Here is a 45951-nt window from a genome sequence, read left to right as displayed (position 1 = left end):
GAGAAGCGCGAGGGCTTACCGGTCGTTCTGGCCGTTCTGGCCGTTCCGGTCGCCCGGGTCGCCCGGGTCGCCCGGGTCGCCCAGGCCGTGCAGCGCGGTCACGGCCCGTTCGGTGATCTCGTACGGCGTGCCGCCGACGTCCACGGCGACCCCCGTCTCGTCCTCCTGGAGCGGCTGGAGGGTCGCGAACTGGGAGTCCAGCAGCGCCGTGGGCATGAAGTGGCCCTTGCGCTGCGCCATCCGCTCCCCGATGAGCGCGCGGTCACCGGTGAGGTGGACGAAGACGACGTCGGGGGCGGCTGACCTGATCCGGTCCCGGTAGGCGCGCTTCAGCGCGGAGCAGCTGACCACGCCGCCGAGGCCGGCCCGCCCCTGGGCCCAGTCGCCGATGGCGTCCAGCCAGGGCCGGCGGTCCTCGTCGGTGAGCGGGGTCCCGGCCGTCATCTTGGCGATGTTGGCCGGCGGGTGGAAGTCGTCGGCCTCGGCGTAGGGGACGCCGAGCCGGCCGGCGAGCAGGGGCCCGATGGTGGTCTTGCCCGTGCCTGCCACGCCCATCACCACGACGACATGGGGGGTGGTCATTGCTGCCTCGCTGTCTTCTTCGACATCGGATGGTCGGCGCCGAGTGCCGGCGCCGAAGGGACGTCGGGCGCAGCATCCGTCACGACACTGAAACCCATAGGTCAGACGAATTCAAGACTCTGTGACATATAAGTCTGACTTTTTGATGGCCCTCTTCTCCTCGTACCCTGAACGCATGAGCACACCGGGCCGGGGGCTGCACGGCCACGTACTGGAGAGCCTCGGCCCCTCGATCACGGCGGGCGAGTACCCTCCGGGCAGCGTCCTGCGCACTGACGAACTGGCGCAGCGTTTCGAGGTGTCACGGTCCGTGATGCGCGAGGCGGTACGGGTCCTGGAGTCGATGCACCTCGTGGAGTCCCGGCGGCGGGTCGGGGTGACCGTCCTGCCCACCGACCGGTGGAACGTCTACGACCCGCAGGTCATCCGGTGGCGGCTGGCCGGCGCCGACCGGCCCCGGCAGCTGCGCTCGCTGACCGTGCTCCGGTGCGCGGTGGAGCCCGTCGCGGCGGGCCTTGCCGCGAAGTACGCCACCGCCGAGCAGTGCGCCGAGCTCACCGAGTGCGCGCTCGGCATGGTGGCCAACTCGCGCGGGCACCGCCTTGAGGGGTACCTCTTCCACGACGTGGCCTTCCACCGGATCATCCTGAACGCGTCCGGCAACGAGATGTTCGCGCGCCTCGGGGACGTCGTGGCGGAGGTCCTGACGGGCCGCACGCACCACCAGGTCATGTTCGAGGACCCCGCCCCGGAGGCGGTCACCCTGCACGTGCAGGTCGCCGAGGCGGTCCGGGCGGGGGACACGGTGCGCGCGGAGTCGCTGACGCGGGAGATCGTGCTGGGCGCGCTGGAGGAACTGGACGTCCTCAGCCCGGAGCCCTAGCCCCGGCCCTGGCTCGGCCCGGTCCTAGGAGACGTCACCGTCCACGTAGACCCAGGCACCGTCCAGCCGCTCGAAACGGCTGCACTCGTGCAGGGAGCCTCCGGGGTAGGACGCCCGGAAGGTCACGGTGCCGGTGGTGTGGAAGGCCGTGCCCTGCGTCGTGTCCAGGATCTCCAGCCCGGTCCAGCGGGTCGTGGGGTCCAGGTCCAGCCGGGCCGGACGGGTGCGCGGATGCCAGGTGCGCAGCAGGTACGCCCCGTCCTGCCGCACGAACGCGCAGTACCGCGACCGCATCAACGCCTCGGCAGTGGGCGCCCCGCCCTCCCCCCGATGAAACCGCCCACAACACTCCGCGTACACCACGGCCAGCCCACACCCACAAAAAGACGACCCACGTCGAACCATGCCCCCCATTCTGCCGTTTGGCGGCGCGAGGCTGTCGCTCTCAAGGGGCGCGGGGAACGGCGCAATCTTTTGTCTTTGGGGTCGCGGGGAACGGCGCGAGCTTGCCGCTTTCAAGGGGCGCGGGGAACGGCGCAATCTTTTAGGGGCGCGGGGAACTGCGCGACCAGCCCCCACCCCCCAGCGCACACCGCACGGCGTGCAGCACCAGCCCGCCCCGCTCGTACAGCCGGTCGTCGAACATCAGCTTGCGCCCGGGGTCCGCCAGCCGCAGGTCCTGCGGCTGCCCGGCCAGCCCCCGGTGCGCGGCGGCCGCGAGCGTCTGCGCCGAGGGCCCGCCCGACCGCTCGGACCACAGCCACTCCGCGTACTTCGCGAACCCCTCGTTCAGCCAGATGTGCCGCCAGTCGGCGATGCTGACGCTGTTGCCGAACCACTGGTGCGCCAGCTCGTGCGCCACCAGCCGCTCCGACCCCCGCGCCCCGTCCACGTGGTTGGCGCCGAACAGCGAGAGCCCCTGCGCCTCCACGGGGACGTCGAGCTCCTCCTCGGTGACGACCACCGCGTACTCACCGAACGGATACGGCCCGAACAGCTCCTCGAACAGCGTCATCATCGCCGGCTGGCGCGCGAAGTCCCGCGAGAACTCGGTCAGCAGCCGCGCCGGGATGTGCCCGGTCTGCGGCACCCCGCCGGGCCCCGGGTCGCCGAGCAGCACGGTCTGGTACTTGCCGATCGACAGCCCGACCAGATAACTCGGCGTGGGCGCCGGCTGCTCGTACACCCAGGTCGTCGTGGACGCCTTCGGCGTGCGCGTCAGCAGCCGCCCGCCCGCCACCACCGCGTACGCCGACGGCGTGGTGACCGCGATCTGGTACGAGGCCTTGTCGGCGGGCCGGTCGTTGCACGGGTACCAGGACGGCGCGCCCACCGGCTGGCTCGCCACCAGCGCCCCGTCCTCCAGCTCCTCCCAGCCGATCCCGCCCCACGGGCTGCGCACCGGCCGGGGATTGCCCGACCAGTGGACCTCCACGGTGAACGCGGCCCCGGCCCGCAGCGGCTTCGCCGGGCGGATCCGCAGCCGGCCGCCGCGGTGCGTGTAGTGCGGGGCCCGCCCGTCGACCCGGACCCGGCCGATCCGGAAGTCGGCGAGGTTCAGCTGGAACTCGGCGAGCGGCGCACGGCCCGCTATGGCGTTGAGGCGTGCGGTGCCGGACAGCCGGTTGGGTCCCGGACGGTAGTCCAGGGCGAGTTCGTACCGGTGCACCCGGTAGCGGGCGTCGCCGTTCCCCGGGAAGTACGGATCCGCTCCCACTGTCTGCTGAACCACTGAAATGTCCGCTCCCTGCGCTGTGCCCGTACCGCGTACCGACCGTGTTCCTCCCCGGACGCCGTACGGGGCCGCGGCTAGGGACGCCACGCCTCGATCGGGTTGCCGAGCCAGCGGGTGTCGTCGGGGACGGACTCCGCCGCCATGACGAGGGACGCGGGTCCCAGTGTGCTGCGCGCCCCGACGGTGCTGCCGGGCAGGACGATCCCGCCCGGGCCCAGGGTGGCGCCCTCACGGAGGACAACAGTATCCGTCCGCAAGATCCGGTCGTGGAAGAGGTGGGTCTGCAGCACGCAGCCGCGGTTGACCGTCGCCGCGTCCTCCAGCGTCACCAGGTCCGCCTCCGGCAGCCAGTAGCTCTCCACCCACGTCCCCCGGCCGATCCGCGCGCCGAGCCCGCGCAGCCACAGGTTCATCAGCGGCGTGCCCGGCACGTTCCCGGCCAGCCACGGCACGGCGACCACCTCGACGAAGGTGTCGGCCAGCTCGTTGCGCCACACGAAACCGCTCCACAGCGGGTGCTCACCGGTCCGGTGCCGTCCCACCAGCAGCCACTTCGCGGCCACGGACAGCAGCCCCGCCGCCGCCCCCGCGCCCAGCAGCACGACCCCGGCGAGCGCCCAGGCCCACGCCCCGAGCGCGCTCAGCGCCGCGACCGTCAGCACGGCGAGCGCCGCCGAGCACAGGACGGGCACGATCCGGCACAGCTCGACCAGCCCGCGCGCCCACAGCAGCCGCACCGGCGGGTCGTACGTCAGGCTCTGGTCGCCGCCCTGCGCCGAGCGCGGCAGTTTCACCGGCGGCAGCCCCAGGTACGAGCTGCCCTTCTTGGCCTTCTTCGGCGTCGCGGACAGCACCCCGACCAGGCCGCCGTCCGGCACCGAGCGGCCCGGCGCGGTCATCCCGGAGTTCCCGAGGAAGGCCCGGCGCCCGATCTGCGCCCGCCCGATCCGCATCCAGCCGCCGCCGAGCTCGTACGGCGCGGTCAGCGTGTCGTCGGCCAGGAACGCGCCCTCGCCGACCGTCGTCAGGCTCGGCAGCGCCAGCACCGTGGACACCTCGGCGCCCCGCCCGATCCGCATCCCGAGCAGCCGCAGCCACACCGGCGTGACCAGCCCCGCGTACAGCGGGAACAGCGTCTCGCGGGAGCGGTCCATCAGCTGGGTGACCGTCCAGGCCTGCCAGCCGGTCCTGCTGTGCGTCGGATGGGTGCCCGGCCGCAGCCCGAGGGAGAGCAGCCGCACGGCGGCCAGCAGGAGCAGCGCGTACGCCAGACCGAAGGCGAGGGTCGCCGGCACCAGCGCCACCGCGGCGCCGCGCAGTGCGTCCGCGAGTCCGGCGTCCGGCGCCACGAAGACGCCCGCCACCAACAACGCGGCCAGCCCCGCGACCAGCGGCAGCACCGACAGCGCGAACCCGGTCGCCCCGTACATGGCACGCCAGTACGTGCCCTTCCGCGGGCGCTCCTTGGGCCAGTCCCGCTTCGCCTTTCCCAATTTGACCGCGGGCGCGCCGGCCCACCGCTGACCGGTCGGGACCTGCCCGGAGACGGCCGAACCGGGGGCCACCTCGGCCCGCTTGCCCACGCGGGCGCCGGGGAAGAGCATGCTCCGGGTGCCGACGACGGCGTGCGCGCCGACCTTGACCGGGCCGATCTCCAGGCGGTCGCCGTCCAGCCAGTACCCCGACAGGTCCACCTCGGACTCCACGGCGGCGCCGCGGCCCAGCTTGAGCATGCCGGTCACGGGCGGCAGCGAGTGCAGGTCGACGTCGGGCCCGACCTTGGCGCCCAGCGCCCGCGCGTACCGCTCCAGCCAGGACCCGGTCAGCGAGGTCGCCCCGCTGAACTCGGCGAGCCGCTCCGCCGTCCACAGCCGCAGGTGCACGCTCCCGCCGCGCGGATGACGCCCGGGCGTCACCTTCCTCAGCAACAGCCGCGCCCCACCGGCCCCGATCGCGAGCCGCCCGGGCGGACTGAACAGCAGCACGGCCAGCGGGCCGACCAGCCACCAGGAGGCGGTCGGCGCCCACGGGTACGCCCCGAACCGGTGCAGCACGTTGCCGAGCGCGGCCAGCGCCACCGTCCAGCGCAGCCCGAGCAGCGCGAACAGGGGGACGAGCACCAGCAGTTGCACGACCTTGGCCCGCAGCGGCACCGGCGCGACCGGCCGTCCGGCGCCGTCGCCCTGCGCGGACCGCTCCAGGTGCCGGGCGAGCTTGCGCAGCACCGGCTGCTGGTAGACGTCCAGCACGGCGGCGCTCGGGTAGCGGGCGCGCAGCCTGGTGGTGAGCTGGGCGGCGGCGAGGCTGCCGCCGCCGATCGCGAAGAAGTCGTCCCGGGCGGAGCCCACCGGGATGCCGAGCACCTCGCTCCACTGCTCGGCGAGCCACGCCTCGGTCCCGTAGAGCTGCTCGGCCGGGCCGCCCGTGTCCAGGTTCTCCAGCGGCCAGGGCAGCGCGTCGCGGTCGACCTTGCCGGAGGTGCGGGTCGGCAGCTCGGGCACGGGCGCGAGCAGTGGCACGAGGGCCGCGGGCAGCGCGGCCCGCAGCCTCTCGACGGCGGCGGCGTGATCCCAGCGGCCTGGGACCCCGTCCGTGCCGGTGGTGTCGTCGCCGTCCTGGGTGCCCTCGTCCTGGGAACCGTCCTGAGGATCGTCCTGGAGCACGACATAGCCGACGAGCAGCTGGTTGCCGCCGCGCGCGGTCCGCACGGCGGCCGCGGCGCCCGCGACGCCGGGCAGCCCCTGGAGAGCGGTGTCCACCTCCCCCAGCTCGATCCGGCGCCCGCCGAGCTTGATCTGCTCGTCGGCCCGCCCGAGGAAGACCAGCCCTTCCGGTTCGGCCCGGACCAGGTCGCCGCTGCGGTACGCGCGCTCCCAGCCCAGCGACTCCAGCGGGGCGTACTTCTCGGCGTCCTTCTCCGGGTCGAGGTAGCGGGCGAGCCCGACCCCGCCGATCACGAGCTGGCCGCTGCCGCCCATCGCGACGGGCTCGCCCGCCTCGTCGACGACGGCCAGCTCCCAGCCGTCCAGCGGCAGCCCGATCCGGACCGGCTCCTCGCCGGTCATCAGCGAGGCGCAGGCCACGACGGTGGCCTCGGTGGGCCCGTAGGTGTTCCACACCTCACGTCCCTCGGTGACCAGACGCTGCACCAGCTCGGGCGGGCAGGCCTCACCACCGAAGATCAGCAGCCGCACCTCGTCGAGCGCCTCCGGCTCCCACAGGGCGGCCAGCGTCGGCACGGTGGAGACGACGCTGATCTCCTGCTCGACCAGCCAGGGCCCCAGGTCGGCGCCGCTGCGCACCTGGGAGCGCGGCACGGGCACCAGGCAGGCCCCGTACCGCCAGGCCAGCCACATCTCCTCGCAGGACGCGTCGAAGGCCACGGACAGCCCGGCCATGACGCGGTCGCCGGGCCCGATCGGGTCCTCGGTGAGGAAGAGGTTCGCCTCGGCGTCCACGAAGGCGGCGGCGCTGCGGTGGCTGACGGCCACGCCCTTGGGCCGGCCGGTCGACCCGGAGGTGAAGATGATCCACGCGTCGTGCCCGACCCCGGGCCGCGCGGCGGGCACCTCGCTGCGCCCCTCGACGGTCAGCGCGTGCCCGGCCCCGACGACGGCGCGGACGCCCGCCTCGCCGAAGACCAGCTCGGCCCGCTCGTCCGGGTCCTCGGCGTCCACCGGCACGTAGGCGGCGCCGGCGGCCAGCACGGCGAGGACGGCGACGTACAGCTCGTTGGTCCCCGAGGGCACGCGTACGCCGACCCGGTCCCCGAGCCCGACCCCGGCGTCACCGAGCCGCCGCCGCAACGCCTCCACCTCCACGGCCAGTTCGCGGTACGTGAGACTGCGACGGCCGTCGTCGAGGGCGGGCTCGTCGGGATACGCCCGCACGGAGGCGTCGAGGATGTCGACGAGCGTGCGCGGGGAGGGCGCGCAGGAGGCGGAGAAACGTGCCCGGTCGCCGAACTCGGCCCGTACCTCGTCGTCGGACAACTCGAACGCGGGGCCTTGCTGGAGGGCTGCCATCGGGTCCTCACATGTCGTTCCCGGCCGGGCCGGGGGAGCGTGCGGACCCACAGGTATGCCCGGGGATATTCCGGTCGGCTCCGAACAAGCGTGGAATTTTAGTACGACGCTAGCCCCGGCCCCGCACCTCGGCGACGCGGACGACCCCGTACGGGGCCCTCAAGCCGACCCCCGCACCTCCCTGACATGGAGGTACACCACCACGACGAGACATGCCCCACACGAGCCGGAAACACGGAGCCGAAGGCCGGCCGGGCACCTGGGCGCCCGCGACCGAGCCGTCGTGGGCGGGAAACGCAAAAGACCCCACGTGAAGTGGGGTCTCAGCCGGTGTCCGAGGGGGGACTTGAACCCCCACGCCCGATAAAGGGCACTAGCACCTCAAGCTAGCGCGTCTGCCATTCCGCCACCCGGACAAGGTGTCTGTCGCGCGGGGTTCCCCTCGCGGCGACGAAGGAAACATTACCAGGCTTTCCAGATCCTCCGATCACCGGGCGTCGCCCCGGCGCCCGGGCGTGAACGGCGTGTGACGGGCGTGGTCCGCCCTTGGGCGGGGATGACCGGGGAGAGAGGATGAAGGGGACCACCAGCAGTGACCGTGGGAGGAAGCAGCGTGAGCGAGCAGGACACGACCAGGAGCATCAAGGGTGAGGACGAGGTCGTCGACCTCTGCCGCGAGCTGATCCGGATCGACACGAGCAACTACGGCGACCACTCGGGACCGGGTGAGCGCAAGGCCGCCGAGTACGTCGCCGAGAAGCTCGCCGAGGTGGGTCTGGAACCGCAGATCTTCGAGTCGCACCGGGGCCGCGCCTCCACGGTGGTCCGGATCGAGGGGGAGGACCGCTCGCGGCCCGGCCTGCTCATCCACGGCCACACGGACGTCGTACCGGCCAACGCCCAGGACTGGACGCACCACCCGTTCTCCGGCGAGATCGCCGACGGCTGCGTGTGGGGCCGCGGCGCGGTCGACATGAAGGACATGGACGCGATGACCCTCGCGGTCGTACGCGACCGGGTGCGCAGCGGCCGCAAGCCCCCGCGGGACCTCGTGCTGGCCTTCCTGGCGGACGAGGAGGCGGGCGGCACGTTCGGCGCCAAGCACCTCGTCACGAAGCACCCCGACCTCTTCGAAGGGGTCACGGAGGCGATCGGCGAGGTCGGCGGGTTCTCCTTCACGGTCAACGAGGACCTGCGGCTGTACCTCGTGGAGACCGCCCAGAAGGGCATGCACTGGATGAAGCTGACCGTGGACGGCACCGCCGGGCACGGCTCGATGATCCACAAGGACAACGCGATCACCGAGCTGTCCGAGGCGGTCGGCCGGCTCGGCCGGCACAAGTTCCCGGTGCGCGTGACGAAGACCCTGCGGCACTTCCTGGACGAGCTGGGCGACGCCCTCGGCACCGAGTTGGACCCGGAGGACATGGACGCGACGCTCGCCAAGCTCGGCGGCATCGCCAAGCTCATCGGCGCCTCGCTCCAGAACACCGCCAACCCGACCCAGCTGGGCGCGGGCTACAAGGTGAACGTGATCCCGGGCCAGGCCACCGCGCACGTCGACGCCCGCTACCTGCCGGGGTACGAGGAGGAGTTCCTCGCCGACCTGGACCGCATCCTCGGCCCGCATGTGAAGCGCGAGGACGTGCACGCGGACAAGGCGCTGGAGACCACCTTCGACGGGGCCCTGGTGGACGCCATGCAGACCGCGCTGGTCGCCGAGGACCCGATCGCCCGCGCCGTCCCGTACATGCTCTCCGCCGGCACCGACGCCAAGTCCTTCGACGACCTCGGCATCCGCTGCTTCGGCTTCGCCCCGCTGAAGCTGCCGCCGGAGCTGGACTTCGCCGGGATGTTCCACGGCGTCGACGAGCGGGTGCCGGTCGACGCCCTCAAGTTCGGCGTGCGCGTCCTGGACCGCTTCATCGAGGCGTCCTGAATCTGAACCGTCCTGAATCTGAACCGTCCTGAACCGTCCGTCCTGGACCGGACCGCTGAAATGACACTCCAATAATCGGCAGCGCGTACGGAGTCTCCTGAGAAGAGTGAATGCGCTCATAAGCTCGTAGCCCTATTACTCCCTCCTCGTTACTGCTGATGTGATCCGCGGCTGGGATCACATTTGCCAACAAGGAGGAACAATGATCAAGAAGATCGTCGCCGCTGTCGCTGCCACGGGTGGCCTCGTTCTCGTCGGCGCGGGCGTCGCTACGGCCGATGCCGGTGCGCAGGGTGCTGCGGCGGGCTCCCCCGGCGTGCTCTCGGGCAACGTCGTCCAGGTGCCCGTCCACGTGCCGGTGAACGTCTGCGGCAACACGGTCTCCGTGATCGGGCTGCTGAACCCCGCCTTCGGCAACACCTGCGTCAACCACTGACGTCGTGCTCACCTCATGAGGGCCTGTCCCAGTGAGGCCCGAGGATATGAGGTCCTGAGTCCGCGGCCCCGGAGCGCACGCCATGCGCTCCGGGGCCGCGGACCTTTCGAATTCGGCGCACGCGCGTACGGCGTGTGCGTATTTCTGAAGCGACATGGTTCACGAGGCAGGGAACAGCTATGCGACAGGTCACCCGCAAAGGCCTGATGACGGTGGCGGCGGCCACCGGTGTCCTGGCGGCCACCGGTGGTTACGCGCACGCCGACTCGGGGGCGCACGGCACCGCTTCGGGCTCCCCGGGCGTACTCTCCGGCAACTCGGTACAGGCGCCGGTGCACGCGCCGGTCAACGTCTGCGGCAACACCGTGAACGTGGTCGGGGTGCTCAACCCGTCGGTCGGCAACAAGTGCGGCGACCGGGGGAACGGGTCCGGCCACCACGGCAACGGCGGCTCGCACCACGGACCGGGCGGCGGCTCGCAAGCCGGTGGCCACGCGGCGCAGTCGTCCGGCGTGGGCTCCGGCAACCACGTGGAGATCCCGGTGGACGTGCCGGTCAACGTCTGCGGCAACAGCATCGACGTCGGCGGCGCCGGCAACACGGCCACCGGCAACTCCTGCGGGAACACCGGCGGCGGCCACGGGACGACGCGGCCCGGCCACGGCGGACCGCATGAGCCCGGGAAGCCGGGACGGCCGGGCGACTCCGGCCCCTCGGGCGAACCGGGCGAACCCGGCACACCCGGTGACCAGGGGCGGACGGACGGACCGGACGGGGCCGGCGGATCCGCCGGGTCCGCGGGGTCCCACGGAGGGCGCGCGTCCGGCTCGCACGCGGACGTGGCCGGTGCCCACACCGCGGGCCGGACCGACGTCACGGGACACCTCGCGCAGACCGGCAGCGAGCTGCCGCTCGGCCTCGCCCTGCCGGTCGGCGCGGGCGCGCTGCTGGCGGGCGCCGTGCTCTACCGCAAGGCACGCGCGTCGGTCTGATCCGGCACGGCGACCGGCATGACGAAGGGGCCCGGGGGCGGGGAACCGACCCCCCGGCCGGTCGAGGACGGTGGGGTCCCGCGGGCGCGGGGCCCCACCGGCTCAGTCGTCCGGTGTCACCAGGTGGCCCGCACCTGACGGATGATCCGTCGCCGCAACCGCACCCTGCGGCTGCCGTCCCGGTGCAGGCTGAGGCGGTCCAGCTCCCAGTGTCCGTACTCGGCGTGGTCGGTCAGCAGGCGTGCCGCTTCCTTGCGGGAGACCCCGCGCGGCACATACACGTTCACAAATTCGTATTCCGGCATCGCATCTATTGTGCGTGCGAAGGCCCGGTACGGATAGCGTCTGCACTATGTCTGATGCTGCGCAGCCCACCGCTGCCGAGGTACGCGCCGCCGCCGAGGCGGTCAAGACCGCGCTCGACCGCCACCTGGCGGCCGTGGAGCGCAGGTCGGGTGAGGACGACCCGGCCGTCTACGAGGCGTTCAACGAGCTGGCGGCGGCCGCCGAGGAGTACGACGAACTCCTCTACGACCGCTACGACGAGGTCACCCCCTTCGAGATCCCCGGTTCCGAGGACGCCCTGCCCCCGTACACCGGTCCCGACGAGCCCAACGCGCTGAGCGTGCTCATCCGCCGGGACTACGCGGTGGTGGAGCCTCAGCGGCTGCTCGCGCAGGCCCAGCGGGTCGAGGCGGTGGAGGAGGCCGGCGCCGTCACGGAGGGCTTCGACGCCGCCTCCGGGACCGTGCACGGCGCGCTCGGCGTCCTCTTCGGGGAGTTCGAGCCCGACGAGATCGCCTCCCGGCACAAGGAGTTCGGCCTCGAAGAGGGCGACTCGACGCTGTGGGTGACCGCCTCCGACGAACCGGCCGAGCCGGGGGAGTGGCTGGAGGCCCCGTTCGACCAGGCCGACAGCCACCAGGTGGTGTGCCGCTTCGACGTCAGCGCGGTCTTCGACGACGAAGCGGAGGACGACATCGAGGACGACGTACGGGACGCCGTCCTGCCGGAGATCGCGCTCGCCCTCGACGAGGACGAGGACCTGGACCTGGACCTGGAACCGAAGGAGCAGGACGCGGACCGCTGACGGACCCCGCGCCCCTTCGGGGGCGCGGGGAACTGCGCGCTCAGCCCTGCACGAGCCACACGGGCCGGCTCAGGCCGGTGCCGGCGCCGGGACCTGGGCCCTGAGCAGGGCGGGCAGCCGCGTCGTACGGGGCTTGGCGGCCACCTCCGCCACCGCGCGCGGCAGGGCCTGGTCCACGCCGTGGACCACCGACAGGTGCTGGGCGGCGCGGCCGAAGGCCGTGTACACCCACGGGCGGGACAGCGCCTGCGCGGCGTCTCCCGGCAGCACCACCACCGCGGCGGGCCAGCGGATGCCGACGCACTGGTGGGCGGTGAGCGCCCAGCCGTGCCGCACGGTCTGCTCCACCCGCTCCTTCGGTACGACGACGGGCGCGCCCGCGCACTCCAGGTGCAGCCCGGCGGCGTCGGCCCCCACCACCCGGCCGGGGACGGAACGGCCCGGCGCGGCGGTGTACACGATCCGGTCGTCCGGGTCGAAGCCGCCGAAACGGCCGGGCCCCGGGTTGAGCCGCTCCTTCAGTGCCGCGTTGAGCACGCGGGTGCCCGCCGCCCCGCCGTGGCCCGGGGTGATCACCTGGGTCTGCTCGGCCGGGACGCCGATCGCGCGCGGCACCGAGTCGGCGACCAGCTGCACGGTGCGGTGGACCGCCTCCCCGGCGTCGCGCACCGGAATGATCACCACCTCCTTGCCCGGCGCCTCGACCTGGTTCAGCTCGCCGATGCCGATGCCCGAGACCAGCTCGCCGACGGGACCCGGGTCCGGGGTCCGTGAGGCGATCTGCGGGCACACCCGCGCGGCCAGCAGGTCCGCGAAGACCCGCCCCGGCCCCGCCGACCACAGCACACCGGGGTCCCCGCTCAGCACGAGACGGGCCCCGTCGGGCAGCGACTCGGCCAGCATCGCCGCGCTCTCGACGTCCAGCTGCGGTGCGTCGAGCACGACCAGCAGGTCGGTCAGGAGCAGGCCGTCCCGGTCCCGGCCGGGGCCCTCCTCGCCGGAGAGCAGACCGGCGACGGTGACCACGGAGGCGTCGTTCCGCTCCCCGGAGCCCGGCGGATCCGTGGCGGCCGCGGCCTCCCGCGCACCGGCGAGCGCGCCGGTGAGGGCACCGGCGAACCGGCGGCGGCCGTCCGGATGGTGGGCGGCGACGCACACCCGCAGCCCGAGGGTCGCGGCGGCCGTGACCAGCGCCACGCMCTCGGCGCGGGACGCCTCCCCGCCGGTGTGCAGGACGAGGCCGTGACCGGCGACCGCCCGGACCAGCTCGGCSGCCGAGCTCGTCGCGGCCGGTTCCCAGGCGGCTGCCGCGCCGTCCTCCTTGGGCAGGGAGTTCATCAGCCGGGCCAGCCCGTCGGCGAGGCTCTCCTCGGCGAGCGCGTACCGCTCCAGGCCGATGAGGACGCGCACCGGACGCGCATCTTCCGCCCCGTCCTCGGTGTCCCCCTCCCCGCCGGCCGTGTCCTCGGGGCGCCGGGGAGCCGGCGGCGTGCCGGGCTCGTCCAGCGCGTCCTGGAAGACCAGGGCGTCGCCCTCGGCCAGGGCGCTCTGCACGGCGGCGTCGGGGTCGGGCACCGACCGCTGCGCGAGCGCCGCCTGCAGCGCCGCGGCCTCCAGGGCGGTGTGCCCCGCGAGCGCGGCCTGTTCGAGGAGCCACACCGTGACGGCGCGGCCCCGCCGCTCGTCGTCCGGGGCCGCCTCCTGGCCCAGCAGGGCCCGGGCGAACCCGTCGGCCTGCTCGGGCCGCACCCCGGCCACGCGGAGCAGCAGCCAGGGGTCCTCCCGCAGCTGCCCGTCGGCGCCCTCCCCGAGGGTGGCGGCGGCCTGCGGTGCCAGCGCCTCCGGGGCGCCGCCCCGGACGAGCACGGCGCGCACGGCCTCGACGGACTCGGAGGTCATCGACGCCGGGGCCCCGGACGGCACGGGCCGCGGCTGGCGCACCGGCTCGGGCGCGACCCTGCGCGGCGCCGGCTCCGGATCGCTGAAGACACCCTTCGCGGGCTTCTCCCCGCTCTCCACCGCCCGCACGGCCGCGAGCAGGTCGGCGGCCTTCCCGCTCAGCGCCGTCCCGGCCAGGACCGGCCCGTCCTTCTCCGCCTTGCGCCGCTCGATGCGCTCGCGCAGCTCCCGCTGCGCGGCCAGCTCGGCCTCGGCCTCCGACAACTGGGCCGCCCCGTCACCGCCGCCCGCCGCACCGGCCTTATCCGCATCAGCGTCGGCCCCCTCCGAACCGGTCGCATCCGCGTCGGCCCCGGCCGGACTGGCCTCGTCCGAACCGGTCCCGTCCACATCCGCGTCGGCCCCGTCGGTGCCGTCGGCACCGGCACCGTCCGCCCCCGTGTCCCCCTCGTCCGGCGGGGTGCCCGCGTCGGTGCCGGGCCCCCCGGACCCGGGCTCGGCGCCCGGCGCCTCGGGCTCGGCTTCCTCCGCGGCGGACGGCTCCGTGCTCACAGCGTGCTCCAGTCGTGATCGGGATAGTGGTGCACGGGCGCCGACACGTCGTCGAGCGCCCGGCAGATCTCGTCAGGAAGACTAAGGGTCTCCACTGACAGAGCGGCCGTGAGCTGCAGCGCGTTGCGCGCGCCGATGATCGGGGCGGCCACCCCGGGCCGGTCGCGGACCCAGGCCAGGGCCACCTGCAGCGGGGTCACCGCGAGGCCGTCCGCCGCCGTCGCCACCGCCTCCACGATGCGGCCGGCCGCGTCGTCCAGGTAGGGCGCGACGAACGGCGCCAACTGCTCCGAGGCGCCCCGCGAGTCGGCGGGCGTCCCGTGCCGGTACTTGCCGGTGAGCACGCCCCGGCCCAGCGGCGAGGAGGGCAGGAGCCCGATGCCCAGGTCCAGGGCGGCGGGCAGCACCTCGCGCTCGACGCCGCGCTGCAGCAGGGAGTACTCCATCTGCGTACCGGCCAGGCGCGTGCGTATACCGGGGGACGCGAGCTGCCAGGTCGCGGCCTTCGCCAGCTGCCAGCCGCAGAAGTTCGACACCCCGGCGTACCGCGCCCGGCCGCTGCTGACAGCGATGTCGAGGGCCTGCAGGGTCTCCTCCAGCGGCACCTCGGGGTCGAAGGCGTGGATCTGCCACAGGTCCACGTGGTCGGTGCCCAGGCGGGCCAGCGAGGCGTCGAGCGCGGACAGCAGGTGGCCCCGGGAGCCGTCGAACCGCCGGTCCGGGTCGGGCACGCTGCCCGCCTTGGTGGAGAGCACGAGGTCCCGGCGCGGCACCAGTCCCGCGATGAGCTGTCCGAGCATGTACTCGGCCTCCCCGTCGCCGTACACGTCGGCCGTGTCGACCAGCGTGCCGCCCGCCTCCCAGAAGGACTTCAACAGGTCCGCGGCGTCGTGCTCGTCGGTGTCCCTGCCCCAGGTGAGGGTGCCGAGCCCGATGCGGGACACGCGCAGGCCGGTGCGGCCGAGATGCCTCTGCTCCATGGGGGCTGAGATTACTGGCCGGAAGTCGCCACGTGGGGCCCTGTGGACAACCCGTGCCACATGATCGCCGAGGCTGTCCCTGCCGCTCGGCCCGGCGGCGCGCTAGGGTGCCCGGCAAGGGACGTTACTGATCAGTAAGGGGAATCGGCCATGCAGCTCGGGATCAACCTCGGCTACTGGGGTGCCGGAATGGACGCGGACAACCTCGCCGTGGCCAAGGAGGCCGACCGCCTCGGGTACGCGGTCTGCTGGGCCGCCGAGGCCTACGGCTCGGACGCGGCCACCGTGCTGAGCTGGGTCGCCGCCCAGACCGAGCGCATCGACGTCGGATCGGCCATCTTCCAGATCCCGGCCCGCCAGCCCGCGATGACGGCGATGACCGCCGCCACCCTGGACTCGCTCTCCGGCGGCCGCTTCCGCCTCGGCCTCGGCGTCTCCGGACCCCAGGTCTCCGAGGGCTGGTACGGCGTCAGGTTCGACAAGCCGCTGGCCCGCACCCGCGAGTACGTCGAGATCGTGCGCAAGGCCATGACCCGCGAGCGCCTGTCGTACGAGGGCACCCACTGGACCCTGCCGCTGCCGGACGGCCCGGGCAAGCCGCTCAAGCTGACCGTGCACCCGGAGCGCGAGCACATCCCGCTCTACATCGCGGCGATCGGCCCGAAGAACCTGGAGCAGACCGGCGAGATCGCCGACGGCGCCCTGCTGATCTTCCCGTCCGCGGACCACCTGGAGGACACCGCGGTCAAGCACCTGCGCGCGGGCCGCGAGAAGGCCGGCCTGACCATGGACGGCTTCGACGTCTGCCCGACCGTGCCGCTCGCCCTCGGCGAGGACAAGGACGTCCCGGCGCTCGCCGACATGTTCCGCCCCTACACCGCCCTCTACGTGGGCGGCATGGGCAGCCGCAAGCAGAACTTCTACAACCAGCTCGCCCGGCGCATGGGCTACGAGAAGGAGGCCGCCGAGATCCAGGACAAGTACCTGGCCGGCGACAAGGAGGGCGCGGGGGCGGCCGTCCCGCACCAGCTCATCGACCAGACCACGCTGCTCGGCTCCGTCGACCGCATCGCCGACCGGATGAGCGCCTACGCGGCCGCCGGCGTCACCACGCTCACCCTCGCCCCGGCGGGCTTCACCCTGGACGACCGCCTCGCCTCGCTGCGGGCCGGCTCCGAGGCCCTGGAGCGGGCCGGACTGGCGTAAGGCGGCACAGGAGGAGTTCTGCGGCCGTGGTGGGGGCTCGGGGGTCTCCCCGCCACGGCCGTCACCCAGCACAACGCGCCACGGCCCGCTCGGTTACGCGCCTGTCATGCCCCGGGCGTCCACCGTTCGGCGGATTTGTCCGACACAGCTGTTGCCGCACCCCTGGCTGCCCACTTGACTCGTTCTTTGCGGAGCCCCGCACAGAGGCGGGAGTCCCGCATGGAGGTGGCAGACATGCTTTCGGCCAGGAGTCTCTTCCAGGAGATCATCGACAACGACGAGTCCTTCCGGCTCTTCTGTTCCATCGCCGCCAGCGGGGAGACCCAGGGCGGCTGGGAGAACGCGCGGATCGCGGCGCTCGTCCCGGAGAGCGAGCGCGCCCTCGCGCCCAGGATCACCCGCCACGGCGCGGACGAGGACAAGCACGGGCGGATCTTCAACGCCCTCATGAAGAAGCGGGGCGTCACCCCCGTCGAGATCCCGCCCGCGACCGACTACACGATGCTCCTGGAGCGGCACGGGATCGGCCTCGCGCACGCCAGGCTGCGGCGCGACGAGCCGCTCACCGTCGAGGACATCGTCACCTACCTGTCCCACAGCAGGGTCACCGAGCAGCGCGCCGCGGACCAGATGGTCATGCTCCGCAAGGACTTCGGCGACCACCCCGAGATCGGCAAGGCCGTGCGGATGATCTCCGACGACGAGGACAACCACCTCGCGTACTGCCACGAGGAGCTGCTGCGCTTCGCCCGCCAGGGCCACGGCCGGACCATCCAGCGCACCCTGCGCGCGTGCGCGCTCGCCGAGATCGGCATCTACCGGGACGTCAGCCTCGCGGTGATGGGTCACATGGGACGCATCCTCGGCTGGTCCCGGCCCAAGGCGCTGCTGCTCGCCACCGGCGTCCGCGCCATGTACGCGTACGAGCGGGTGCTCGGCTGGCGGCGGATGGTCTCGCTGTCGATGCCGGAGCGGCGCGACGCGCTGGGCGGCCCCGCGACCGCGGCGCCCGGGTTCGCCTGACCGCCTCCACGCGCGCGTACCGCCCCGTACCCGGTACGTACGGCACGCGCGCGTGGAGCCGGTCCGCGGACAGAGGCCGGCTACAGCCAGCCGCGCTGCTTGAAGAGCCGGAACAGCAGCACCTCGAAGGCCACCATGACCAGCAGGACCACCGGGTAGGACCACTCCCAGTGCAGCTCCGGCATGTGCTCGAAGTTCATGCCGTAGATGCCCGCGATCATCGTCGGGACCGCGGCCATGGCCGCCCACGAGGAGATCTTGCGCATGTCGTCGTTCTGCCGGACGCTCATCTGCGCCAGGTGCGCCGACAGGACGTCCGAGACCAGCCGGTCCAGGGCCTCCACCGACTCGTTGACGCGGGTCAGGTGGTCGTTGACGTCCCGGAAGAACGGATGGGCCTTGTCGTCGACGAAGGGCACGGTGGGACCGAGGACGCCCGAGCCCGCGAGGCGGCTCAGCGGCACGGAAAGCGGCCCGGTGGCCCGGCGGAACTCCTGGATCTGCCGCTTGAAGGTGTAGATCCGGGACGCGATGTTCCGCGACCCGCCGTCGTCCGGGGAGAACACCTCCGCCTCCAGCTCCTCCAGGTCGGTCTGCAGCTCGGTCGCCACTTCCAGGTAGTGGTCGACGGTGGCGTCGGCGATCGCGTAGAGCACCGCCGTCGGGCCCAGCCGGAGCATGTCCGGATCCTTCTCCAGGCGGCTGCGCACGGACTTCAGCGGCGAGCCCTCACCGTGACGCACGGTCACCACGAAGGAGTCCCCGAGGAAGATCATCAGCTCGCCCGACGACACCGTGTCGCTGTCCGGCTCGTACGTCACCGGCTTCAGGACCGCGAACAGCGAGTCGTCGTACACCTCCAGCTTCGGGCGCTGGTGCGCGTTGAGGGCGTCCTCGACGGCCAGCTCGTGCAGCCCGAACTCCTCGCTGACGCGGTCGAACTCCCGCTCCGTCGGTTCGTGCAGCCCGATCCACACGAACGCGTCCCCGGAGGCACGTGCGGCCTCCAGCGCGTCCGAGAGGTCTTCCAGCCCCTCCGTCCGGTGCCCGTCCCGGTAGATGGCACAGTCCACGATCACAGAGCGTATTCTCCTGTCACTGATTCTCCGGCGCACCCGGTACGGCGCCTACGCTGGGCGGCATGCCCACCTTGATCCTCGTCCGGCACGGACGCTCCACCGCCAACACCGCGGGGCTGCTCGCCGGGTGGACCCCCGGCGTCGCCCTCGACGAGCGCGGCGCCGCGCAGGCCGCGGCCCTGCCCGGACGCCTCGCGGAACTGCCGCTCGCCGAGGTGGTGAGCAGCCCCCTGCAGCGCTGCCAGGAAACGGTCCGGCCGCTCCTGGACGCCCGTCCCGGCCTGCGCGTCCACTCCGACGACCGCATCGGGGAGTGCCACTACGGGGACTGGTCCGGGCGCAAGCTGGCCGAGCTGGCGGGCGAACCGCTGATGGAGGTCGTGCAGGCGCACCCCTCCGCCGCCGCGTTCCCGGGCGGCGAGTCCATGCGCGCCATGCAGACCCGCGCCGCCGAAGCGGTACGCGAGTGGAACGCGCGCGTGGAGCGCGACCACGGCGGTGACGCCGTATACCTCATGTGCTCGCACGGCGACGTCATCAAGTCCCTCGTCGCGGACGCGCTCGGTCTTCATCTGGACCTCTTCCAGCGGATCTCCGTAGAACCGTGTTCCATCACCGCGATCCGTTACACCCGGCTGAGGCCATTTCTCGTGCGGCTCGGGGACACCGGCGACTTCTCCTCCCTGGCCCCGCGCGAGGAACCGCCCGGCAGCGACGCGGCGGTCGGGGGCGGTGCGGGCGCACCGTGATCGTCGACCGCAGTAGGGTGAAGCGGTCGAAGAAGCGCAGCAGTTGTCAGCAGCAGCCGCAGTCGACGGCAGAACCAGTCGATCGATCCAGGAGATCAGGACGTGTCCCGTCAGGTGTTCCTCTACGACCCGCCGGACCGTTTCGTAGCCGGCACGGTCGGGCTGCCAGGGCGCCGTACCTTCTTCCTGCAGGCCAGCTCCGGCCCGCGGGTGACGAGCGTGGCCCTGGAGAAGACGCAGGTGGCGGCGCTCGCCGAACGGATGGACGAGCTGCTCGACGAGGTCGTACGGCGGACCGGGGGCAGCGCCCCCGTGCCCGCGGTGGTCCCGGCCGAGGTCTCCGACTCGGCCCCGCTGGAGACGCCGGTGGAGGAGGAGTTCCGCGTCGGCACCATGGCCCTCGCCTGGGACGGTGACGAGCAGCGCATGATCGTCGAGGCGCAGGCGCTCGTCGAACTGGACGCCRACTCCGAGGAGGACCTGGCCGCCGCCGAGGAGGAGCTCCTCCAGGACGAGGAGAACGGCCCGCCGATGCTGCGGGTGCGCCTCACCGGCGCCCAGGCCCGTGCCTTCGCCAAGCGCGCCCTCGACGTCGTCAACGCCGGCCGGCCGCCCTGTCCGCTGTGCAGTCTCCCGCTCGACCCGGAAGGACACGTATGTCCGCGCCAGAACGGATACCGCCGCGAGGCGTGACCACGGCCGAGCTGCTCACCCAGGGCGAGCTGACGGTCCGCGGCCGCATCCGTGAGGCCTCGAACGCGGTGCTGCTCTGCGACGTCTCGTACGCGGGACGCGAGGCGGCCTGCGTCTACAAGCCCGTCGCGGGCGAGCAGCCGCTGTGGGACTTCCCCGACGGGACCCTCGCCCAGCGCGAGGTCGCCGCGTACGAGGTGTCCGAGGCCACCGGCTGGGGGCTCGTCCCGCCCACGGTGCTGCGCGACGGACCCTACGGCGAGGGCATGTGCCAGCTGTGGATCGAGTCGCCGGACGGCGACGGGAGCGGCGAGGGCGACACCGGCGACGGAGACGGAACCGGAGACGACGGCGGGGGCGGTGCGCTGCTCGCGCTCGTCGACGCCGAGGAACCGGGCGACGGCTGGAAGGCCGTCGGCCTCGCCGAGGTCGGCGAGGGGCGCACCGCCCTGCTCGTGCACGCCGACGACGAGCGGCTGCGCAGGCTCGCCGTCCTCGACGCCGTGATCAACAACGCCGACCGCAAGGGCGGGCACCTGCTGCCCGCCGCCGGGGGACGGCTCTACGGCATCGACCACGGCGTCACCTTCAACACCGAGAACAAGCTGCGCACGCTGCTGTGGGGCTGGGCGGGGAAGAAGCTCACCCCCGAGGCGGTCGAGACCCTGGAACGGCTCAGGGAGGGCCTGGAAGGGACGCTGGGCGCACGCCTGGCGGAACTGATCACCGAGGCCGAGCTGGACGCCACGCGCGCCCGTGTGGCCGCCCTGCTGGCCTCCGGACGGCACCCCGAGCCCTCGGGGGAGTGGCCCGCCATCCCGTGGCCGCCCGTGTGAGCGGGCCGCTGCCATCCGTACGGGCGCACCGCACACTTCGGGGCTCGGCGCAAGAGTGCCTCTCAGGCCATCTGCCCTGGTCCGGTTCGTATACGGAACATCCGTCCGGTTAGTCTCAAGGTATGCATGCCTGGCCCGCTTCCGAGGTCCCCGCCCTGCCCGGCAAGGGCCGCGACCTCAGGATCCACGACACCGCGACCGGTGGTCCCGTGACCCTCGACCCCGGTCCCGTCGCCCGTATCTACGTCTGCGGCATCACCCCGTACGACGCGACCCACATCGGTCACGCGGCGACCTACAACGCGTTCGACCTCGTTCAGCGCGTGTGGCTCGACACCAAGCGGCAGGTTCACTACGTCCAGAACGTGACGGACGTCGACGATCCGCTGCTGGAGCGCGCCGCACGGGACGACGTCGACTGGGTCGCCCTCGCCGAGCAGGAGACCGCCCTCTTCCGCGAGGACATGACCGCCCTGCGGATGCTGCCCCCGCGCCACTACGTCGGCGCCGTCGAGGCCATACCGGGGATCGTCCCGCTGGTCGAGCGGCTCCGGGACTCGGGGGCCGCGTACGAGCTGGAGGGCGACGTCTACTTCTCCGTGGAGGCCGACCCGCACTTCGGCGGCGTCTCCCACCTCGACGCGGCGGCCATGCGGCTGCTGTCGGCCGAGCGCGGCGGCGACCCGGACCGCGCGGGCAAGAAGAACCCGCTCGACCCCATGCTGTGGATGGCCGCCCGCGAGGGCGAGCCGAGCTGGGACGGCGGCTCGCTCGGCCGCGGCCGGCCCGGCTGGCACATCGAGTGCGTGGCGATCGCCCTGGAGCACCTCGGCATGGGCTTCGACGTGCAGGGCGGCGGCTCCGACCTGGTCTTCCCGCACCACGAGATGGGCGCCTCCCACGCCCAGGCGCTGACCGGCGAGTTCCCCATGGCCAAGGCGTACGTACACGCGGGCATGGTCGCGCTCGACGGCGAGAAGATGTCCAAGTCCCGGGGCAACCTGGTCTTCGTGTCGGCGCTGCGCCGCGACGGCGTCGACCCGGCGGCCATCCGGCTCGCCCTGCTCGCGCACCACTACCGGGCCGACTGGGAGTGGACCGACCAGGTGCTGCGGGACGCCGTCGCGCGCCTGGAGCGCTGGCGGGCGGCCGTGTCCCGGCCCGACGGCCCGCCGGCCGAGGCGCTCGTCGACGAGATCCGCGCGGCCCTCGCGAACGACCTGGACGCGCCGGCGGCCCTCGCGGCCGTCGACCGCTGGGCCGCGCTCCAGGCGGAGCGCGGCGGCACGGACGAGGGCGCCCCCGGCGTCGTCTCCCGCGCCGTGGACGCCCTGATGGGCGTGGCCCTCTAGACGGAGCACGCCGGGCGCCGGACGGGTCGTACCCGTCCGGCGCCCTGTGCGTGGTGGGCCTCTGTCACGCCCCTACTTGTTGACGATCACGGCCTGGACCGAGTTGGTCGAGGAGTCGTAGATCCCGATGACCTGCTGCCCGAAGGCGAAGGCCTCCTGGACCTCGTCGTGCGTCACCTGGTTCGGGTTCACCAGCGGACGCCAGGCCTGGTTGATGTACAGGTAGAGGATCGACGGCTGGCCCGGCAGCGGGGTGACGACGTCCCAGAAGTGCTCGGCGACCCCGCTCGTCAGCGCCGCGGCCTCGACCGCGCTGCGCACGACGAGCGGCTGCCCCTGCTGCTGCCCGATCCCTTGCTGCCCGATCCCCTGCTGGCCCTGCTGCTGGCCGCCGAGCTGCTGGAGCAGCTGCTGGAACGGCTGCTGCTGGCCCATCTGCTGGAGCTGGTGCTGCAGGTGCTGGGGCATCTGCTGCTGGCCGAAGCCCTGCTGCCCGTATCCCTGCTGGCCGAAGCCCTGCTGTCCGAACGGCTGCTGCGGCCCGAAGCCCTGCTGCTGGCCGAACGCCTGCTGCTGGCCCTGCTGCGGGGGCGCCGTGCTCGGCCCCTGCTGCTGGCCGAAGCCCTGCTGGCCGTACCCCTGCTGGCCCTGCTGACCCTGCTGGCTCATCTGCGGGGTGGTGCTCATGCGGGTGCCACCTTCCCTGGGTGATTGCTTGGGCGAGAGTTGCTCGTTCAGTGACGGTCGGTCTTTCGGTGACGGTCGGCCGTCCATCGGCGGTCGGTCGTCGGGTGACGGCCGGTCGTGTCAGCCCGTGACGACCAGGCCGACGATCTCGTCGTCCGAGAACCAGACCCGTACGTCGGGCCGGCCGCTCGCGAAGGCGGCCTGCACCGACTGGCGGATCTCGGGCGACGGGTTGTTGAGGCTCCGCCAGGCACCGGCCACGTACAGCCGGATCCTGGGCGGGAGCTCACGCGGATAGGGCACCAGTTCGTCCCAGTACCGTTCCGCCCGGCCGGAGCCGACGGCGCCCGGCAGCAGGTGGGCCACCGCCGCCTTGATGTCCGGCCGGCTGCCGATCCGCTGCGACGCGGGCCGGCCCGGCGCGTCCTGCTGCGGGGAACCGGTGGCCCGCAGCACGCTCCGTGCCTTCTCCGGGGTCATCGCCCCCTGGCCGGCCGCCTTGAGCATGCCCTGCAGCGCGGCCAGGGCGCCGACCACCACCGGGGAGGCGGAGGAGGTCCCGGAGAAGGTGTCCGTGAACCAGGCGATCTCCTCGGCGCCGCCCTGCAGGTCGCCGGGCCCGTCCCAGAAGCCGCCGGTCGTGGTGACCTCGCGGCCCCAGCCCTGCGCGTCCACCCGGGCCCCGTAGTTGGAGAAGGCCAGCCGGGAGCGGTCCGGGCCGTGGTCGCGGCCGTGGGTGCCGGGCGGCGGTGCGCCCGCGCCGACCAGGACCGCGCCGGAGGACTGGTGCGAGGGGTTGAAGGGGTTGCGCCACCAGTCGGGGAACTCGCCGGGGCGGCGCTCGTACACGGCGTCGTCCAGCGACTCGCCGCCGTTGCCCGCCGCCTCGACCACGATGATGCCGCGGGCGGTCGTGTACCGGATGGCCGCGAAGTCGTCGGGCCACCATTCGAGGGGCACGTAACCGCGCTGGTCGTCCCGCTCCTGGTAGTCGAACCGCGGCCCCGGACGGTGCAGTTCGACCAGGATGATGTCACCGGGGGCGAGCCGGTCGGCCGCCGCGTGGATCGCGGCCGCCGTGCCGACGCCGTGGAAGGACGCGGCCGCCGTCACACTGTCCGGCGCGATGCCGGTGATCCCGTACTCGTTGCGGTCGCCGCCGATCACACCGATCACGGCGGTGCCGTGGTTGCGCCACGCCAGGTCCTGGATCGGGGTGCCCACCACGACGCCGGCCAGCTTCGCCGCCAGGTCCTCGTGGCCCAGCTGCCAGGCCCCCTCCACGTCGATCACGGTCACGCCCTGACCGGACCCGCCGGGCCGCTGCCAGGCCCAGTACGCGTCCACACCCTCGGGCGCGGGGCGCAGATAGCCCTGCCTGCTGGTGAAGTCGGGGGTGACGGGCGCGCCCTCCTTCTGCCGCCGGCCCTCGTCGGCGCTCTGCCCGACGGACCCCACCGACGCCGGCACGGCGGCCGGCTTCACGTACGCCGTGGCGATCTCCGGCAGCGCGGCGATCCGCGAACGCAGCTCCTGGGCCCGCTCCTCGCCGCCGCGCACCCGGTAGAACAGCCCCAGGTCGGGCAGCGCCTCGGCGCCCGCCTCCGGCGTCTGCGCCGCCGCCCGCAGCCGCTCCTCGCTGCCGAACAGCGGTTCCAGCGCGAGCTGTTCGTCGCTGAGGAACATCGTGAGCGCCGACACGTCGGCGCCGGCCGCCGAACGGACCCCGGCGGCTCCGGCGCGCAGCTGGGCCTCGGGCCGGGCGACGGCGATCAGTTCCTGTTCGGCCCCCCGGTAGTTGAATCCCGCTCCGTCGGGCCCCGGCCCGGACGCTCCCGGGCCCTGCTCCGGCTGTACCTGATCGGTCATCGCGTGCCGCTCCCTTCGGTCCGTACAGGTGCGAACTGTTTCCGTTCGGTTTCGTCCGGTGGCGTCTCCGGAGCACACCCTGCTCCTCCGGAGCGGCTCCGTCCACCCCCGAGTTCGCCAACTGCGTTTGGCCACAAGTTGAATTGGGTACAGTGGCGATTTCGTCCTGAAACCGATGTCACGCGCCAATCCGGCCAAAGGCTGCCGAGGCGGGTGTCGTGCGGTGGGGTGACAGCGACGCCCGGCAACGCGAAAGGGGCGGTGCGCCGAAGCGCACCGCCCCTTTCCATGACCCGTCCTCAGTCGTCCGGCGCATCCTCACCCGGACCGGGACCCGATCCCGAGCCGGGACCGGAATCCGAACCGGGACCGGAATCCGGGCCGGGACCGGAACCCGAACCGGAACCGGAACCCGGGCCGGAGTCGTCCCCGGCGTCCGCGGACCCCTGTCCTTGGCCCTGGCCCTGGCCCTGGCCCTGGCCAGGGCCAGACCGCGGCGGTCGCGGCGGCCTGGTGCGGCCGCCGGGCGTGTCCCGGAGGTACGTACCGGGATCGCCGCTCTCCGTGGCGTGCCCGCCGGGCGGCGCCGCCGGACCGCCCCCGTCCCGCCGGCGCAGATAGCGCTCGAACTCCCGGGCGATCGCCTCGCCCGACGCCTCCGGCAGCTCGGCGGTGTCCCGGGCCTCCTCCAGCGTCTGCACGTACTCGGCCACCTCGCTGTCCTCGGCGGCCAGCTGGTCCACGCCCACCTGCCAGGCGCGGGCGTCCTCCGGCAGCTCGCCCAGCGGGATCCGCAGGTCGATCAGGTCCTCCAGGCGGTTCAGGAGGGCCAGCGTCGCCTTCGGGTTCGGGGGCTGCGAGACGTAGTGCGGGACGGCCGCCCACAGCGACACCGCCGGCACGCCCGCGTGCGTGCACGCCTCCTGGAGGATGCCGACGATGCCCGTGGGTCCCTCGTACTTGGTCTCCTCCAGGTCCATCCTGCGCGCCAGGTCGGGGTCGGACGTGACCCCGCTGACCGGCACCGGACGTGTGTGCGGGGTGTCGCCCAGCAGGGCGCCCAGGATCACCACCAGCTCCACGCCCAGCTCATGGGCGAAGCCGAGCAGCTCGTTGCAGAAGGACCGCCAGCGCATCGACGGTTCGATGCCCCGCACCAGTACCAGGTCCCGCGGCTTCTCCCCGCCGACGCGGACCACCGACAACCTTGTCGTCGGCCACGTGATCTTGCGTACACCGCCGTCCAGCCACACGGTGGGGCGGTTGACCTGGAAGTCGTAGTAGTCCTCGGCGTCCAGCGCCGCGAACACCTCGCCCTTCCATTCGCTGTCGAGATGCGCGACCGCGGTGGAGGCAGCGTCGCCGGCGTCGTTCCAGCCCTCGAACGCGGCCACCATGACCGGGTCGACCAGCTCGGGAACCCCGTCGAGCTCGATCACCCAGCGCCTCCTTCACTCTCCGACGTGCCCTCACGTACGCCCCAACCTTACGGCGTGTGCGCTGGGCGTCCGCAGCCCCCGCGAGTGCGGGAGTGACCGGATCACTGCCCCGTTCACCGCCTCCGGACACCCGCGGGGAACCGGACGCCCGGCGGTCACACGAGGTCGGACCGCGCCACGAGCGCGGCCAGTTCCGCGATCGCCGCGTCCTCGTCGAGCGTGGTCAGGACGCGGTCGCGCATCAGGACCCGGCCGTCGACCAGTGTGTCCCGCACGTCCTCGGCCCGGGCCGCGTACGCGAGCGCCGACCAGGGGTCGTGGCGGGGAGCCAGATGCGCACCGCCCAGGTCCAGGACGACCAGGTCGGCCCGCTTGCCCGCCTCCAGCGAACCCAGCGAGCCGGCGAGGCCCAGGGCCCGGGCGCCCTCGATCGTGGCCATGCGCACGGCCTGCTCGGCGCCGACGGCGGTGGGGTCCCCGTCGGCCTTGTGGACCAGGGCGGCCAGGCCCAGCGAGCGCAGCACGTCCAGGGTGTTGGAGCTGACCGCCCCGTCCGTGCCGAGGCCGACCGTCACGCCCGCGCTCAGCAGCCGCGGCACGGGGGCGATGCCGCAGCCCAGCTTGAGGTTGGACACCGGGCAGTGCGCGACCGAGGTGCCGGTACGGGCCAGCGCCGCGATCTCGGCGCCGGTCAGGTCCACGGCGTGGGCCAGCAGCAGATCGGGGCCGAGCAGCCCGAGCGAGTCGAGCAGCTCCACCGGCCGCTTGCCGTACCGCACCTCGACGGTGGCGACCTCGGCGGCGTTCTCCGCCGCGTGGATGTGCAGCAGCGCCCCGAATTCCCGGGCCAGCGCCGCGATCTCGGTCAGCTGTTCGGGGGAGAGGGTGTAGGCGGAGTGCGCGAAGAGCACGGGGCGCGTGCCGGGCCGGCGCGCACGCCCGGCCAGATCGCGCCGGGCCCACTCCAGCCGGTCCCCGTACGCCGTCGCGTCGGGCGGATCCGGTACGTCCATGAAGGTCGGCCCCGTGTGCAGCCGCCAGCCCGCCTGCGCGGCGACCCGCTCGGCTGCCTCGTGGAACCAGTACATGTCGAGCGCCGAGGTCACCCCGGCCCGTACGCTCTCCGCGATCGCGACCCGGACCGCCGTGGCGACGTTGTCCGGGGACAGCAGCGCGCTCTCCCAGCGCAGCACGCGCTCCAGGAAGCCCTGCAGCGTCACGTCGTCGGCGCGGCCGCGCAGCAGCGTCATCGCCAGGTGGGTGTGCGCGTTGACCAGGCCGGGCAGGACCAGGCAGCCGGTCGCGTCGAGGGTGTCGGCGGCCGCGTACCGCGCCCGCAGCTCCCCGGCCGGGCCGACCCCGACGATCTCGCCGTCGCGGACGGCCACGGCCCCATCGGGCACGACCGTGCCCGCCTCGTCGACGGTGAGCACGTCGCCGCCGTGCACCAGCAGGTCGACGGGCGCCCCGCCCGCGGGGGAGGCGGCGCTCACAGCGCGCGCTCCCCGGCCTCGGCCAGCAGGCGCAGCGCCTCCAGCGCGACCACGCCGCCGCGCTCCACACCCGCCGCGACGACCTCGCGGTGCGGGTTGTAGCTGCCGGTGGCGGACTCGTCCACCAGCTCGTCCGCGTTCGCGCCGTCGACCACCAGGACACCGCCCGCGGTCAGCCCGCGCAGCGAGGCCGTCACGTACAGCGCGGACAGCTCCATCTCGATGGCCGCGAGCCCCGCCCCCTCGTAGGAGAACAGGGGGATCAGACCCGGCTGGAACGCGGCCCGCGTCCACACCAGGCCCCGGTGGTGCGGGGCGCCCTGCTCGCGCGCCGCCAGCTGCAGCGCGAGCACCGCCTCCGGCGTGGCCACCGCCGGGTACTCGGGCGGCAGCAGCTGCTGGGTCACCCCGTCGTCGCGCACGGCGGCCTCCGCGATGACGAGGTCGCCGTCCTGGATGCCGGGCCGCATCGCACCCGCCGTGCCGAACCGCAGGAAGGTGCCCACGCCCGCGTCCGCCAGCTCCTGGAAGAGCAGGATCGCCCCCGGGGCGCCGACCCCGTGCGAGGCCACGACCACCGGCACGCCCTTCCAGCTGCCGGTGAAGGCGCGGTACTCGCGGTGGTAGGACACCTCCTGCGCGCCGTCGAGCAGCGCGGCGACCGTCGCGGCGCGCGCGGGATCCCCGACGACGACGGCACGCGGCGGCAGCCCCGTTCGGGGGACGCGCGTGATGGGGGCCAGGTCCTGCGTCATGAAGTGACTCCAGTCGTACTCGGACGCGTACGGGCGGCGCGGCGCCGCCGTTGCGCCGTGCTGAGGAAGAGGGCGACGAGCGTGACGACGTACGGCGCGGCGTCGGTCGCCTGCTGCGGCATGCCCAGGCCCTGCAGCCGGAAACCCGCGGCCTCGGCGAGACCGAAGAGCAGCGCGGCCAGCAGCACACCGAGCGGCAGCGCGCGCCCGAGCATGACCGCGACCACCGCGATCCAGCCCCGGCCTGCCGTCATGTTCTCGGAGAACAGGGTGACGTTGCCCAGCGCGAGCTGCGCCCCGGCCAGCCCGCACAGCACACCGGAGAGCAGCACGGCCGCGTACTTGTAGCGGGCCGGGCTCACCCCCAGCGTGGCGGCGGCCTCCGGGGCCTCGCCGACCCCGCGCAGCCGCAGCCCCCACACATGGCGCGACAGCAGCAGCGCGGACACCCCGACCGCCGCCCACGCCAGGTAGGCGAGCGGCGAGAAACCGCCGACGAGCGGCAGTCCGGCCAGCGACGGGTCGTCGAACGTGCCCTGCACACCGAAGACCGTACGCAGCAGGAAGCTGGTCAGCCCCACCGCCAGCAGGTTCATCGCGATGCCCAGCACGACCGCGTCGCCGCGCAGGGTGACCGAACCCACGGCGAGGATCAGCGAGTACGCGGCGGCGGCCAGGGCCGCGGCCAGCACGCCCAGCCACGGGCTGCCGGTGAACCAGCTGGTGGCCACGGCGGTGAAGCAGCCCATCAGCATCATGCCTTCGAGGCCGATGTTGAAGACGCCCGCCCGTTCGCACAGCGCGCCGCCGAGCGCGGCCAGCAGGATCGGGGTCAGCGCGCGCAGCGCCGACATCAGGAGGTCGGAGTCGAAGAACATCAGACGGGCTCCCCTTGTGCGGCGGGTTCCCGTGCGGCCGGCTCCTGCGGCTTCCCCCGGCTGCGCCGCAGGCGCGGGAAGCGCAGGCGCGCCGCGAGGAACACGATGACGATGGCCTGCAGCACCTGCGTCAGCTCGCGCGGCACCTCGGTCGTGCGCTCCATGGACAGCCCGCCGACCTGGAGGACGGCGAAGAAGAACGACGCCACCACCGTGCCCAGCGGGGCCGCCGCGGCGAGCAGCGCCGCCGTCAGGCCGGTCCAGGTGTAGCCGGGAGCGGTCAGCGAACCGTCGAGGAAGCGGTAGGGGAAGCTCAGCACGCCGATCGCGCCGACCAGCCCGGCGAGCGCGCCGGAGGTCGCCATCAGCCGCAGCGTCAGCCGCCTGCGCTCCACCCCGGCGTACGCGGCGAAGCGCGCGTTGAGGCCGGTCATCCGGATCTCGTACCCGACGGCCGTGCGCCGGTCCGCGAACCAGTAGGCGGCCGCCGCCAGGACGATCAGCACCAGCCCGGCCGTCACGGTCGACGTGCCGAACACGGGCAGCGCCACGCCCTCCGGCAGCCGCCGGGTCTGGGGCAGGCTGGAACCGGGCTCCTTGAGCGGGTACCGCACCAGGTACGAGGCGAGCGAGGTCGCCGGATAGCTGAGCAGCAGACTGCTCACCAGCAGCGGTACCCCGAACCGGTTCTCGCACAGCGCGGCCAGCGCGGCGTACGCGGCGCCCGCCACGACCCCGGCGAGCAGCGCCAGCACGACGGTGAGCGGCGCGGGCAGCGGCGAGTACAGGCCGGTGACGGCGGCCGCGATGCCGCCGAGCACCAGCTGGCCGTCCCCGCCGAGGTTGATGAGCCCGGCGCGCAGCGGGATGGCCAGGGCCAGCGCCATGCCCAGCACGCTCGTGCCGGTGGTGAGCGTCGACCCGATCCCGTCCGCCCCGAGCGAGCCGGTGACGACGGCCCCGTACGCGGCGAACGGATCGGCGCCGGTGCCGACCAGGAACAGTGCGCCGATGACGAGCCCGGCGACGACCGAGAAGGTGACGGGGGAGCGCAGCGCCCCCTTCACGCGGTCCAGGGTGAGGTCCATGTCAGTCTCCGTCCGGGGCCGCGCCCGCGGGAGCGCCCGTCGTGGTCCCCGCGCCGCCCGCCATGGCCAGGCCCAGCGTCGCCTCGTCCGCCTCCGCCCTGTCGTACGCGGCCGTCACCCGGCCCTCGTACATGACCAGGATCCGGTCCGCGAGGCCGCGGATCTCGCTCAGTTCGGCCGAGACGAGCAGGACCGCGTGCCCGGCGTCGCGGTAGGCGACCAGCTCGTCGTGGATGGCCTGGATCGCGCCGATGTCGACCCCGCGCGTGGGCTGCTCGACCAGCAGCAGCGGCGCGCCGTGCGCCAGTTCGCGGCCGATCAGCAGCTTCTGCAGGTTGCCGCCCGACAGCGCGGACGCGGGCACCTCGGGCGTGGCCGCCTTGACGCCGAAGCGGCCGACGAGGTCGCGCGCGTGGGCGCGCACCGCCGACGGCGGCAGCAGGCCGCGCCGTGAGGACAGCGAGGTGCGGTGGTGCCCCATCGCGAGGTTGTCCGCGACGGACGCCGCGGGCGCGGTGCCGACCGCGTGCCGGTCCTCGGGAACGTACGCGAGGCCCTTGGCGCGCCGCTCGGCGGCCGAGGCGTGCGTGACGTCCTCGCCCCGCAGGGCGACCCGCCCGGCGGTGACCGTCCGCAGCCCGGCGAGCGCCTCGACGAGCTCGCTCTGGCCGTTGCCCGCGACGCCCGCGATCCCGACGATCTCCCCGGCGCGCACGGACAGCCGCACGTCGTGCACGCCCGCCGTGCCCAGCCCCTCGACGTCCAGCACGACGTCGCCGGGCGTGCCCGCCGGGTGGACGCGGTCCAGCTCGACGGCCCGGCCGGTCATCGCGGCCGCGATCCCCGCGCCGCTCGTCCGCGCCGTACGCAGCCGGGCCACCACCCGCCCGTCCCGCAGCACCGTCACGTTGTCGCTGCCTTCCAGCACCTCACGCAGCTTGTGGGTGACGAGGATCACCGTGCGGCCCCGTGCCGTCAGCGACCTGAGCACCGCGAACAGGGCGTCGGCCTCGGCGGGGGTGAGCACCGCCGTCGGCTCGTCGAGGATGAGCGTGCGCGCGCCGCGGTGCAGCAGCTTCAGGATCTCCACGCGCTGGCGCAGGCCGACCGGCAGGTCGCCGACCCGGGCGTCCGGATCGACGACGAGACCGTGCTCCGCGCCGAGTTCGCGCACCCGGCGCCGCGCCGCCGCCCGGTCCACCAGACCGAAGCGGCGCGGCTCGGCCCGGTAGACGACGTTCTCGGCGACCGTCAGCGAGTCGAACAGCTTGAAGCTCTGGTGGACCATGCCGAGCCCGGCGGCCATCGCGGCCCCCGGGCTCCCGAAGGACACCTCGGCCCCGTCGATGCGGATCGAACCGGCGTCCGGCCGCTCCATGCCGTACAGGACGGACATCAGCGTCGACTTGCCCGCGCCGTTCTCGCCCATCAGCGCGTGGATCTCACCGCGCCGCACGGTCAGGTCGACCGCGTCGTTGGCGAGGGTGCCGGGGAACCGCTTGGTGATGCCGCGCAGTTCGACGGCCGGCGGCAGCCCGCCGACGGCCCCGTCCGGCCCGCTCACCGCTCCGCCCGGTCCGCTCACCGCCGCGGCCGAGGGGTCACTTGGCGGCCGGGTCATCGACCGTCAGCTCTCCGGACACGATCCGGTCGCGCAGCGCCTCGACCTTCTTCAGGACGTCCTCGTGCTCCGCGATCACGCACTTCGAGGACTCCACCCCGTCCTCCAGGCCGGTCAGGCTGATGCCGCCCTCCTTGAGGCCGTACGAGACGGTCTTCCCGCCCTTGCCGTCGAGGACCTGCCCGATGCCCTCCTGCACGGCGACGTCGGTCTTCTTGATGACGTTGTCGACGACGGTGCCCGGTGCGGAGGTGCACTGGTTGACGTCCACGCCGTACGCGTACGCCCCCTTCGCCTCGGCCGCCTCGAAGACGCCGTAGTTGCCGGCCGCGGCCGCCGCCATGACCTGGTCGGTGCCCTTGGCGAGCAGCGAGTTCGCCTGCTCCTTGGCGCGCGCCGAGTCGTCGAACGGCGACTGCCCGCCGACGAAGCGGGTGCTCGCGGACGTCTTGGGCGCGGCCTCCTTCGCACCGGCCGCGAACGGGTCGCTGTAGCGGCGGAACTGCCCCGTGTCGAGGACGACGACCGCGCCGACCTTGCCGCTCCCGCTCAGCAGCCCGGCCTCGGCGCCCGCCAGGTAGACGCCCTCGTGCTCGCGGAAGACGGCGCAGCTCACGTTCGCGTACGTCTTCGTCGTGCACGCGTCGACCATCAGGAACTGCTGCTTGGGGTGCGCCTCGGCCTGCTGGGCGACCAGGTCCGCGAACTCGAAGCCGACCAGGACGACGACGTCCGGCGCGGCGTCCACGGCGGCCTGCACGTTCTGCTGCTGCGAGGCGCTGTCGGAGGACTGGTAGACCTTCTGCGTCCCGTCGTGCGTCTTCGCCGCGGCCTTCACCCCGTCGACCGCCAGCTTCAGGAACTCGTTCTGCCCGACCGGGTCCGGCGTCACCAGCGTGAAGGACGCGCCGCCGCCCTTCGAGCCTCCGTCGGCGGCGTCGTCCTTCGCGGCGGCGTTGCAGCCGGTCGCGGCGGCGGCCAGCAGCACGCTGCCGGTCGCCACGGCGGCGAGGCGGAGCGAACGGGATCTACGGGTACGGGTACGCGGCATGGGGCGGCCCTTTCGGGGAGGGTGCGTGCGGCGGTGCGCGCTCGAGCGGAAACGCTGGAGGGTGGGGTGGAGCGGGGCAGCACGGGGGACACCGGTACGGGCCGGTGCCTCGGCGGTCAGCGTCGACAGCCGTCGCTTGCACAGCGGCCGTGGTCCAGGAAGCGACGCGTCGTCAGCGGCACACGTCCTCCCACGGGTCGGCCTCCAGGGCTGCGGCTGCTGGACTGTAACACCGGTTTCCGGACATCCGCGCCCCCGTCTCGAACTGTGGTTCCCCTGCCGTCGTTCGGGATTCTGCCAGCTCATGTACGGTGTCGCGCATCCCCGGAACGTCAGGAGTGCCCCGCCATGCCCCGAGAACTGCGCGCCGTCGACTGGACCGGAAACAGCCTCGCGCTCATCGACCAGACCGTGCTGCCGCAGCGCACCGAGACGCGTGACGTCCGGGACGTGGACGACCTGGTGGACGCGATCCGGCGGCTCGTCGTGCGCGGCGCGCCCGCCATCGGGGCGGCCGGGGCGTACGGGGTGGCGCTCGCGATGCTCCAGGGCAAGCGCGAGGGCTGGTCGCGCGAGGAGGTCCTGGCCGCCGTCGCGCGCGTGCGGGCGGCGCGGCCCACCGCGGTGAACCTCATGGTGTGCGTCGACCGCGTGCTGGCCCGCTTCGACGAGGGCCTCGACGCGGTGCTCGCCGAGGCCGTGCAGGTGCAGCGCGAGGACGTGGCGGCGAACCGGGCGATGGGGGAGGCCGGCGCGGACTGGCTCCTGAAGCGGGTGGGGGAGGACCGGCCGCTGCGGATCCTGACCCACTGCAACACCGGCGCCCTCGCCACCGCCGGCTGGGGCACCGCGCTCGGCGTCGTCCGTGAACTCCACGCCAGGGGGCGTCTTGAGGTCGTGTACGCCGACGAGACGCGGCCGCTGCTGCAGGGCTCGCGGCTGACCGCGTGGGAGCTGGCCCAGGAGGGCATACCGCACTACGTCCAGGCGGACGGGGCGGCTGCGGGAACGATTCTGCGGGGGGCGGTGGACGCGGCGGTCGTCGGCGCCGACCGGATCGCCGCCAACGGGGACACGGCGAACAAGGTCGGCACGGTGGGGGTCGCCCTGGCGTGCGCCGACGCGGGCGTGCCGTTCCTGGTGGCGGCGCCCACGACGACGGTCGACCTCTCCACGGCCACGGGCGCCGGCATCCACATCGAACTGCGGGACGGGGCGGAGGTGCTGGAGTGGGGCGGGGTCCGGACCGCGCCGGCCGCCTCCCGCGGCCACAACCCGGCGTTCGACGTCACACCGGCCCGCCTGGTGACGGGGCTGGCGACGGAACGGGGCGTACTGGAGGTCTCCGCGGGCGAATTGCCCGGGGACCACCTGAAGTAGGCGGCGCCCCCGGGGTCGTCCGCCACCTGCGGGCCGGTGGGGGCCGATCGCGCAGTTCCCCGCGCCCCTTACGGGACGCGGGCCGCTCGCGAGGTTCCTTGCCGCTGCGGCAGAGGAAAGACCGGGGCGCAGCCCCGTCTTTCAGGGGCGCGGGGAACTGCGCGAGCGACCGAATCGTGCCCGCACCCGGCACACCACGCCGGACACCCCCTCACCCAGGGGCGCGGGGAACTGCGCGACCAGCCACCACGGACCCGCAGCCGCACCCGCCCCGCACCCGCAGCCACGCCCGGTGGGTGACCCCTCAGTGGCCCGTCAGTTCCAGTTCCAGGAGCCACTCCACGATCTCCGTGTGGTGGCGCGCCTGCCGGGCCGTGTCGCCCCACACGTACAGCCCGTGCCCCGCCACGACCACCGCCGGCATCCGCGGATCCCGCGCCGCCTCCAGCCGGTCTCCGAGGACCCCCATGTCCTGACTGTTGGCGATGACCGGCAGGGTGACCTCCACGTCGTGCGCGGGCMCCCCCACCCCCTTCAGCATCTCCAGGTCCTTGAGGACGATCCCGCCCGGCGACCGCCGCCCCAGCGCGACCGACGCCACCGTGTGGACGTGCACCACGGCCCCGGCCCCCGTCAGCGCGGCCACGCGCGCGTGCAGCTCGGCCTCGGCGGACGGCCGGCCGCCGTTCACCGCCGCGCCCCGCCCGTCCACCAGCACCACGTCGGCCGGCGTCAGTTCGCCCTTGTCGTGCCCGCTGGCGGTCACCGCGAGCCGCAGCGGATCGCGCGAGAGCACCACGGACAGGTTCCCGGAGGTGCCCCGCATCCAGCCGAACCCGGCGAAGCGGGCCGACTCAGCGGCCAGGACGGCCCCGGCCTCCTCCAGTGCGGACGTGCCGATGTCGGCGCTCACGTGCTGCTCCCTGCCGTTCCGGTCCTGATGCCGATCCCGTCGAAGGTCCCCGCCTGCGCGTGGTCACCGACGCCCTGCTCGTAGTACGGCTCCCCGGGCCGCCTGATCCCGGCGGTCCGCCAGCCCGCGGCGCGCGCCGCGTCCAGCTCGCCCGGCCGGTCGGAGAGGAAGAGGAGGCGCCCGGCCCGCGTACCGGCCGTCGCCGCGATCCGGTGGTACGACCCGGGCTCCTGCTTGGGCCCCGCGTTCTCGGTGTCGTACCACCCGTCGACCAGCGGCCGCAGGTCACCGGCCGGGCTGCTCGCGAACCACGCGCGCTGCGCGGCCACCGACCCGGACGAGTACACGTGCAACCGCACCCCGTCCGCGTGCCACCGCCGCAGCACCGGCACCACGTCGTCGTAGAAGTGGGACACCAGGTCGCCCCGGGCGAACCCCTCGGCCCAGACGATGCCCTGAAGGGTCTTCAGGGGCGTCGCCTTCACGTCGTCGTCCAGCCACGCGTGCAGGGCCTCCTCGACGCGCCCGGCGCCGGCGTCCGGCTCGCCGAGCAGGTCGCGCACCTGGGCGACGGCCCGCCGTACGTCCGGGTCGTCGCCGCGCTCGTCCAGCAGCGCGGCGAACCGGGAGCGCGAGTACGGGTAGAGCACGTCGACGACGAAGCCCGTGGCGCTCGTGGTGCCCTCGATGTCGAGCACCACGGCGTCCACGTCGAACACGCCGGCCGTACCGGCCGCGGGGGCCGCGCCGGGCACCGGCCGCAGGCTCACGCCGCGGCCCGGTCCCGCTCGTACCCCGCCGCGATCGTGTCGTAGTCGGGGAAGCGGCCGGCGATGGTCGAGCCGGTGAAGCTGCCGATCCAGCCGTCCTCCTCGTGGAAGAAGCGGATCGCGGTGAACGCCGGCGAGGTCCCCATGTCGAACCAGTGCGTCGTCCCGCGCGGCACGCCCAGCAGGTCGCCCTTCTCGCAGAACACGGCGTGCACCTCGCCGCCCACGTGCAGGTAGAAGATCCCGGAGCCCGCGACGAAGAACCGGACCTCGTCATCGTCGTCGTGGGTGTGCTCCTGGAGGAACTTCTCCCGCGCCGCCTTCGCCTTCGCCGGGTACTCCGGGTCGTCGCCCGGGTGCAGCCCGAGGACGTCGACCGTGGTGAAGCCCTCCTCGGCGTTCAGCCTGTCGATCTCCCGGGCGTACGCGGCGAAGACGGTCTCGCTGTCGGCGTCCGGGGCGACGTCCTCGCGGACGGGCCACTGCTCGTAGCGCACGCCGAGGGGTGCGAGCGCGGCGGCGATCTCGGCGGGGTCGGAGGTGCGGCGCACCGTGGACTCGGGCCCGGACTCGGGCCACGTGGTCAGCAGGGTCATGGGAGCGACTCCAGGGGTGTGCGGGGTGTGCGGACCCGTGATCCCGGCGGGGACCTCACTGTCCCGGGGCGGGTATCCGGTCCCGGCATCGTAACTCCGGCCCACGGCCCACCAGGGAAAATGTAGTTGCCGTCTCAATCACTGAGAAGCCGTACCGGACGCCGGACGCCGGACCGGCCGCGGACCGCACGCCGGAGGGCGGCCGCCCCGTGGCAGCCGCCCTCCGTCCCGTCACCGTGCCGTACGGCTACTTCCCGTCCAGCAGGTCCTGCACCCCGGCCCGCACCTCGTCGGTCGCGAGGCCGCGGATCGTCAGCGTCGTACGGCGGCGCAGCACGTCGTCCACCGTCTCGGCCCACTCGTTGTCCCGCGCGTACACGACCTGCGCCCAGATCTCGGGGGCGTCCTCGTGCACCCGCTCGGCCAGCTCCGGGTTCTCGCCCGCGAGCCGCGCGATGTCGAAGGCCAGTGAACCGTAGTGGGTCGCCAGGTGCCGGGCGGTGTCGGGGGCCATCACCGGACCGGCCGAGGTGCCATCCACCAGGAGCCGGTGCGCCACCGCGCGCGGGTTGGCGACACCCGGCAGCGGCAGCTTCTTCGGCAGCGCGGAGACCGGCTCGTAGTCCTGGCCGAGCGGCCGGCCCGGCAGCGACTCCAGCTGCTTCATGACGGTCCGGCCGATGTGCCGGAACGTCGTCCACTTGCCGCCCGCGACGGACAGCATGCCGCCCCTGCCCTCGGTCACGACCGTCTCGCGCTTGGCCTTCGAGGTGTCGCCGGGACCGCCCGGCAGCACCCGCAGCCCGGCGAAGGAGTACGTGATCAGATCGCGGGTGAGCTGCTTGTCGCGGATGGAGAAGGAGGCCTCGTCCAGGATCTGGGCGATGTCCTTCTCGTTGACCGCGACGTCCGCCGGGTCGCCCTCGTACTCCTCGTCGGTCGTGCCCAGCAGCAGCATGTCCTCCCAGGGGAGGGCGAAGGTGATGCGGTACTTGTCGATCGGCGTGGCCAGCGCGGCCTTCCACGGGGAGGTGCGCTTGAGCACCAGGTGCGCGCCCTTGGACAGGCGGATGGACGGCGCCGCGTGCTCGTCCTCCATCCTGCGCAGGTGGTCCACCCACGGCCCGGTCGCGTTCAGCACCAGGCGGGCCGAGACGCCGAACTCCTCGCCGGAGAGGGTGTCCTTCAGCTCGGCGCCGGTCACCCGGCCCCGGGTGAAGCGCAGCCCGGTCACCGCGGCGTGGTTGAGCACGGTGGCGCCCGAGTCGACGGCCGCGCGGACCGTCATCAGCGCCATCCGGGAGTCGTTCATCTGGTCGTCGCCGTACACGGCCACGGCCTTGAGGTTGTCCGTACGCAGCTCGGGGACGTCCTGCGCGGCCTTCGACGGCGAGAGCAGGTGCCCCACGCCGTCACCGAAGGCCGACAGCGCCGAGTACGCGAAGACACCCGCGCCCAGCTTCGCCGCGCCGTGCGGCCCGCCCTTGTACACGGGGAGGTAGAACGTGAGCGGGTTCGCCAGGTGGGGGGCCACCTGGCGGGAGACCGCACGGCGCTCGAAGTGGTTCTCCGCCACCAGCTTCACCGCGCCGGTCTGCAGGTAGCGCAGACCGCCGTGGAGCAGCTTGGAGGAGGCGGAGGAGGTCGCGCCGGCGAAGTCGCCGGCGTCGACCAGGGCCACCCGCAGGCCCGACTGCGCGGCATGCCAGGCGGTGGAGATGCCCAGGATTCCGCCACCGATCACCAGGAGGTCGTATGTCGTCTTGGACAGCTGCTCCCGGGTCTCGGCGCGGCTCGCCGCCTTCAGCGCGAACGCGGCGGAGCCGTTGGCCGGGTGCGTCCCAAGAGCCGGGACACTCTGCAGGGGGGTCATTGCGAATTACTCCTCGTCCTCGATCCAGCCCATGGTCCGCTCGACGGCCTTGAGCCAGCTCTTGTACTCACGGTCACGGGTCTCCGCGGCCATGTTCGGGGTCCATTCCGCGGCCCGGCGCCAGTTGGCGCGCAGGTCTTCGGTGTTGGTCCAGAAGCCGACGGCCAGACCGGCGGCGTAGGCGGCGCCGAGGCAGGTGGTCTCGGCGACCATCGGGCGCACCACGGGGGCGTCCAGGACGTCGGCCAGGGTCTGCATCAGCAGGTTGTTGGAGGTCATGCCGCCGTCGACCTTGAGGGCCGTGAGCTCGACGCCGGAGTCCTTCGTCATGGCGTCGCTGATCTCACGGGTCTGCCAGGCCGTGGCCTCCAGGACGGCGCGCGCGATGTGCGCCTTGGTGACGTACCGGGTCAGGCCGGCGATCACACCGCGGGCGTCCGGGCGCCAGTACGGGGCGAACAGACCGGAGAAGGCCGGTACGAAGTACGCGCCGCCGTTGTCCTCGACCGACATCGCGAGCGTCTCGATCTCGGCGGCGGACTTGATGAGGCCCATCTGGTCGCGCATCCACTGGACGAGCGAGCCGGTGACGGCGATGGAGCCTTCGAGTGCGTAGACCGGCTTCTGGTCGCCGATCTGGTAGCCGACGGTGGTCAGGAGACCGCTGTAGGAGTTGATGAGCTTGTCGCCGGTGTTCATCAGCATGAACGTGCCGGTGCCGTACGTGGACTTGGCCTCGCCCTCGGAGAAACAGGTCTGGCCGAAGAGGGCCGCCTGCTGGTCGCCGAGCGCGGAGGCGACCGGAATGCCTCCGAGCAGGTCACCCAGCTTACCGCCGCTGATCTCGCCGTACACCTCGGCGGAGGAGCGGATCTCGGGGAGCATCGCCAGCGGTACGCCGATGGACTCGGCGATCCGCGGGTCCCACTGCATGGTGTGCAGGTTCATCAGCATCGTGCGGGAGGCGTTGGTGACGTCGGTGACGTGCCGGCCGCCGTTCACCCCGCCCGTCAGGTTCCAGATGACCCAGCTGTCCATGGTGCCGAAGAGGATGTCGCCGGCCTCGGCGCGCTCGCGCAGGCCCTCGACGTTGTCGAGCAGCCAGCGGGCCTTGGGGCCGGCGAAGTACGAGGCCAGCGGGAGGCCGGTCTCGCGGCGGAAGCGGTCCTGGCCGACGTTGCGGCCCAGCTCCCGGCAGAGCGCGTCGGTGCGGGTGTCCTGCCAGACGAGGGCGTTGTGGACGGGCTCACCGGTGTTCTTGTCCCACAGCAGCGTGGTCTCGCGCTGGTTGGTGATGCCGATGGCCTTGATGTCGTCGCGGGTGATGCCGGCCTTCTCGACGGCTCCGGCGACGACCTCCTGGACGTTGGTCCAGATCTCGGCGGCGTCGTGCTCGACCCAGCCCGGCTTCGGGAAGATCTGCTCGTGCTCCTTCTGGTCGACGGAGACGATCCGGCCGTCCCGGTCGAAGACGATGCAGCGGCTGGACGTGGTGCCCTGGTCGATCGCGGCGATGAAGGGGCCGGCGGTGTGCGCGTCGGTCACGGTGTGCTCCTGGTGTCCGTGGTCCTGGAAGTCTGTGGAGGAAGGGTCCGCCTGCAACGTGCTGCCTGCGGCCCGGGCGGGCGTCCGTCCCGTACCGGAGGGACGCCCGCGCCGTGGGTCGTGCGGCTCTAGGCGAAAGCGACGTTGTAGAGGCCCGCGGCTATCGCGCCGCCGATCAGCGGTCCGACGACCGGGACCCAGGCGTAGCTCCAGTCCGACCCGCCCTTGTTCGGCAGCGGCAGCAGGGCGTGCACGATGCGCGGGCCGAGGTCGCGGACCGGGTTGATCGCGTACCCCGTCGGACCGCCGAGCGAGAGACCGATGCCGACGACCACGAAGGCGGTGATCAGCGCGCCCAGGGTGCCGAGACCCTTGCCGCTGTCGTTGAGCCCCTGGGTGAGGACGGCGAGCACCAGCACGACCGTGCCGATGACCTCGGTGGCGACGTTCTGCCAGGCGACCCGGACCTCGGGGCCGGTGGAGAAGACGCCGAGCACCGGGCCCGCCTTGGCCTCCCGGGCCTCCACGGACTTGACGTCCTGCGCGCCGGGGCCGCCCACGATCTCGCGGTCGGTGAGGTGGGCGAGGAACTGCCCGTAGTACGCGACCCACACGAGCAGCGCGCCGATCATGGCGCCGAGGAGCTGGCCCGACCAATAGGTCAGGAGGTTGCTCCAGTCGTCGTCCTTGATCGCGATGCCGAGGGTGACGGCCGGGTTCAGGTGGGCACCGGAGAGGGGTGCCGAGATGTACACGGCGGTCATCACCGCGAAGCCCCACCCGAAGGTGATGGCGAGCCATCCGGCGTTGCGCGCCTTGGATGCCTTCAGCGTGACGGCGGCGCACACGCCACCGCCCAGCAGGATGAGTACGGCGGTACCGATGGTCTCGCCGATGAAGATGTCGGAGCTGGACACCCGCGACTCCTTTGTCCTTCGTCCAGGGAAAGGCGAACCCCGGGTCCCTCCGGTGGTCCGCGACCTCAGGTGAGGTCGTTGTCGGCCCTGCCCTTCTCACACTCTAACGCGTATTGCCGGTAGGTGTTCGACAATGCCGACCGATGGACGGGAGTCTTGCTCCGGCAATACCACCTCGTCAAGGCCTCTGCAGGCGAAAGCCCGATCGTTACCGACCCCTGTGACCGATCGAACGCCGCAGCACGCGGAAGGCCGGTACGTCGGTGACGTACCGGCCTTCCTTCCCACGCCGGACGGCGCGGACTCCCGATGGGCGCGAACGGCTCCGCGGACGGGCTCAGAACCGCCCGGCGCCCAGGTCCCTGGAGACCGCACGGGCGCAGTCGCGCACGGCGGCGATCAGCTCGGGACGCAGCTCGCCGTCCTTGCAGACGCGCTCCACCGCCCCCGTCACCCCCACCGCGCCGACCGGCATCCGCCGCTGGTTGTGGATGGGCGCGGCCACCGAGGCCACCCCCGTCCAGGTCTCCTCCACGTCCGCCGCGTACCCGCGCGCACGCGTCAGGTCCAGGACGCCCTCGAACTCCTCGGGCGCGCTGACCGTGTGCGCCGTGAACCGCTCGCGCTCGGCGTCCAGGGCCTCGCTGTGCGCCACCGGGTCGTACGCCGACAGGACCTTGCCGAGCGCCGTGGAGTGCAGCGGCTGCATGGCCCCCACCTCCAGCACCTGCCGGCTGTCGTCGGGCCGGAAGACGTGGTGCACGATCAGCACGCCCTGCTGGTGCAGCACCCCCAGGTAGACGCTCTCGCCGCTGGAGCGGGCCAGGTCGTCGGTCCACACCAGGGCGCGCGCCCGCAGCTCGTGCACATCCAGGTAGGTCGTCCCCAGCCGCAGCAGCTCGGCGCCCAGCTGGTAGCGCCCGGAGGGCCCGTCCTGCTCGACGAACCCCTCCTGCTGCAGCGTGCGCAGGATGCCGTGGGCCGTGCCCTTCGCCAGGCCGAGCGACGAGGCGATGTCCGACAGGCCGAGCCGTCGCTCCCCGCCCGCGAGCAGCCGCAGCATCGCGGCCGCCCGTTCGAGCGACTGGATGTTCCGTGCCATCGCCGTCCTGCCCTCCGTCCGGTTGGACCGCCGGTCGCCGCTTCGCTGCCACCGTTCGGCAATGTCGAACATTACCGCTCGTCATCGACCTCCCGCTAATGGGTGGTCATGATGCGTTGCAAACGCATCCCCGCGGGCACGGGGTACGGATCGCCCGTCCGCCCCGTGGACGTCCCCGCCCCAACGGCGTGGCCGCGGGCTACCCTGACGGCGTGCGCCTCCCACGAGAAGCGCAAAGCCGACAGCCGTCGCACCCCAGGGAGCATCTTCCATGGCCTCGTTGCCGAACCCGTCCCTTCCGTCCGCTGCGCCGGAGTCCCGGTACAGCAGGACCCGCACCGACGCCCTGCGCGAGGCGCTCGCCACCCGGGTGGTGGTGGCCGACGGCGCGATGGGCACGATGCTCCAGGCACAGGACCCCACCCTTGAGGACTTCCAGAACCTCGAGGGCTGCAACGAGATCCTGAACCTCACGCGCCCCGACATCGTGCGCTCCGTCCACGAGGAGTACTTCGCGGTCGGGGTGGACTGCGTGGAGACGAACACCTTCGGAGCCAACCACGCCGCGCTCGGCGAGTACGACATCCCCGAGCGTGTCTTCGAACTCTCCGAAGCCGGCGCCCGCATCGCCCGCGAGGTCGCCGACGAGTTCACCGCCTCCACCGGACAGCAGCGCTGGGTACTGGGCTCCATGGGCCCCGGCACCAAGCTGCCCACCCTCGGCCACGCCCCGTACACCCTGCTGCGCGACGCCTACCAGCAGAATGCCGAAGGCATGATCACCGGCGGCGCGGACGCGCTGCTCGTGGAGACCACCCAGGACCTGCTGCAGACCAAGGCGTCGGTGCTGGGCGCCCGCCGGGCCCTGCAGGCCCTCGGCGCGGACCTGCCGCTGATCGTGTCCGTCACGGTCGAGACGACCGGCACCATGCTGCTCGGCTCGGAGATCGGGGCCGCCCTCACCGCCCTGGAACCCCTGGGCATCGACATGATCGGCCTCAACTGCGCCACCGGGCCCGCCGAGATGAGCGAGCACCTGCGCTACCTGGCCCGCCACTCCCGCATCCCGCTGTCCTGCATGCCCAACGCCGGCCTCCCCGTCCTCGGCAGGAACGGCGCCCACTACCCGCTGACCGCGCCGGAGCTCGCCGACGCGCAGGAGACCTTCGTCACCGAGTACGGCCTGTCCCTGGTCGGCGGCTGCTGCGGCACGACCCCCGAGCACCTGCGCCAGGTCGTCGAGCGCGTACGGGACCTCGCCCCGGCCCGCCGCGAGCCGCACCCCGAGCCCGGCGCGGCCTCGCTCTACCAGAGCGTGCCCTTCCGCCAGGACACCGCCTACCTGGCGATCGGCGAGCGCACCAACGCCAACGGCTCGAAGAAGTTCCGCGAGGCCATGCTGGAGGGCCGCTGGGACGACTGCGTGGAGATGGCCCGCGACCAGATCCGCGAGGGCGCGCACATGCTCGACCTGTGCGTCGACTACGTGGGCCGCGACGGCGTCGCCGACATGGAGGAACTGGCCGGCCGCTTCGCCACCGCCTCCACCCTGCCGATCGTGCTGGACTCCACCGAGGTCGACGTCATCCGGGCCGGCCTGGAGAAGCTCGGCGGGCGCGCGGTCATCAACTCCGTCAACTACGAGGACGGCGACGGCCCCGACTCGCGCTTCGCCAAGGTCACCGCGCTCGCCCGGGAGCACGGCGCGGCGCTGATCGCCCTGACCATCGACGAGGAGGGCCAGGCCCGCACCCCCGAGACGAAGGTCGCCATCGCCGAACGGCTCATCGCCGACCTCACCGGGAACTGGGGCATCCACGAGTCGGACATCCTCATCGACACCCTGACCTTCACCATCTGCACCGGCCAGGAGGAGTCCCGCGGCGACGGCATCGCCACCATCGAGGCCATCCGCCGCCTCAAGGAGCGCCACCCCGACGTCCAGACCACCCTGGGCCTGTCGAACATCTCCTTCGGCCTCAACCCGGCCGCACGCGTCCTGCTCAACTCCGTCTTCCTCGACGAGTGCGTCAAGGCCGGCCTCGACTCGGCGATCGTGCACGCCTCCAAGATCCTGCCGATCGCCCGCTTCACCGAGGAGGAGGTCGCCACCGCCCTCGACCTCATCCACGACCGCCGCAGCGAGGGCTACGACCCGCTGCAGAAGCTGATGGCCCTGTTCGAGGGCGCCACCAGCAAGTCCCGCAAGGCCGGCCGCGCCGAGGAACTCGCCGCGCTGCCGCTGGACGAGCGGCTCAAGCGGCGCATCATCGACGGCGAGAAGAACGGCCTCGAACAGGACCTCGACGACGCCCTGCGGGAGCGCCCCGCCCTCGACATCGTCAACGAGACGCTCCTGGACGGCATGAAGGTCGTCGGCGAGCTGTTCGGCTCCGGCCAGATGCAGCTGCCGTTCGTGCTCCAGTCGGCCGAGGTCATGAAGACCGCGGTGGCCCATCTGGAGCCGCACATGGAGAAGACCGACGACGAGGGCAAGGGCACCATCGTGCTGGCGACCGTGCGCGGCGACGTGCACGACATCGGCAAGAACCTCGTCGACATCATCCTGTCCAACAACGGCTACACCGTGGTCAACCTGGGCATCAAGCAGCCCGTCTCCGCGATCCTGGAGGCCGCCCAGGAACACCGCGCCGACGTCATCGGCATGTCCGGCCTGCTGGTCAAGTCCACGGTGATCATGAAGGAGAACCTGGAGGAGCTCAACCAGCGCAAGCTGGCCGCCGACTACCCCGTCATCCTCGGCGGCGCCGCCCTCACCCGCGCCTACGTCGAGCAGGACCTGCACGCCATCTACGAGGGCGAGGTCCGCTACGCCCGCGACGCGTTCGAGGGCCTGCGCCTGATGGACGCCCTGATCGCGGTCAAGCGCGGCGTGCCCGGCGCGACCCTGCCGGAACTCAAGCAGCGCCGCGTCAGGGCCACCGCGCAGACCGTCGTCGAGGAACGCCCCGAGGAGGGCGCGGTCCGCTCCGACGTCGCCACCGACAACCCGGTGCCCGAGCCGCCCTTCTGGGGCACCCGCGTCATCAAGGGCATCCAGCTCAAGGAGTACGCGTCCTGGCTCGACGAGGGCGCCCTGTTCAAGGGCCAGTGGGGCCTCAAGCAGGCGCGCACCGGCGAGGGGCCCACCTATGAGGAGCTGGTGGAGACCGAGGGCAGGCCGCGGCTGCGCGGCCTCCTCGACCAGCTGCAGACCGGCGGCCTGCTCGAAGCGGCCGTCGTCTACGGCTACTTCCCCTGTGTGTCCAAGGACGACGACCTGATCCTGCTGGACGAGGCGGGCAACGAGCGCACCCGCTTCACCTTCCCGCGCCAGCGCCGCGGCCGGCGGCTGTGCCTGGCCGACTTCTTCCGCCCCGAGGAGTCGGGCGAGACGGACGTGGTCGGCCTCCAGGTCGTCACCGTCGGCTCCCGGATCGGCGAGGAGACGGCGAAGCTGTTCGAGGCCAACTCCTACCGGGACTACCTCGAACTGCACGGCCTGTCCGTCCAGCTCGCCGAGGCCCTCGCCGAGTACTGGCACGCGCGCGTGCGCTCCGAACTCGGCTTCGCGGGGGAGGACCCCGCCGGGATGGAGGACATGTTCGCGCTGAAGTACCGCGGCGCCCGCTTCTCCCTCGGCTACGGCGCCTGCCCCGACCTGGAGGACCGGGCGAAGATCGCCCGCCTCCTGGAGCCCGAGCGCATCGGCGTGCACCTCTCCGAGGAGTTCCAGCTCCACCCGGAGCAGTCCACCGACGCCATCGTCCTCCACCACCCGGAAGCCAAGTACTTCAACGCCCGCTGAGAGGAGCACGCCCCACAGGGGCGCCCTCCAGGGGCGCGGGGAACTGCGCGAGCAACCACGACGCACCGGCACCCGACGGAAATCCCCAGGCCCCCCGGGCCACCCCCCCCAGCCC

The 45951-nt window shown here is 73.0% G+C and carries 37 protein-coding genes and 1 tRNA gene; 13 read left to right on the top strand and 25 right to left on the bottom strand.

Annotated features, from left to right (window positions below; translation table 11 throughout):
- Positions 1–15: 15 nt before the first annotated feature.
- Positions 16–582 (bottom strand): gluconokinase, encoded by a 567-nt coding sequence (locus FGF04_RS20655; RefSeq protein ID WP_149512800.1) that lies wholly within the window; start codon positions 580–582, stop codon positions 16–18.
- Positions 583–757: 175 nt separating this feature from the next.
- Here FGF04_RS20655 and FGF04_RS20650 point away from each other — a divergent pair, with 175 nt between their 5' ends.
- Complete coding sequence (locus FGF04_RS20650; protein ID WP_149512799.1) at positions 758–1465, top strand: FadR/GntR family transcriptional regulator; 708 nt, start codon at positions 758–760, stop codon at positions 1463–1465.
- Between the two features lie 24 nt (positions 1466–1489).
- Here FGF04_RS20650 and FGF04_RS20645 read toward each other — a convergent pair whose 3' ends face one another.
- From FGF04_RS20645 to FGF04_RS20630, 4 genes are all read right to left on the bottom strand, one after another.
- The gene (locus FGF04_RS20645; protein ID WP_149512798.1) at positions 1490–1870 is read right to left on the bottom strand and encodes a YchJ family protein; all 381 of its coding nucleotides are present in this window, start codon (positions 1868–1870) and stop codon (positions 1490–1492) included.
- 139 nt (positions 1871–2009) lie between these two features.
- A complete protein-coding gene (locus FGF04_RS20640) occupies positions 2010–3197 on the bottom strand; it encodes a M1 family metallopeptidase (RefSeq protein WP_235882424.1) in 1188 nt (395 codons plus the stop codon).
- A gap of 77 nt (positions 3198–3274) precedes the next feature.
- The gene (locus FGF04_RS20635) at positions 3275–7225 is read right to left on the bottom strand and encodes a Pls/PosA family non-ribosomal peptide synthetase (protein ID WP_149512797.1); all 3951 of its coding nucleotides are present in this window, start codon (positions 7223–7225) and stop codon (positions 3275–3277) included.
- Between the two features lie 331 nt (positions 7226–7556).
- Positions 7557–7641, bottom strand: a tRNA-Leu gene (locus tag FGF04_RS20630).
- 197 nt (positions 7642–7838) lie between these two features.
- Here FGF04_RS20630 and FGF04_RS20625 point away from each other — a divergent pair.
- The 3 genes from FGF04_RS20625 (at position 7839) to FGF04_RS41865 (ending at position 10592) form a co-directional block, all read left to right on the top strand.
- The gene (locus FGF04_RS20625; protein WP_149512796.1) at positions 7839–9164 is read left to right on the top strand and encodes a M20/M25/M40 family metallo-hydrolase; all 1326 of its coding nucleotides are present in this window, start codon (positions 7839–7841) and stop codon (positions 9162–9164) included.
- A gap of 202 nt (positions 9165–9366) precedes the next feature.
- Complete coding sequence (locus tag FGF04_RS20620; protein WP_149512795.1) at positions 9367–9600, top strand: chaplin; 234 nt, start codon at positions 9367–9369, stop codon at positions 9598–9600.
- A gap of 179 nt (positions 9601–9779) precedes the next feature.
- On the top strand, positions 9780–10592 hold the full coding sequence (locus FGF04_RS41865) for a chaplin (RefSeq protein WP_149512794.1): 813 nt from the start codon (positions 9780–9782) through the stop codon (positions 10590–10592).
- Positions 10593–10708: 116 nt separating this feature from the next.
- Here the strand turns inward: FGF04_RS41865 and FGF04_RS20610 are convergent, their stop codons facing one another.
- On the bottom strand, positions 10709–10897 hold the full coding sequence (locus FGF04_RS20610) for a DUF5703 family protein (RefSeq protein WP_149512793.1): 189 nt from the start codon (positions 10895–10897) through the stop codon (positions 10709–10711).
- A 47-nt stretch (positions 10898–10944) separates the two neighbouring features.
- Here FGF04_RS20610 and FGF04_RS20605 point away from each other — a divergent pair, with 47 nt between their 5' ends.
- A complete protein-coding gene (locus FGF04_RS20605) occupies positions 10945–11682 on the top strand; it encodes a hypothetical protein (RefSeq protein WP_149512792.1) in 738 nt (245 codons plus the stop codon).
- Positions 11683–11751: 69 nt separating this feature from the next.
- On the opposite strand, the gene FGF04_RS20600 is transcribed toward FGF04_RS20605, so the two are convergent.
- Positions 11752–14133 (bottom strand): helix-hairpin-helix domain-containing protein, encoded by a 2382-nt coding sequence (locus FGF04_RS20600; RefSeq protein WP_188114159.1) that lies wholly within the window; start codon positions 14131–14133, stop codon positions 11752–11754.
- Complete coding sequence (locus FGF04_RS20595) at positions 14130–15113, bottom strand: aldo/keto reductase (protein WP_149512791.1); 984 nt, start codon at positions 15111–15113, stop codon at positions 14130–14132. The genes FGF04_RS20600 and FGF04_RS20595 overlap by 4 nt, the downstream gene beginning before the upstream one ends.
- Before the next feature lie 150 nt (positions 15114–15263).
- On the opposite strand from FGF04_RS20595, the gene FGF04_RS20590 reads away from it, so the two are divergent.
- Together FGF04_RS20590 and FGF04_RS20585 are read left to right on the top strand one after the other, a co-directional pair.
- Positions 15264–16319 carry an LLM class F420-dependent oxidoreductase gene (locus tag FGF04_RS20590; protein WP_149512790.1) on the top strand — a complete coding sequence of 352 codons (1056 nt, stop codon included), beginning with the start codon at positions 15264–15266 and terminating at the stop codon, positions 16317–16319.
- A 234-nt stretch (positions 16320–16553) separates the two neighbouring features.
- Entirely contained in the window at positions 16554–17342 is a 789-nt protein-coding gene (locus FGF04_RS20585) for a ferritin-like domain-containing protein (RefSeq protein ID WP_149512789.1), read from the top strand.
- An 80-nt stretch (positions 17343–17422) separates the two neighbouring features.
- Here the strand turns inward: FGF04_RS20585 and corA are convergent, their stop codons facing one another.
- A complete protein-coding gene (gene corA, locus FGF04_RS20580; protein ID WP_188114158.1) occupies positions 17423–18421 on the bottom strand; it encodes a magnesium/cobalt transporter CorA in 999 nt (332 codons plus the stop codon).
- A gap of 62 nt (positions 18422–18483) precedes the next feature.
- On the opposite strand from corA, the gene FGF04_RS20575 reads away from it, so the two are divergent.
- The 4 genes from FGF04_RS20575 (at position 18484) to mshC (ending at position 22051) form a co-directional block, all read left to right on the top strand.
- Complete coding sequence (locus FGF04_RS20575) at positions 18484–19170, top strand: histidine phosphatase family protein (RefSeq protein ID WP_149512788.1); 687 nt, start codon at positions 18484–18486, stop codon at positions 19168–19170.
- A gap of 102 nt (positions 19171–19272) precedes the next feature.
- Entirely contained in the window at positions 19273–19863 is a 591-nt protein-coding gene (locus FGF04_RS20570; RefSeq protein ID WP_149512787.1) for a DUF3090 domain-containing protein, read from the top strand.
- Positions 19827–20699 (top strand): SCO1664 family protein, encoded by an 873-nt coding sequence (locus FGF04_RS20565; RefSeq protein ID WP_188114157.1) that lies wholly within the window; start codon positions 19827–19829, stop codon positions 20697–20699. Before FGF04_RS20570 ends, FGF04_RS20565 begins: the two co-directional genes overlap by 37 nt.
- A gap of 122 nt (positions 20700–20821) precedes the next feature.
- The gene (gene mshC / locus FGF04_RS20560; RefSeq protein ID WP_149512785.1) at positions 20822–22051 is read left to right on the top strand and encodes a cysteine--1-D-myo-inosityl 2-amino-2-deoxy-alpha-D-glucopyranoside ligase; all 1230 of its coding nucleotides are present in this window, start codon (positions 20822–20824) and stop codon (positions 22049–22051) included.
- Between the two features lie 72 nt (positions 22052–22123).
- Here mshC and FGF04_RS20555 read toward each other — a convergent pair whose 3' ends face one another.
- The 9 genes from FGF04_RS20555 to FGF04_RS20515 form a co-directional block, all read right to left on the bottom strand.
- Positions 22124–22738, bottom strand: a complete 615-nt coding sequence (locus tag FGF04_RS20555; protein ID WP_149512784.1) for a hypothetical protein — start codon at positions 22736–22738, stop codon at positions 22124–22126.
- A gap of 120 nt (positions 22739–22858) precedes the next feature.
- Positions 22859–24607: a S8 family peptidase gene (locus tag FGF04_RS20550; protein WP_149512783.1), complete on the bottom strand. Its 1749-nt coding sequence runs from the start codon at positions 24605–24607 to the stop codon at positions 22859–22861.
- A 299-nt stretch (positions 24608–24906) separates the two neighbouring features.
- The gene (locus FGF04_RS20545; RefSeq protein WP_149512782.1) at positions 24907–26046 is read right to left on the bottom strand and encodes a PAC2 family protein; all 1140 of its coding nucleotides are present in this window, start codon (positions 26044–26046) and stop codon (positions 24907–24909) included.
- 155 nt (positions 26047–26201) lie between these two features.
- The gene (locus FGF04_RS20540; RefSeq protein ID WP_149512781.1) at positions 26202–27539 is read right to left on the bottom strand and encodes an amidohydrolase; all 1338 of its coding nucleotides are present in this window, start codon (positions 27537–27539) and stop codon (positions 26202–26204) included.
- A complete protein-coding gene (locus tag FGF04_RS20535; protein ID WP_149512780.1) occupies positions 27536–28294 on the bottom strand; it encodes a nucleoside phosphorylase in 759 nt (252 codons plus the stop codon). Before FGF04_RS20535 ends, FGF04_RS20540 begins: the two co-directional genes overlap by 4 nt.
- On the bottom strand, positions 28291–29172 hold the full coding sequence (locus FGF04_RS20530; RefSeq protein WP_149512779.1) for an ABC transporter permease: 882 nt from the start codon (positions 29170–29172) through the stop codon (positions 28291–28293). Before FGF04_RS20530 ends, FGF04_RS20535 begins: the two co-directional genes overlap by 4 nt.
- Positions 29172–30260, bottom strand: a complete 1089-nt coding sequence (locus FGF04_RS20525; protein ID WP_149512778.1) for an ABC transporter permease — start codon at positions 30258–30260, stop codon at positions 29172–29174. The genes FGF04_RS20530 and FGF04_RS20525 overlap by 1 nt, the downstream gene beginning before the upstream one ends.
- A 1-nt stretch (position 30261) precedes the next feature.
- On the bottom strand, positions 30262–31881 hold the full coding sequence (locus FGF04_RS20520) for an ABC transporter ATP-binding protein (protein WP_149512777.1): 1620 nt from the start codon (positions 31879–31881) through the stop codon (positions 30262–30264).
- The gene (locus FGF04_RS20515; protein WP_149512776.1) at positions 31862–32932 is read right to left on the bottom strand and encodes a BMP family ABC transporter substrate-binding protein; all 1071 of its coding nucleotides are present in this window, start codon (positions 32930–32932) and stop codon (positions 31862–31864) included. Before FGF04_RS20515 ends, FGF04_RS20520 begins: the two co-directional genes overlap by 20 nt.
- A gap of 348 nt (positions 32933–33280) precedes the next feature.
- Here FGF04_RS20515 and mtnA point away from each other — a divergent pair, with 348 nt between their 5' ends.
- Positions 33281–34312: an S-methyl-5-thioribose-1-phosphate isomerase gene (gene mtnA, locus FGF04_RS20510; protein WP_149512775.1), complete on the top strand. Its 1032-nt coding sequence runs from the start codon at positions 33281–33283 to the stop codon at positions 34310–34312.
- 304 nt (positions 34313–34616) lie between these two features.
- On the opposite strand, the gene mtnB is transcribed toward mtnA, so the two are convergent.
- From mtnB to FGF04_RS20475, 7 genes are all read right to left on the bottom strand, one after another.
- A complete protein-coding gene (mtnB, locus tag FGF04_RS20505; RefSeq protein ID WP_149512774.1) occupies positions 34617–35225 on the bottom strand; it encodes a methylthioribulose 1-phosphate dehydratase in 609 nt (202 codons plus the stop codon).
- Entirely contained in the window at positions 35222–35995 is a 774-nt protein-coding gene (mtnC, locus tag FGF04_RS20500; RefSeq protein WP_235882423.1) for an acireductone synthase, read from the bottom strand. The genes mtnB and mtnC overlap by 4 nt, the downstream gene beginning before the upstream one ends.
- A complete protein-coding gene (locus FGF04_RS20495; protein ID WP_149512773.1) occupies positions 35992–36591 on the bottom strand; it encodes a 1,2-dihydroxy-3-keto-5-methylthiopentene dioxygenase in 600 nt (199 codons plus the stop codon). Before FGF04_RS20495 ends, mtnC begins: the two co-directional genes overlap by 4 nt.
- Positions 36592–36838: 247 nt before the next feature.
- Positions 36839–38464 (bottom strand): glycerol-3-phosphate dehydrogenase/oxidase, encoded by a 1626-nt coding sequence (locus tag FGF04_RS20490; RefSeq protein ID WP_149512772.1) that lies wholly within the window; start codon positions 38462–38464, stop codon positions 36839–36841.
- Between the two features lie 6 nt (positions 38465–38470).
- Positions 38471–40009 (bottom strand): glycerol kinase GlpK, encoded by a 1539-nt coding sequence (glpK, locus tag FGF04_RS20485; RefSeq protein WP_149512771.1) that lies wholly within the window; start codon positions 40007–40009, stop codon positions 38471–38473.
- Positions 40010–40137: 128 nt separating this feature from the next.
- Positions 40138–40926 (bottom strand): MIP/aquaporin family protein, encoded by a 789-nt coding sequence (locus FGF04_RS20480; RefSeq protein ID WP_149512770.1) that lies wholly within the window; start codon positions 40924–40926, stop codon positions 40138–40140.
- Positions 40927–41263: 337 nt separating this feature from the next.
- Positions 41264–42028: an IclR family transcriptional regulator gene (locus FGF04_RS20475; RefSeq protein WP_149512769.1), complete on the bottom strand. Its 765-nt coding sequence runs from the start codon at positions 42026–42028 to the stop codon at positions 41264–41266.
- Positions 42029–42299: 271 nt separating this feature from the next.
- Here FGF04_RS20475 and metH point away from each other — a divergent pair, with 271 nt between their 5' ends.
- Positions 42300–45836 (top strand): methionine synthase, encoded by a 3537-nt coding sequence (gene metH, locus FGF04_RS20470; protein ID WP_149512768.1) that lies wholly within the window; start codon positions 42300–42302, stop codon positions 45834–45836.
- The last annotated feature ends 115 nt before the right edge of the window (positions 45837–45951 follow it).

The sequence above is a fragment of the Streptomyces apricus genome, assembly GCF_008369065.1.
Classification (GTDB): Bacteria; Actinomycetota; Actinomycetes; order Streptomycetales; family Streptomycetaceae; genus Streptomyces; species Streptomyces apricus.
The sequence above is the reverse complement of the archived record's forward strand: the minus strand, read 5'-3'. Positions and strand labels throughout refer to the sequence as shown.

What these genes read in the sequence shown, in the direction of transcription:
- FGF04_RS20535 (WP_149512780.1), bottom strand. Translation starts at nt 28,294, where the DNA reads ATGACGCAGGACCTGGCCCCCATCACGCGCGTCCCCCGAACGGGGCTG.
- FGF04_RS20610 (WP_149512793.1), bottom strand. Translation starts at nt 10,897, where the DNA reads ATGCCGGAATACGAATTTGTGAACGTGTATGTGCCGCGCGGGGTCTCC.
- FGF04_RS20650 (WP_149512799.1), top strand. Translation starts at nt 758, where the DNA reads ATGAGCACACCGGGCCGGGGGCTGCACGGCCACGTACTGGAGAGCCTC.
- FGF04_RS20475 (WP_149512769.1), bottom strand. Translation starts at nt 42,028, where the DNA reads ATGGCACGGAACATCCAGTCGCTCGAACGGGCGGCCGCGATGCTGCGG.
- FGF04_RS20530 (WP_149512779.1), bottom strand. Translation starts at nt 29,172, where the DNA reads ATGTTCTTCGACTCCGACCTCCTGATGTCGGCGCTGCGCGCGCTGACC.
- mshC (WP_149512785.1), top strand. Translation starts at nt 20,822, where the DNA reads ATGCATGCCTGGCCCGCTTCCGAGGTCCCCGCCCTGCCCGGCAAGGGC.
- FGF04_RS20565 (WP_188114157.1), top strand. Translation starts at nt 19,827, where the DNA reads ATGTCCGCGCCAGAACGGATACCGCCGCGAGGCGTGACCACGGCCGAG.
- FGF04_RS20520 (WP_149512777.1), bottom strand. Translation starts at nt 31,881, where the DNA reads ATGACCCGGCCGCCAAGTGACCCCTCGGCCGCGGCGGTGAGCGGACCG.
- FGF04_RS20605 (WP_149512792.1), top strand. Translation starts at nt 10,945, where the DNA reads ATGTCTGATGCTGCGCAGCCCACCGCTGCCGAGGTACGCGCCGCCGCC.
- FGF04_RS20635 (WP_149512797.1), bottom strand. Translation starts at nt 7,225, where the DNA reads ATGGCAGCCCTCCAGCAAGGCCCCGCGTTCGAGTTGTCCGACGACGAG.
- FGF04_RS41865 (WP_149512794.1), top strand. Translation starts at nt 9,780, where the DNA reads ATGCGACAGGTCACCCGCAAAGGCCTGATGACGGTGGCGGCGGCCACC.
- FGF04_RS20515 (WP_149512776.1), bottom strand. Translation starts at nt 32,932, where the DNA reads ATGCCGCGTACCCGTACCCGTAGATCCCGTTCGCTCCGCCTCGCCGCC.
- FGF04_RS20575 (WP_149512788.1), top strand. Translation starts at nt 18,484, where the DNA reads ATGCCCACCTTGATCCTCGTCCGGCACGGACGCTCCACCGCCAACACC.
- FGF04_RS20585 (WP_149512789.1), top strand. Translation starts at nt 16,554, where the DNA reads ATGCTTTCGGCCAGGAGTCTCTTCCAGGAGATCATCGACAACGACGAG.
- FGF04_RS20495 (WP_149512773.1), bottom strand. Translation starts at nt 36,591, where the DNA reads ATGACCCTGCTGACCACGTGGCCCGAGTCCGGGCCCGAGTCCACGGTG.
- FGF04_RS20655 (WP_149512800.1), bottom strand. Translation starts at nt 582, where the DNA reads ATGACCACCCCCCATGTCGTCGTGGTGATGGGCGTGGCAGGCACGGGC.
- FGF04_RS20550 (WP_149512783.1), bottom strand. Translation starts at nt 24,607, where the DNA reads ATGACCGATCAGGTACAGCCGGAGCAGGGCCCGGGAGCGTCCGGGCCG.
- FGF04_RS20490 (WP_149512772.1), bottom strand. Translation starts at nt 38,464, where the DNA reads ATGACCCCCCTGCAGAGTGTCCCGGCTCTTGGGACGCACCCGGCCAAC.
- FGF04_RS20525 (WP_149512778.1), bottom strand. Translation starts at nt 30,260, where the DNA reads ATGGACCTCACCCTGGACCGCGTGAAGGGGGCGCTGCGCTCCCCCGTC.
- FGF04_RS20595 (WP_149512791.1), bottom strand. Translation starts at nt 15,113, where the DNA reads ATGGAGCAGAGGCATCTCGGCCGCACCGGCCTGCGCGTGTCCCGCATC.
- metH (WP_149512768.1), top strand. Translation starts at nt 42,300, where the DNA reads ATGGCCTCGTTGCCGAACCCGTCCCTTCCGTCCGCTGCGCCGGAGTCC.
- mtnA (WP_149512775.1), top strand. Translation starts at nt 33,281, where the DNA reads ATGCCCCGAGAACTGCGCGCCGTCGACTGGACCGGAAACAGCCTCGCG.
- FGF04_RS20620 (WP_149512795.1), top strand. Translation starts at nt 9,367, where the DNA reads ATGATCAAGAAGATCGTCGCCGCTGTCGCTGCCACGGGTGGCCTCGTT.
- FGF04_RS20590 (WP_149512790.1), top strand. Translation starts at nt 15,264, where the DNA reads ATGCAGCTCGGGATCAACCTCGGCTACTGGGGTGCCGGAATGGACGCG.
- FGF04_RS20645 (WP_149512798.1), bottom strand. Translation starts at nt 1,870, where the DNA reads ATGGTTCGACGTGGGTCGTCTTTTTGTGGGTGTGGGCTGGCCGTGGTG.
- FGF04_RS20555 (WP_149512784.1), bottom strand. Translation starts at nt 22,738, where the DNA reads ATGAGCACCACCCCGCAGATGAGCCAGCAGGGTCAGCAGGGCCAGCAG.